Here is a 43,849-nt window from a genome sequence, read left to right as displayed (position 1 = left end):
TCAAGCAGGTGTTTGGTTACGACAAAGTCCGCTATCGAGGCTTGGCCAAGAACAAGAGCCGGCTCTATCTGTTGGCGGCCTTCAGCAATCTGCTGATGGCAAGGAAAGAGCTGCAGGTATAGGGGCAGTGAGCCCAGATGACGCCCCACAGGGGGGGAAGATCCAAAATGGCCGGAAAAACACTCTGAATATTCGGCCATATATCGTCGAGAGTTTGAATTACCTCAGAACCTTGGGGTTATTCAGACTCTCCTTAGGTTTTAATTATTAACTTTAGGTTTTAATTATTAACTTTAGGTTTTAATTGTTAGCTATAGCCAGAGCTGCCCATCTCCATCAGGCGACTGCGGGCACGTTCAAACTCGAACATCAGGTTGCCATGGGTGTAAAGCTCACATAGTGGGACCTGGCTGGTTAACACTAACCTGATACGCTGATCATATAATTCGTCTATCAGCGCGATAAAGCGGCGGGCCGCATCATCGGTACGGGAAAGCGCCACCGCCCGTTCGCCAGTGGCGCCTGAGCCAATGTGCCCGTCTTCAGTACCCCGGGCTTTGATGCGTTCATAAGCGACGCCTCCCAAGAGAGGAACATCCAACAGGATGACCACTTCAAACTGGCGGGCAATTTCCATGTAATCCAGATGGCTGCGAGGACCTTCACATAAGTGGGAGAACTGAAAACAGATGGTGCTTCCATTTTGCGATACACAGGGAATCTTCCGTCCCATGATCATTATGGGATCAGAAGTCGTATCGCCGACGGGCAGATCGTACCGCTTCAATAGATCCTCTGTCAGTGTTTCTGCGTGAGTTGAGTTCTGAGTAGTAAAGTAAATTTTGTCCAGACCTGCGTGTTTATTGCGGTGGTCCTGATGGCCTGCCAAGTGGATGGTTCTAGTGTTGTTTTTTATCGCTTCAATGGCAGGAAGAAAACGTGACCGCTGCAGACCGTCCCGGTACAGGTCTTCGGGTGGGGTGTTGCTGGTGGCAACAAGTGTCACCTGATATCTGAAAAGATACTGCATGAGCCTGCCCAGTAGCATGGCATCGCCGATATCCGAGACAAAAAACTCATCAAAGCATAGTACCTGATATTGCTGAGCGAGATGACGGGCAATGATTTTCAATGGGTCAGGCGAACCGTGGTGGTGTTTAAGCTGCTGATGAACCATGGCCATAAAGTGATGAAAATGCAGGCGCAGGCATTTCTCATGGTCCAGTGATTCTACGAGGAGATTAACAAGGAGGGTTTTACCTCTTCCAACCTTTCCCCAGAGATAAAGCCCCAGAATACCGCTACCAGAACGTCGAAAAAAACGTGGTTGGTTGGCAGCGCCTACCCGCAGTTCCTGATAGAGATTTTGAAGGGCGTCCAAAGCGTACTGCTGGGATGGATCGAAGTCGATAACCGCATTCTTGACCAGGTTTTTATAACGCTCTTTTGGGCTCTCTTCAGATGCGTGCATAGAAAATAGAAAAGTGAAGAAGATTGAGTCGGGAACCGATAGGAATGGAGAACCTAGTTTAGTGGTTATTGCTACCGGTGTCCTGACTTATTTGTCGGCTGCCTTAAGCTTGTATCTGTATCGAGTCCTACACTTTTACAATCAATTTGCCTTCATTGCCTCCGGTGAACAGCAGGTTGATACCGTCAATGGCGCTTTCCAGGCCGTCCAGGACGTGGCTGCGATATTTGATCTGTCCCTTCATCAGATAAGCGCCAACCTTTTGTGACAGCTCTCCAAATCGATGAAACTGATCTGGCATTGCAAATCCTTGAATGTTCAGTCGTTTCTTCACAACATTGATCCAGCTTGGGGCAGCGGCGGGGGAAATTGAGTTGTAGTCGGAGATCACGCCGCAGACAACTACCCGACCAAAGGTATTCATATGGTTGAATGTAATGTGCTGAATAGGGCCGCCGGTATTTTCAAAGTAGATATCGATGCCGTTCGGCGCCGCTTCCCGGACAGCCGACTCAAGGTCTGCAGTTTTGTAATTAATGGCGTCGTCGAATCCTAACTCTTCAGTCAGCCACCGGCACTTATCATCCGATCCGGCAACCCCAATCACTCTTAACCCTTCTGCTTTGGCGATTTGTCCGACGATCGACCCTACCGATCCTGCGGCGCCGGAAACCAGCAGGGTTTCGCCGGCTTTCGGTTTGGCGATTTCCATCAGGCCGTGATAGGCGGTTACACCCGAAAGCGCCAGAACGGAGAGTATGGCTTCTGCTGGTAGTTCCTTTGGCATGACGGATACACCGGTGCCATCACTGGCAAGATATTCGGTCCAGCCAAACAGGCCCGCGACTTTGGTGCCGACCGGGAAACTTTCATGACGGGACTCTACCACCTCGCCAACGCCACTGGAGCGCATAATGTCTCCGAGCTCCACGGGGGCAATATAGCTGTCAGTGGCTGCACTCATCCATCCTCGCATTGCTGGGTCCAGGGACATATGGGTCTGTTTGATCAGGAACTCTCCGTCATTCAGTTCCGGGATGTTCAGTTCCACCAGAGAAAAACCATCGGATTCAATTTGAGTTTCCGGTCTTTTAACCAGTTTTATAGCCTTGTAATTCATGGAGTCTCCTCAATAGTCAGCCAGGTGATCAATCAATGAGGAATAGTTTAATTATTGTCTATATATAAGATAAACATGATAAATTCGAAATTACTTTTGCTTATTTGGCAATAATAAAACCAAGGTACGTCGGATAAGTATTGGTTGGGGAAAGTGTTGGAGGGGAGAAGTGGATAAGCTTCGGGCGATGCGGTTTTTTGATCATGTTGGCAGATGTGGTAGCTTCAGTGAGGTGGCCCGTCTTTTTGATGTGCCTGTCTCCAGTGTGACGCGCCAGATTCAAGGGCTGGAGGATGAGCTCGGTGCCAGATTGCTGCATCGTACGACGCGAATGGTGCGACTGACAGAGATTGGTGAAATATATTTTCAGCGCTGCCAGCAGATATTGGGTAGTCTGGATAATGCGGATGAGCTGGTCGCCAATTATCAACAGGAACCCTCTGGCACTCTGCATATCAGTTGCAGTATCTCTTACGGAGATCATCGCGTCGTCCCGTTATTACCGAAACTTCAGGCGCAGTTCCCTAAGCTTCTAATCGATCTTGATCTGACAGATCGCATTGTGGATATCAATCGGGATACCGTAGATATCGCTATTCGGGCGGGGCGGGTGCCTGATGATCGGGTTGTGGCAAAGTACATTGATGACAATAACTTTTCCCTGGTAGCTTCGCCGGCCTATATTGCCCGCTTTGGTTTGCCCGAGACTGTGGCGGATATGGTTAACCACCGAGCGATCTTTTACCGGACCCAGGATCAGGTGTTGCACTGGCAGGTGCAGATTCATGGTCGCTGGCAATCGGTTCCGGTGCAACCGTCGTTAATTACCAACTCAGCCAAGGTCATGCGTCTCTGGGCGCAAAATGGCGAGGGGATGGCGTTAATGCCAAATTGGGCAATCCAGTCAGGTTTAATTGGTGATCTCCAGGTTCTGGAGCTGGATCACTCATTACATGTTTCACAGGCGCCTAGTCTGGGGATTTACCTCCTTTATCAAAAACCTAAATATGTGGTGCCAAAGGTCAAAGCGGCAGTGGACTTCTTTATCCTCCATCTGGCGGGCTCTGCTTGATATTTCTGGCTTGTACCTGGAATGGCCTTGTGTCCGATGAGTAAGGATTACGTCATCATCACCTGATCATCGTTGATCATTTTCTGGACAAGTGGCTGGGACCGGGCTAATAAAGAAATAAGGCCCTTGGGATTTTGGAGTGTTTCCATGTCAGAAGAATATGAAAAACTGCATCCTATCCTGAGTGAAGTTACCAAGACTTTCACTCAGTTATATGAACATCAGAAAGATGAAACCACACGGCAAAAGCTGATTGCCCTGGAAAAGCTGCTGGAAGAAAAGCTCGAAATGATCCGAATTGCTAAAGACGGTGCCGAGGAAGGCTGATTCAGGGATCTATATGACAGGAATAAGACTGGCAGAGGATATATGGTTTGCCGAAGCTACCTGTACCATTGACCGGTAGCTTCGCAGGCCTTAGATAGACTCATTGGCTGCTTCGGCAGGAATATCGGTCATCTTTCGTTTGACGAAAGACAGTCTGGCCATACAACCGATAATCACAATAGAAAAGATAACACGAGCCCATAGAATACCCGACAGATCGGCGCCTATCAGCATGATCAGCATCGTATCCTCTATGATGCCGTGGCATATGCCCAGGAAGCCCAGGGTCAGAAATATATCCCGTCGGTTGATATGGCCTGCCTTGGCTTCCTGAATTAACAGACCTGCACCGAAAGTGAGTCCGAGGACAGTTCCTATGACAGTGACATTCGCGGCTTCTCTCCCAATACCCAACAACCTCAATACAGGGTACAACATGAAGTGAATCAGACGCTCAATCCCCAGTAGCCGTAACAGTCTCAGTAATCCCAATAAAGACAGAATAACCGGAAATATCCAGAGCAGAGTCTGAACCTGTTTCAGGGCCCAGCCCCCGAAACTGGTGTCCAATGTACCCGTGGGTTGCCACAGCATGACGCTTGGGGTCTGGAGCAGGTCAAAATAGCCGTAAATAAAATTTATCAGCAAACCCAGGAGCAATGCTCCACCAATTCTTATTGTCAGAGTCGCCCGCCAGCTAATCCCAACAGTTTTGGCGACAGCCCCTTCAATGGGCAGAGAGTGGGCCAGCAGCATCAGGCAGCCCAGTACCGTTACTTGCGCAACCGTGAGTGGTTGTTCCAGTGTGAGGTTAAAAAATACCAGCAATCCCGTGTAAATATTGGTCAGCATGGTGGCTGCCCAAACCAGGCCCATACTATCAGGCAAACCAAGTAACTGCATGACAGGGGATAGTATCTGGGCCAGTAAGTCCGTACCTCCCATCATGTCCAGAAACTTCACGATGATCAGGGCAGGGACCATGACTTTCAGTAAGGTCCAGTAAACCCTGGTGGTTTGCTTCAGGAGATCGGTAATCTCCAATTTGAGGTTTTTCAGTACCGTCATCATTCCTGGAAAATCCTTATCGAGTCCCTTTCGGCGCTTGGTAGATGAAGACCGTATAGCCGTAAAAGGTGGGAAAAATTGCCAACAAGGTCCACATTGTAGGAAAGTGACGGATAATAATTTCAACTAAATACTTCAATAGTTAATCAATAATTTGTTTATTCATGATATTTTGAAATTTTATTAACCTGTTGTGCAGAAGTACTATTCATCATGTTGGACCGAATCGATCGTCGAATACTCGACCAACTGCAGCGGGACTGCAGCCTGACAAATGTTCAGTTGGCGGAATCTGTGGGACTATCGCCTCCGGCTTGCCTAAAAAGGGTTAAGCGTCTTAATGATCAGGGTTATATAGACAAAAAGGTGGCAATTCTGGCGCCGGGCTCCTTTGGTCCCTATCTGCATATGGTGGTGGAAGTGGAATTGACCAGCGATCAACGACACGTTAATCATGCCTTTGCCAAAAGTGCCATAGAGTCGAAAGAGGTTAAGCAATGCTATCAGGTTACCGGCGAGGTGGACTTTGTTCTGATCGTCATGGTTCCGGATATGCCTTCCTATGAAGCCTTCTGTGAACGAGTTCTCTATGCAAACCCCGATATGAAGAAGTTTCGAACGCTGATATCCATTCGCAGACAAAAGTTCGAAACGACGATTGATGTAGGTGAATAACTAGTCATGCTGGTGGATATCAAGTGATATAGAACTGCTACACGCAAGGTTCGCCCCATGAGTCATAAGGTACTATCCCCCCTGAATTTCGTGCCTGATTTCGGTTATATGGGCAACAGGGGTTATAGTGGCGGTAAACAGTAAGACCGTGACGATAAGTTTTAAAGTAGATTTGAGCCTCCATGACCGATACCCCCATCCCATTTGATAACCGTTATGTTCAACTTCCGGAACGCTTTTTCAGTCATGAGCAGCCAACTCCGGTGGATTCCCCAAATCTCATCAGGGCCAATCCGCGGTTGGCAGCGCAGTTGGGAATAGACCCCCAGTGGTTTGCCACAAAGGAGGTTGTTGAGGTGTTTTCCGGAAACTCCGTTCCCTCTGGAGCAGAGCCGATTTCCACGGTTTACGCGGGCCATCAGTTTGGTAACTGGAATCCTCAGCTAGGTGATGGGCGTGCGATTCTCATTGGTGAAGTCGTTGACCAACAAGGCCAACGCTATGATATTCAACTGAAAGGTTCAGGCCAGACACCGTTTTCCCGAATGGGAGATGGACGCTCTCCGCTGGGACCGGTTTTGCGGGAGTATATTGTCAGCGAGGCTATGGCATCGTTCGGTATTCCTACAACTCGAAGCCTGGTGGCGGTGACTACCGGAGAACCTGTGATACGGGAAAGTGTTCTGCCAGGAGCGATCCTCACCAGAATTGCCCGAAGCCATATACGGGTAGGGCATTTTCAGTATTTTTCTGCCCGTCAGGACCTGGAAGCGGTGCAATTACTGGCAGAGCACTTAATCGCCAGGGATTTCCCGGATATCCAGGGGGCAGCCAATCCTTATATTGCGTTATTGGAGCAGTCGATCTCCCGCCAGGCAGAGTTAATTGCAAAGTGGCAATTGATCGGGTTTATTCACGGGGTGATGAATACCGACAATATGTTGGTGAACGGCGATACCATCGACTATGGGCCTTGTGCCTTCATGGATAATTTTCACCCGGAAACCTGTTTCAGTTCTATTGACCACAGGAAGCGCTATGCCTACCGCAATCAGCCGGCGATTGGACAGTGGAACCTGTCCTGGCTTGCTCAGGCGCTGTTACCGTGGCTGGACAGTGATACCGATAAAGGCGTTGAAATCGCGAGAGAATTGTTGGGCCGCTATGTGGATGATTACCAGGAAGCTTATCAGTCAGGTCTGCATCAAAAGTTCGGATTGAATGAGGTCAGTAAGAATACTGTGGCATTTACGGAAAGCTTTCTCGACATGATGTCTCGCCAGAATGCGGACTTTACACTGACCTTCAGGCATCTGTCGGATATCGCTGCCGGGACAGGCTCGTCCCAGCACCCGGTCTATTATCAGTTACCAGACCATTTCACTCCGCTACTGAATCAGTGGCGCGAGCTCCGAAAACAGCAAGGTACTTCAGACGAGGAAATCCAACGGCAGATATACGCGGTGAACCCTGCTTTTATTCCTCGCAATCACCTGGTTGAAGAAGCCATTAATGAGGCTCAGCGAACTGGAGACCTCCGCCTGTTCCATCGATTGGTCGATGTGTTGGAAAATCCATTTAGCTATGACCCCGAAAACAGTGATATGACTCAGCCTCCTGAACCGCATCAGGTGGTGAGGCAGACTTTTTGCGGGACTTGAAATGATCAACCTGAGATTTCGAACCTTAGTCTTGCTGGTGCGATAGAAAAGATCAGTGAATCATTAATTGTCAGACGCTCACCAGGATCAAGTTGAAAACTTTCTCCGTAAGATCCGGCTGAGTTTCCGGATCTGCTGAATAACAATGATTTGGATTTGTCTCCAATGATCCATACCTGTCCTGTCGCTATCTCGGTGCCTGAATTCACCAATTTTATTTCATAGTGGCAATGTCGTTTCCGGCACTCGTATTGGCTGGATTCAATGACCACGGGTTGCGAACTTATCAGTATCCAGCGTATTAGAAGGATTACACCTAGGGCGCCGAGAACGAACAGCGAAAAGGGGATTTTCTTGAGCCTGGATAAAAGTTGATCCGGTAACTTCTTTAGTAGGTTAAGCATTTTGAGTGCTGCCGTAATTCCATTAAACTGACTGGGCACAATCTATCGCAGAAACCTGTTTAATTGAGCAGACTTCTTAGCTTTCAATAGCCTCATCCTCTTTCAAAAAGACTAAGCCAGTATTTCAACGCGTTATTCAATTCTCCTTTTTGCTTTTCGGACAAGCCTTCCAGTAAGCTGGCTGCAGCATTCAGATGCTCTTCCACGGCCAGGTCGATAAGTTCCAATCCCTTGTCTGTCAGCGATACGTATACGCTGCGCCGATCCTCTTCGCTGTGAACACGTTTTATTAATCCCTTGTCAGCCAGCTTGTCGAGTCGATTGGTCATCGCGCCGGAACTCAGCATCATCGAATTGAATAACTGGGAGGGGGTCAGTGTAAAGGGCTCACCGGAACGCCTGAGAGTGGCCAGTACGTCAAACTCACCGGGTTTCAATTCAAAGTCCTGATGGCATTTTTCGATTGTCCGTGAGGCGTATTTATAGATTCGTGAAAACCGCCCGATGATTTCCATGGGCAGAAGCTCCAGTTCCGGGCGTTCTTTTTGCCATTGTGCGGCGATGAGGTCTACGGAGTCTTTGTCTGTCTGTTTCATTGGTTGGAATCAATTATCTTTAAGTGAAGATACTTTACCCAAGGATGCTGGCTATGTATAGTTGCGAAAAATATCTTTATATGGAGATACTTGATGTGAATATTATGTTGGCGATGATGGTAACCTTCCTGTGGGGAACCACTGCTGCAGCCACCCACCTGGGTTTTATGGACTGGCCACCTCTGGCTTTGGCTGCATTAAGGGCGCTTCCGGCGGGATTGATATTGCTTGCGCTGAAGCCGACATTGCCGAAATCGGGGCAGTGGAGGTCGATACTGGCGAATGCCGGTATCAATATCACCTTATTTTTTACTTTGGTTTTCCTGGTTGCTCAGAACCTTCCCGCGACTTTAGCGGCGGTGGGCATGTCGGCAACACCGCTGGTGGCGCTTGTGGTGACGATGGTTGTATCGAGGACTTTCCCCGGGATTGCCCAGGCGTTGGTAGCTCTGCTGCTGGTGGGGGTAACGTCCACACTGTTTAATCCTTCCAGTGAGGATATTACGGTAGTGGGAGTGGTCTCTATGATAGCGGCGATGCTGGTCATGGTGATGGGAAGTATGTATTTGAAACACGCCATGTTACGAATCGACTGGTGGACCATGGTGGTGTGGCAGCTCATTCTGGGCGGCCTGATGTTACTGCCTTTGGGAATTCTTCAGTGGTGGCTTGATGCTGAGTTATATGTCTCCGCTTTGAACTTCGATGCTGACAGGGTTTTGACTGGGCTATGGCTGGTGCTTGCCAATACTGCTCTGGCTTATGCGGTTTTCATGTGGGTGTTAACCCGTATCAGTGTGGTCCAGTTTGCCTTTGCCAGTATTGCGAACCCTGTTGGCGGTATCTTGGTGGGAGCAGTACTTGTGCAGGAGCAGTTTTCCTCTCAGGAATACCTGTTAATGTTGGTGATGATCGGCGCTTCTCTGATTGCCCAAATGTTGTCTCAGCAAAAGCGGCCCCAGCACAATCCGGAACTGGCAGTGGAGTCATAAACCTAATCCTGAACCCTTTACAAGATTGGTGGCGTTGAGTGCAAGGTCGCTCCCAGGCCCAGATACTCGGGCTGGCATATGAGGTTGGCCTGAAGTAGTCTTTTATGACGTGCATTGGATGGATTCGAGCTGTCCCGTTGTTGCCGAGTAGTTCAGCCATTTTTAATTCGTTAGACAATAGCAGTACAACAACGTCTGTCCGGGTTACCGGGTGAAATCTATTGCGACTTCAGGGGACCGCTATGAAGCCAAAGTCACGTGCTATCTCTGATAAAAAAGCGACTGCCAATCGAAAAACTTCCAAAAAGTCTAACTTGCCATCGGTTGCCTACCTTTGCATGGAGTTTGCGATCGATTCCAGCATTAAAACCTATGCCGGTGGGCTTGGTATTCTGGCAGGAGACTACCTTAAAGGTGCCAAAGAGGGTAACTACCCGGTGACAGGCGTTGGTCTGAAATGGAAACAGGGGTATACCTCCCAGTCAGTCGACGCCCATGGTCAGGTGGTTGATGCGTTCAAGAATCATCCCTACAGTAAATTTGAAGATACCGGTAAAAGTGTAACGGTCACGATTCGCCAACGAGAGGTAATATGTCGTATCTGGCGAAGCACTGCTTTTGGTATGAGTGAACTCATCCTGCTGGATACGGATCATCCGGATAACCCGGACAACCTGATCACGGGACAACTTTATGGGTGGTTTGGCGAAGAACGTGTTGCGCAGGAGATCGTACTGGGCGTCGGTGGTGTCAAGGCGCTGCAGACTCTTGGCAAGGAACCGGATCTCTATCATTTCAATGAGGGGCATGCTGTATTGGCGGCTCTTGAACTGATTCGGCAAAAGCGTGACCAGGGAATGTCTCTGGCTGAAGCGAAGGAAGCAACGCGGAAACAATGTGTCTTCACGACGCACACTCCGATTAAAGAGGGCAATGAATCCCATCCACATGAATTGCTCCAGTATATGGGGGCGAATCTGGGCTTGAGCGTTGAAGAGTTGCACGAGATTGGCGGTACTCCATTTAATATGACCATAGCCGCTTTAAGGCTGACCAAAGCCACGAATGCGGTTGCCCAGCTGCATGCGGAAACCGCCGAAAAAATGTGGGCAGAGATTCGCGACCGTAAACCAATCATCGGTATTACCAATGGAATACATCGGGGCACCTGGGTGGATTCCCGAATTCAGAAAGTGAAGGGTAGTCCAGATAAATTATGGAAGCGTCACTGTGAGCTGAAATCGGATCTGATTGATTTCGTCAAGACCAGAACCGGAGTGTCACTGGATCAGGACCGGCTTCTGGTGGGTTTTGCACGCCGGGCGGCCCCATACAAGCGCTCTAATCTGATCTTCAATGCAGGAAAAAAAGTGATGGATGCATTGAGTGCCGGCAAGATTCAGATTGTTTTCTCCGGGAAAGCCCATCCGAATGACGACAACGGCAAACGCATTGTAGAGGAAATTTATCGCTACTCCCGGACCATGAAGGACAGTGTGGTGTTTCTGCAGGACTACGACATGGAAATTGGTGCGATGCTGACCCGGGGTTGTGATGTCTGGTTGAATAACCCGCGCAGACCTCTTGAGGCCTGTGGCACCTCTGGAATGAAGGCGGCGATGAACGGTGTGCTGAATGTCAGTATTCTCGACGGATGGTGGCCTGAAGCCTGTGAACACGGCCTAAACGGATGGGCGATCGGAGATGAGCAGATAGCGGCTTCTGACAAGCCCAAAGCGATTGCGGGTCAAGACAAAAGGGACGCCCGTTTTCTGGCGGATATCCTGTTGAATGAGGTCGTGCCGACCTACTATCACGATATGGATCGATGGATCCAGATGATGCAACAGAGTATGAAGACGGTAACGGCCAAATACTCTGTCGAGGAAATGCTGAAGCAGTATTTTAAGAAGTTATATACATAGAGTTAATAACTGAACAAACAGAGTGCTGGAGTTTTGATCCTCGCTGAGGGCAAGTATTGTCAGTCGAGTAATAGGAATGATACTGGCAGCATTGGCAGTGACAAACTTTCTACGATTTTAGTAGCCTGTTTTTATGAAAACAGTGATCCCCCGGTCAAAAAAATCTTATAAAGTTCAGCCGCAGGCGCATACAGCTATGTCTAATATGATCAACTTCAAGCATTTGTATTACTTCTGGGTGATAGCAAGGGAAGGATCACTGGTCGCTGCGAGTCGGGAATTAAATCTGGCTCCGCAAACATTGAGCGGACAGTTGGCAGCTTTGGAATCCCAGTTGGGAGGGCTGTTATTTAAACGTCAGGGTAAACAGCTCGTGATCACTCATCTTGGTCATACTGTGTTGAAGTATGCTGATGAAATGTTCAGAGTTGCTGAAGAACTGAAGCATGTGACTTCAATGATCACAACTCAGCAATCAATCAGGGTTTCTGTTGGTATTTCAGCTTCTATTCACAAGCTGTTTGCCTATCGAATGCTGGAACCGGCGATGAAGCTGGAGCGACAGGTGGATTTTAGTTGTCAGACAGGACAAGTGGAATACCTGGTACAAGAGCTTGACCATCACCGGTTCGATATTGTCCTGGCTGACCGTTTGCCAACTATACAACGCAACAGTTCTATCCATTGGTATAAGCTGGAAGAATCAACGATTAGCTTGTTTGCTGCCCCTGAACTTGCCAAAAGGTTGCGTTCGCGTTTTCCCAAGAGTCTTCATGGGCAGCCTTTTTTGGCGGCAACTTTGGAATCACCCTACTTCCATCAGCTCATGCAGTGGTTAAACAATCAGGGAATCAAGCCTGTTGTGCGTGCAGAAATTGATGACAGCGCATTGATTAAAGTCTTTGGTGCCCATGGTTTGGGAATTTTCGCTGCCCCTACAATCGTGGCAGATGAGGTTTGTCGACAATATCAGGTCGAGTCGATCGGCGATATTGATGTTGTAATGGAAAACCTATTTGCGATCACCAGGGCCCGCCTATCCGGTAATTTGGCAGTTGAAGCGATTTGCAAGCGCTATCAGAGCTAATCTTAAATCAACTCACACCTGTTTGGCTGTTGCATATTACCTGTTGACTGTCACTTGACCAGGTGCCCGGTCTTCTCTCTTTAATTGATCGAAAAAACCGTATTAACGATACCGTATAATCTGATTTTATCTTCGTATCTGTTGCCGCACACTGCCCATGTCAAACACTCAATGGGAGGATCTGATATGAAAACGGTTCATAAATATAGGTTGCAGAGCGATGCGGCGATTAACACTCTGAACTTGCGTGAAGGCTATCGTATTGTTCGCTCGGAATACTTGATAACAGAAAAAGCCGTCTTTATTTGGGTGGAAGAACCACTTTCTGTCTCAGTGCCAGTGGTTGCCACAGAGTTTGTTGTAATACTTACCGGAGAGCCCGTGCCGATGAACTACGTATATCGGGATACCGCACTGGATACATTTGGCCCCGAAGCTTTTCATGTTTATGAAATTCCCGTGGCGGTTGCGCAAGCGGAAAGTATCAAAGAGGCAATGAACAAGCAGGCAGCCTGAAGTTTTGACTTCGAGGATAAAGTGAGTATGAAAATCGACAATAATGACAGACTGATCGGAAGCTTACAGCACATCATCCATTGGTCTGTCCGATTGTTGGCGATCCTCATGGTGTTTGTCATCGTCATGGGCGTCGTGGATGTGGGCTGGACTCTTTACCAGAAGTTAATTACACCGCCACAGTTCATACTCACTATTTCGGACATGCTTGCCACCTTTGGCGCTTTTATGGCTGTTTTGATCGCCATTGAGATCTTTATCAACATTACCATTTATCTCAGGGAAGACGTCATCCATGTGAAAATTGTTTTGGCAACAGCCCTGATGGCTATCGCGCGAAAAGTGATCATACTGGATACGGAGCAAGCCGATCCAGCATATATCCTGGCATTAGGAGCCGTTGTTCTGGCGATGAGCATAGGGTACTGGCTTATTCACCGGTTACCTGACTCGCAGCATACAGGCGATTAAGGTCGAGTGCTCAACAAGGCTCAGAGCAAGACTCCAGTGTTGGTGATTGAGATAATGTGGGAGGCATCGGAGCCAGGGAAATTGACGCGTCCCAGATTCTTGCCCAGATACTGGAAAGTCTGTTGAGGTCTCTGGGATGTTCCACCCGTTTATAAGTACCTGGGAAAATGACACCTCTGTGCTCTGGTTCCTGATTAATACTGCCTACCTGGAAATTGAATACATAACTGCCTTCAACGCCCATTCGCAAGTCGCTCAAGACCACCTGGTCACCTTCCTGTCGTACAATGTAAAAGCCTTTGGTAAACCATTGCAGTCGTTGGACGCCCCATTCGTCTTCCAGAGCTGTAAGTAGCGCTGGTTCAGTCGGGTAGGAGTTGATTGTCATATCCTCGGGGGTATCCAGGACCGAGAGATAGGCTTCATGATATTGCGTATCATCCATAATCACGGCCCGCCAAAGCAGGGTATTAAAAGGGGCTGGCGTTGTCAGTATTTTGTCAGATTCGATTCCCTGGTCTGCCATAGCTGTTTCCAGGCGATGTTCGATCAGTCCCTTGGCAATTAGTGTCCATCCAAGATAGAGAGAGCTCAAAAACAGACCGGCATAATTGAGCCAGATACCCTGCTGTGGATGTCTTCGTATTATCGCAGCGGCACACACACCGATAATCAGAGGGACGGTGTATATCGGATCAATAATAAAGATGCTGGAGAAGCCGACAGGATATTCCGAGAGTGGCCAGAATAGTTGCGTCCCATAAACTGTAAAGCTGTCTAAAAGAGCGTGGGTCCATAATGCCAGCAAGACAAGCCAGAACCACCTTTGTCGATGCTCCCGGGTCTGTGGATGACATTTCAGGATGATCCAGACAATCAGCGGAGCGATCAGGGCCTGCACCAAAAGGCTATGGCTGAAGCTGCGGTGAAAAGTAAAATCCTCTACTGCGCCGCCAAAGGGGATAAATACATCCAGATCCGGCAGAGTGCCACAGATCGCCCCCCATACCAGCGCTTTACGGCCGACTTTGTGACCAATCACGGCCTGGCCAACAGCGGCCCCCAACATAATTTGTGTAACTGAATCCATCTTACTACCGGCCTTGATTAATGTGCTGGAAATCCTGAGATGTCGCAGGTGCAGTTGTCTGCGGGAATCGCACAGATACTTTCGCTTGTCTCTAGGATCAGGAAAATACCTGTAAGTACATACGAGTCAAGTTACTAATGGCTTAATTTGATTTTTGCCCGTTCAACACTTCGCTTCTTAAACATTCTGGAAATGCTGACGAGTGCCATCCTTTTTGTTTCAATATTCCTGATTTTTGTCACGCGGCCCTTCTACAGATTTTCCAGAGCCTTCCTACTGATAGAGAGTGTGGGTGAGTGCTAGCCTGTCCGAGGGAGGAGCTGTATCCGAGACACTCTTATTTTTGAGAACTGGTATTCAATGTCAGTTATAAAAACTAAACGTCGTTCAATAAACTTTGCATTTCTTCAGGGGGCGGACTAGCCTATTTTTTAGTCAGCTGGGTGTACCTGTTGTCCCGCAAGAGGAAATTCTGATCAGGCAGTGGCGGAGTGGATGCTGGACTCTAGAACAGTTCTCGTAAGGGATCTAACTAAAAACAAAACAGAGGACGCCTGATATGCATGTCAAAACAAAAATAAAAATGCTATGTCTTGCCGGATTCATGACCAGCTCACTACCTGCTTCGGCAGAGCTTGGTGACTATTCCGCTTGGCAAACCTTTCTGAATCTTTTCTCCCCACCATCTGCAAACAATACGGTGACTTCGGAACAGCGCAATGCTGATCAATACCCGCTCCTACCCAACCCTGGTGGTTTTGATGACGGGTTCAGTCCAGGGAACTACCTGGCGTGGCAAACCGTTCAGTTACACCCTGATACAGGGGCCGTATGCGGGAACGGATCGCCGTACAAATTCTTCGTTAATCGTGTTGCGCATACCAGTAATATGATTATTTATATGGAGGGAGGTGGTGCCTGCTGGGACTATGAGAGTTGTACAGGGCAGACTGGAATCCGCGGTGCGCGTAACCCCAATGGGATTCCTGATGACTATATGAGCCTGCAAAATCCGGGGGCCAGCATGGTGTCTCCACTGGTGGTCAGGTTGCACCCCTGGACCCGGACTGAGACCCAGGGCTGGAACATGGTGTATGTGCCTTATTGTACCGGGGATACCTATACCGGTGATAAGGTCGCCATCTATGAAGACCCGGACGGCGAAGCAGATCCCCTTGTATGGCACCACAATGGCGTAAAAAATATGCGCGCTGTGGTTTCCTGGCTGAAGGATAATATTGAACGTCCGGGACAAATGCTGGTGACCGGGTGCAGTGCCGGCGGTACTGGTACTCTGGGGAATTACTATCCGCTCCGACGGGATATGGCGCCAAGCCGTGGTTATATGCTGAATGATTCCGGCCCGATTTATCCTGCCCCGGTAACAGGTTCGACAGACGACTATCCGTCGTTGTTACTACAGAATCGTATCCGTGATGTCTGGGGGCTGGATGGAAATGGCGATGGGCCGCTCTATTATCTCAAGGGTGAAATGCCGAGTCTGGATCTGAATAACCTTGGAACATTGATGACCGCTCTGGCTGATACGTTTCCCAATGATCGTATGGGACACACCCAGTTCTGGGAGGATCTGAATTATTCATCCTATTCCTACGAACGCTTTTACCCTGATATTTACAATGACCCTGATCAGGCAAGCCGTGAACAGAAGATCCATCAACGCTGGTACAAGGATACCGGCAATCTTATGGCGTCTCTGAATGGCTATGACAATTTCGGCTATTATCTGCCGAGATTCCGTGATGTGAACGAAAGCCACTGCACCACTATCATTGAATACAATAATTCGGATATTCAGGAAGATGGTCTGGAGCTTGGTCATTTTGTGGATAACGTTCTGTCTGGCTCAGGCAATGTTATGCAGGCCTCAGAAGAAGATACGGTGAGCGATTACAACAAGGGATTCAATCTGCTGTATTGGTTGTTGGATCAATTGTTGTGACAGGAAAAGGGGCGGATGCAAGGTCCGCCCCTGGTTTAAGCTAAATAGCTATTCTCCTCGTTTAGTCTTTTTGGATGCCCGTTGTACGCGTTTATAGAACCTGCCCAAGTCACGCTCCTTGGCACGTCTTTGCGCCAGACTGGCTGAGTTGAACGCTTGCTCACGGGATAGCTTTTGGTAGTTGTCCAACCGTCTTTGTTCCAGATCTCCCTGCTGAAGAGACTGAGCGACATAACAGCCAGGCTCACCGGAGTGTGTACAGTCGCTGAAGCGACAATGCTGGGCCAAAGCTTCTATGTCGGCAAAGGTTGCGGCGATACCTTCCTCACAGTCTGCAAGTTGTATCTCGCGCATGCCGGGGGTATCGATCAGCAGGGCTCCGTTTGCCATGGGGAGTAATGATCGTCGGGTTGTTGTATGTCTGCCCTTGTCATCTGATTCCCTGATGCCATCGGTTTTTTGCTGCTCTTTTCCCAGTAACGTGTTGGTAATCGTGGATTTTCCTGCACCTGAAGAACCCAATAACACGATCGTTCTGCCTTTTCGGCACCAGCTTGTTAGCGGAGTAAGGCTTTGTGCATCCAGTCCATTGATCAGTTCTACGCTGAGCATTGGGTCAATGCGATGGACCTGCTGTCTGTGAGACTCCGGGTCAGCGCATAAATCCATTTTGCTCAAGATAATGACTGGCTCGGCTCCTGCTTCGTTGACGATAGCCAGAAATCGTTCGATGCGATTCAGGTTAAAGTCGTCATTAAGAGAGCAGACTATAAAGGCGGTATCCACATTAGCTGCAATCAGCTGTTCACTGATCCTGCTACCCGCCGCCTTGCGCTTAAAACAGCTTTTACGCTCAAGAGCACGGACAAAGTGTCCTTCATGGGACATCAGCAGCTAGTCGCCCACTGTTAATTCTGGTGTTGAATGGGTGATGGGAAAGGTGACGGGGCCTGTTTCTGTCAGAACCTCGATTTCCGAGCGATGACGTTCCACGATACGGCCGGGGAGGAAGGCTTCCCACTCTTCAAGGCTGAGTTGCTGTTGGTAAAACGGTTGCCAACCGAGGTCGGCTAAAGATAAATGATGAGTCACGACGAACCCCTACGCGAATGCGTAATCTGTAAAACCTATGGGGCTGGTATTGAGCCCCGGTTAAACACCGGGAAAAGTGACGTTTCAGGAAGTATGGCGGTTGCCGAAAGAATCCCTAGTGAGCGTCTACCCGGTCAGGCGTCATTACAATCATCAAATATCCTCCTAACTGTTAATTTCGAGCTGATAATATAGCATTTTTACAAAACTTAGGAACCGAAATTTAACTGCGAGCTAATCCACCTTATAAACCTCACTCCTCAAATCCTGTAGCCGTTGAGCCAGGTATTTCTCCCGGCTTAATCCATCAGGATAGTGGGACATTTTCATCACTTCTTTAACGATTTCCGCTTCCTGTTCCTTGTAGCTGACGAACCTGGGATCAGGATTTTCCTGAAACTCTTTCAAGCGGGCTTCGCTGAGTTGCTTGTATTGATCGATAAGGATCTTGCCCTGTTCTTTTGCCTGTTCGGGGTAGGGGGAGAACTTTAATGCGGCAAGTTGTAGAAGGAGTGACTCGGCTGAGGTGACTTTGTTTTCCTGCTCCAGTGCTTTCATCTCTGCGATCAGCTGTTCGAATCTCTCTTGCCGGGTCTGATCATCGAGTTCATCCGCCTTCTCAATCAGGTCGCGTATGTCTTCACGGGTTTCAAAAAGGGATTGATACTCCCTGAGTTTCAGCAATGCATTTTTTGAAAGCTCTGGATCTGAATGGGGTTGGGTATAGACTGGTTGCTTATCTGTGCTCGGTTGAGACGCTTTTTTCGCGATCGCAGAAGGTTCAGTGCTGGTTGTGCTTGGCGCAACGGTCGATGGCGAGGGATCTGCGGGATAAATGGAGTAGATAATCCAACCGCTGATAGTGACGAATAAAGTGACTGCCAATAAGCGAGATTTTTGGTTCATGAGCAATATCCCTGATGTTGTTTTTATTCACCTTGGGGCCATTATCGCGATAATCATTTGATAACGGCTCTGGACTGGCTCACATATTGAGCTTGCCGTGTCTCAATGCTTTTGTAATACGTCCACCAATTTCTGGTTCAAATCCAGAATCTGCTTGGCCATATTTTCCAACAGTGCCAGACAGGTTCTGGGCTGATTGCGGATAAGAGTCGTGAACTCTTCCATAGGAACGGCCATCACGGTACACGGGCGGTTGGCCACGACGGTTGCCGTTCTTGGCGTTTTGGTCAGAGCCGCCATTGCACCGAAAATTTCACCGGGGCTGACCTGGCCGACTTCCTGTTCCTGTACATAAACCGTCGCCCGGCCACTGATGAGATCGAAAACTTCCTCTGCGGGATCACCCTCATGGATAATCACTTCACCTTCCTTATAAGTTCTGAAGGACGTTTTGGTTTCCGGTGCGCTATCTAGTCCATGGCAGCAGGCTTCGGCAAAAAAAGCGGAAAGTTGCAGTAAATAGTCTTTGAACTGCAGTGAACCTGTGGCGACTTCCTTGAAGGTTTCCTTGTCAATGCGTGCCAGGGTGACCGGCCCCATTGTTCGGATTATGGGAACCGGAAAGCCTGTAAGTATCTGGATGCCAATCAAATCGCCCTGATCAAAACTGTATACCGCGCTTTCTTCCGTGACGGCGTCCAGTTCGCCACTTTCGACAAAGTAGAGGTAATCCCCTTCAAATTCCCGATATAAATCATCAGTTTCATCTATCTCGATATTCTCGCATACCAACTTTATCGTGTTGAAAAGGCGCACACTGGCCTGAGTGACATTGGCTCCAAGGGATGTCAGTTTTTCTGAAGAGCTGTCTAGAAATTGCATCTGCTAAGGCTCCCAATGCTTGTCGCTACTTGTGTTGTAAGACATCAAAATTATGTTAAGTATCATGAAAGTTCGTAAGGGATAAAAGTCCTACCCCTTTGTATGGAAAATTGGTTGCCCATCTCACTTTTCCTCGTTTAACCCGAAGGGAAACGAGAAATGCCTGAATGGGAAATTATTGTTTTTCCATGAGCATAAGTCCTTCGACATGAGTATTTCTGTCATCAAACTTTTGCATATCAAAACCTCCGGCAAAGGCGTCACCTGGCGCGACAAAAACCCCACTCATTCTGCCTTTGACGCAATTGCTGCAGTTCACTGACCCACTGATCTGGCCGTCAATAATGTCCATGTGGGCCTGTGCTTTCTCATATGCGCCATCCATCAGTACATTCCAGGTCTGGTTGACGGTCATGACATTCAGAGAGCCATTGCTAACTTCTCCGGAATCAAAGTTAACATCGAAAGAGCCGGTGACCCCGGTCACCATACCGTCAGACCCACTGCCAATAAACTCTGGAGTTGCGGCAAAGGTGGCAGTACCCGTCAACTCTGTGGAATTGGCTGCTTCTGCCGTCAGCCAGTAAACAGTTTCATTTTCTTTAGCCAGCACGGACGGGTCGTTTGGGTCTTCGTAAATATAAACTGGGTTATTCCCGGAGGTATTCCAGACGCCCCAACTGATATTGCTACGACCGCCCACGCTGGGGTTGAAATCAGTCAGCACAGCTTCGCCGCGGCGTACCACTTCATACTTACCGAGATTGGCTGGATCAATAAACTCGGGTGGGGGTGGGCCCGAGCCGGTGCTTTGTCCTTCATCATTCGGTACTAGAAATACTGGCTCGCCGTTGGCGTCGTAAACTACCTTCATAGTGCCTGAGCCCGCATGGTCGATACCGCCGAAACCAAAGGTTCCAGTCATGATACCGCCCAGTGATGACGAAAGGTCTGTATCCGTGGCGCTCGAACTTGTGGTATCAAAAAAGACAATGCCGAATTGCAAGGTTTCATCACCATTGGTGGTATAAAACTCCAACTTGCCGGGTTCCATCATGGATTCCCGAACCCCTACGGGAGCACCTGAGGCGATCAACTCATCTTCGATATCCGCGATCAGGCTATTGATATCGCTAATGTTGCTTTCAAGAGTAATCACGACGTCCGTGTAAATTGGAGTTGAACCGGGGGTGTCGTAATAGTATTGCAGGCCGAAGCTAACAGAACCCGCACTTAAATAGTTAAACGGAGTTGGATCCTGCATGGAAATGATGGTTGCCAGAATCTCTTCGCTAGGGCCAGCAATGACACCGGCCCCGAGCGTGGAGGTAGTCCCTATCTGGTCAAATTCCTGAATGGTTAATCTGGGGTCTTGGGATGATACCGAGAGCGTATCTGAGAGTTCCGGGTTAGTCTCAGTAAAATTCAGGTCTTCCTGCTGAGTTAAGGTGTCCAGAGGATTTGTCTCTTCTAACGCAATCAGGGGATCATCATTCAATTCGGAGTCACCCAGAGAACTATCTGATTCCGTGAACTCGCTCTCCGACAGTGGCCCAAGGGTGTCATCAGGTGGAGGTTCGGAACCGTCAGCCACCGTTCCATCTGCTTCTGTTGAAGTCTGGTCGTTAGCAGGTTGATCGTCAGAAGATTGCTCGGTAGAAGATTGGCCCGATGAGTCAGCCTGCTTGTTTGCTGCAGGACGTCGAGCCTGGCTGGCGGGAAGGGGGAGTCCTTTCTGCAGTTGCTCCGGCGGAGTCATTAAGCCGGTTGGTGCTTTACCCGGTGCGATTTCCGCGAAGCTGAAAGGCGCATTTTGGCCAAGATTCAGTTGTCCGGAGGGATTTTCCAATTTCACACCACCCTGCCATACGGCGACCAGGAGTTTCTTGCCCAGTGTTTCCAGGGCTTCATAATGGGTGCCCCGGATACCGATACTGGCGGCATTGGTAGAGACCTTGTAGTTGTCGCTACTGCCTTTGCCTATGGAGCCTGTAATGGTGCGAAATCCTCCTTCAAGCAGCTTCATAATGGCTTCACCGCCCTTGTTGTCATCCCCTGCCTGATATTCCTCTATCTGAAAGCGAGTGTTTTCTCTGAGAGTCATGACGGCTTTGTCGGTAAATCTCAACTGCATGAGCGAGTCGTCGCCTGTGGACAGGGTATCGCCAACATAGATCACAGAGCGTCTTTTCAGCTTGCGTGATTCGCCCTGCTCATCAATAGCGGTGGCAGTGCCCCGGGCCATGATGACTTTGGCGGCCTCTGCAGCAGCCTGGACCTGAATGCTGACAGGGGTGAGGCAGAGTAGAATCCATAAGGAAGCTTTTGTCAGTTGCCTGTTCATGGCGGTTTCCTCTTGGTGCAAACCTCGTAATTTGTTTGCAGTCAAACATTATGGCGCATTTGAGAATCCACATATCAATATTCTAGGAAACCTCTGAAAAACTACCTGCGTTGCCATTGCGGCGTTAAAGGTCGGCTCAAAATACTCATTTAATCACGATAAACTGCGCTTTTTCTCCGACTTTTTCCTTGCACTGGCGGCCTCGCCAACGTTTTTCAGAGGTTTCCTAGAATTTCATGCGGAATCTCAGTTCTCCCTTCCAGCGTGAATAATCATAGATGTCCAGACTGCTGGAGTTTTTTGTATATGAGACATCGGCGAGTACGCTGTAGTCTTTACTGATTTTCCATTCTCCGCCTGTTGTGGCTTGATAGGACTCATCTTCACGAGTGTCACCGAAGACAGGGTGTTCGTCTTTATAATCCGCAAAGTAGGCTGATGCCCCAAGATATGGAATCAGGCTGGAGGATATCTGGTAGCTGACTTTATAGCCGACACTGTTAAAGTCTTTCACCAGGTAAGTGCCACCTTCTGTACGGGGATTTTCCGTACCAGTAATAAAACTCAGAATGTGAATTAACTTGTCGTAGGGGGCAAGAAGCGCCAGGCTGGCAATGGGTTGGTAGGCATTCAGAAGTTCATTGGCGAAGGAGTCCTTGATCGATACGCCGGTGTATACGTAAGTCAATATATGGTCACTCCATTGCTCCTTCCACTGGCCAAAAATGCCTGTGCTGCGCTGATAGTCTTCAGCATCCAGAAGTATATGCTGATACGCTCCACCGAGCTGTAACTCACGATAAGTGAGTGAATGTTTCCAGAAAGCACTCAGACGGGCGCTGTCGAGATCATAATCACTGTTGATAAAGTTGTGCTTGTGGCGGCTGTTAAATGACACATTTGCGGAGTTGATCTGTGAATAAGAATGGCCGTAATTCATGTTTGTTCGAAAGGCGGCATAGCCGCTTTCTGATTCCAGAGCGGAGTCAGGTAGCTCAAATAGTCCAATAAAGCGTTCATTCGTGGCATTGTTGATATTGCTGTCAAACCCTCCACCCAAGTCCACATAACCGCTGAATTGCTGAGTATTTTCGTTTTCCCGTTCTTCTATGACATCCAGAAAGCGATTGATATTGGTTTTGACAGCAACAGGAGGTTGATTGGCCAGTACATTCTGAAACTCTTCCCTGGCCGCGGCATATTGCTCCAACAGAAAGAGAGTGCGGGCGTACTCCAGGCGAAAGCGGTCTTGGTCAGGGTATTGTGCGACCAGCCGCTCAAAAGCAAATTGGGCTTCAGGGTAGTGTCCGCTTTCCAGTGCAGACAGGCCAAAATAGAAATCGAAGGTAGGATCCCCTTCACCGGAAGCAAGGTGCTCCAGGCCTAATTGATAGGCATCCTCGTACTTTGCGGTGGAAGTAAGTTCCTTCAGGCTCTGGTTAATTGAACTATGCTTTAGAGAGTCCTGAGCTGTGCAGGAAAGTGACCATAGGGAGGTGAGCGTGAGTATCAGCAAGTGAGCCCGGCTTAATCGCAGAAGCAAACCTGGCGGCCTATCCGGTGTCAGTAGCGGCGAAGTAATCATCCCTTGAGCTGTCCATGTAGAAAGCCTTCAATGCAATTAAGTCTAGAAAGCTCGGGCGATTTTTCCAGCCGAGAGTGAAATCTAATGAAGTAACACGTAGCGGAAACGACATTTCATTGGAGGATACCGATATAAAACTCCTCGCATACTCCAAACATATTCCAGTTGTCCTGGTTGCATTGATCATGATGTTCTGGCAATTGACCACGCAGGTAGGTGACCGGTCTTTCCTGAATCGACTGGATTACATTTTTTATGACTGGCGCCTGCAATTGGATGCTTACTTTTCTTCCAATGAGCCCGGCAAAGATGTAGTTATTATCGATATCGATGAAGCATCAATCCTTAAGGAGGGACGCTGGCCCTGGAGCCGGATAAAAATTGCGGCACTGGTAGAACGTTTGAGGGAAGCAGAAGCCACTGTTGTAGCGTTTGATATGGTGCTTTCAGAAGCAGAATCCGTGAATCTGGTCCCGCAATATGACCGTGGACTATTTACCCCGGAAGAACTGGTAATTCTTGAACGGGCTGCAAAGAGCTGGCGCGCCGATGATATTCTGGCTGAACAACTGACGACGCTGGACTCCGTGCTGGGTTTTTTTCTGCATACGGAAATATCCGTTCAGACCGGCATCCTGTCGGAGCCGCTTGGGTCTCCACCACCGGATCATGTCTTAATTGAAGCAAGAGGCTATACCGCGTCATTACCGGATCTGGAACAGGCCTCCACAGGTTCAGGTTTTGTTACAACTTTTCCTGATGCGGACGGTGTAATCCGGCGAACCCCTCTGGTGATGGCTGTCAATGAATACATCTATCCGTCGCTATCGCTCGCAGCGGTCATGACCTACCTTCTGATAGATGAAGTGGAACAGGACTTTGTGCAGGTTGGCGAGGTGAAGGCCCTGTCCCAGATCCGTTTGACAGATGAACCAGCAAAGACGGATGCTTTGGGAAGGGTGCTGATCCCCTACCAGATGGGGCGCGGTCAGTTTCGTTATATATCCGCCTGGCGGCTATTGGCTGGCGATCTTGCGCCTGGGGAGCTCAGTGGAAAGCTGGCTTTCGTGGGGACTTCGGCAATCGGGCTTGCAGATTTGGTTAGTACACCATTTGAAACCTCCTTCCCGGGTGTGGAAGTTCATGCTGTTGTGGCGCAATCTCTGTTATCCGGAGAGTTCCCTTATCGACCGGTCTGGGAACCGGGGGCTTTGCTGGTGTTTCAGTGTGTGCTTTTGATTTTGCTCATACTGCTCTTCTCTGGTCGCCGTCCGGTTGTGATGGTTGTGAGTGCTTTGATAGTGACTTTGGTACTGGTTGGTGCGAATACGATGATATGGAGCCAGTGGCATCTGGAATTCCCTTTGGTCAGCACGTTGATGATCACTCAGGGGGTCTTCGGATGGTATCTGGTCACCGGATTTATCCGGGAGTACACCACGGAAAGACGTCTGCGTGGCATGTTTGCCCAATATGTACCTCCGGAGCATATTAGCCATATGCTGGATAATCCTGAGCAATATTCCATGGAAGGTGAAAGCAAGGAGCTGACGGTGTTGTTTTCAGATATCCGTAGCTTTACCACGATATCTGAACAATTATCCGCTTCCCAGTTGAAGAAGCTGCTGAATATTTATTTTACTCCTATCACCGAGGCTATATTTCAAAATGACGGTACGATAGACAAATATGTGGGCGATATGGTGATGGCATTTTGGGGGGCGCCGGTGGCAGATCCTCTGCATCATGAGAAGGCGGTAATGACAGCGATACAGATGCAGGCAATTACCAGGAAGATTTCAACGGATCTGACCAAAGAAGGGTTACCACATATTCGCATCGGCATCGGACTGAATACCGGCATTATGAATGTTGGAGATATGGGGTCCGAGTACCGCAAAGCCTACACCGTGCTGGGAGATGCCGTGAATCTGGGCTCCCGACTGGAGGGGCTTACCAAGTTTTATGGCGTGGATATCCTGGTGGGAGAGGACACTGCCCGGGGAGCGGAAAGTATTACGTTCCGCTTCTGTGATCGGTTAGCTGTGAAGGGTAAGGATGAGGCGATTAATGCCTATGAACCCATTGGTGAAAAAGCACAGTTAACACAAACCATTCTGGAACGTCTGGAACGGTACCATGAAGCTATCAGGCTGTACCGTGATCGGCAGTGGCAACAGGCAGATGAATTGCTCCTGACACTACAACTGGAGGAGCCTGATTGCCGGCTATACCAGCTTTACCGGGAACGTATTGGGGAGCTTCGGGAACGATCGCTACCGGACGACTGGGATGGTGTATATCGTCACACAACCAAATAACCTGCTGTCAGCCGTATTGCTTTGTCAGCCAGATAAAGGAAGACCGGCGAGGTTTAGCGTTATCTCGGCAGCAGAGATCTCTCGGCAGCCGCTGGTATTCTGACCGGCCCATAAGGGGGAAAAGTCTCCACTTCCCTGTTTCTCTGCCGCCGCCCTTAAAGGTGCCATTGCCGACACGGCCATTGGAAACGGAGGGGCTGTATCACAAAAGGGGCCAATTTCACGCATGATGCGATTAACGATTCCACGGGCCGGCCTGCCGGAGAATACATTGGTCAAGGCTGTGTGTCTGGCCGTTGAAGACCGTAGAGCCTGGCGATGTATTCGTGACGTCGTTGCTTCTGGACAGAGCATGTAGGCTGTTCCTATCTGAGCACCAGCTGCGCCAAGCTGCAGCATTGCTGTCACCCCTTCGGATGATGCTATTCCGCCTGCGGCAATGGTCGGCAGGCTAATCGCATCGATTATCTGGGGGAGTAGAGAAAAGGTCCCCATCTGGGTGGTGGGATCTTCTGTCAGGAACATGCCACGATGACCTCCTGCCTCCACTCCTTGGGCAATGACAGCATCTGCACCATTTCTCTCCAGCCAGATTGCTTCTTCCACTGTTGTGGCCGACGCCAGTATTTTTGAACCCCAGCTTTTCACCTGATCCAATAGTGCAGGTTCAGGTAAGCCGAAATGAAAACTCACGACCGGAGGCCTGAATGGTTCTAGGATATCGACGATTTCCCGGCTGAAAGGCTGTCGCCCAGGGCCGGTGGGTATTGTTTCTGAATCTATTCCGAATATTTCATAATAGGGAGTCAGGGTTTTTCGCCATAGAGCTTCTCTGGAATGATCGGGGGCAGGAACATGATGACAAAAGAAATTGACATTAAACGGGCGATCTGTGGATTCTTGGATAACTCTCAGTGCCTGACTCAGATTCTCAGGAGACAGCATGGCACAGGGAAGTGATCCCAAACCGCCGGCATTGGACACTGCAATGGCCAGTCGATGATCTTGAACTCCGGCCATGGGAGCCTGAATAATGGGAAGCTCGATACCGAGTAGTTGTTGGATGTTCATACTGAATCCTTCTAAAGAAGCTATTCCTCACCAGATGAAGGCTCCATCGTAGCCAAAATAACGCTGACTTCCATCGGGCAATTGCTCTTATCCACTGATTTCTGGAATAGATTTCCTGAATGTGTCTGAAAACGTCGACAACCATGTCCGATGATTCGGACGTGTTGGGCGGGATATCTCCTCAGGTATCCGGAAAGTCAGACACTTCTATTTCAGTATGTCTATGTTCCGCTGGAAATCGTGGATGGTGAGACTAGGTAATCTCCTGAAACTAAAGAAAAAATATTGTCATGGTCGTTTGGTTGCAGTGGGCTGTGCCGATGAATGATCGATCCTGAATCCCCCTGCTCAAAGCTTAAAAAAACAAAAGGGACCTGACTTATGTTTTCCAATACAACCCTACGATTACTGGCCTTCGGAGGTGCTATCGCCTTGCTGACTGGTTGCTATGAATTGAACACCCGGCCCGATTATATCGTCGGCGATCCTCAAGTGACCTACTACGATGGCCAAAGTGATGACCTACTGACTGCTGGATTGGGAGTCACCGGTTTACAGGGTGGTGCGCCATTACCTGCCGACCCTATGTTTCCGACTGCAGCTGAACTGCGCAGGTTGGCAATTTATAACAACTACCGGGCGTTGTTGGATACAACAACATCTGGAGGGTTTGGTCGTTTATATGGTCCCAATATTTCTGCTGGCAAGATTCAGTCTCATGGCGGAAAAATTCCGGGTAAGGAATATCTGGTCATGACAGATCAATCGGGTTTATACCAAAACGTGACCGTCATGGTTCAGATACCGGACAGTTTTGACCCCGAAAATCCCTGTCTAGTGCTTGGCGCGTCATCTGGTTCCCGTGGGGTTTACGGTGCGATCGGGACTGCTGGAGAATGGGGATTGAACCGGGGCTGTGCGGTGGCTTACACGGATAAAGGCACGGGTAATGGCATTCATGATCTGGATTCTGATCAGGTCACTTTGATGGATGGTGTTATTGTCCCCGCAGAATCCGCTGGAGAAACGGCTCAATTCAAGGTCAATGATAGTGACCTGGCTGAATATAAAGCCGCTTATCCACATCGGGTGGCATTTAAACATGCGCATAGCCGCCTTAATCCTGAAAAAGACTGGGGGCAGTTTGTTTTGCAGTCTGCGGAGGTCGCTTTGTATGTACTTAATTTACCTGAGAACTTTGGCCAGGTCCTGTCTGAACAATGGGTTTTGAGGAAGCTGACACCTGAGAATATGTTGATCATTGCCGCCAGCGTGTCCAATGGAGGCGGGGCCTCACTGCGAGCAGCAGAACAGGACCGGTATGGTTTGATTGATGCCGTGGTGGTATCAGAGCCCAATATTACCCCCAAGGCAGAACTCTCAGCACCGATATTAATAAAACAGGGGATCTGGGAATGGGATCAGGTCGGACGTAACCTGCTGGACTACACGACTTTACTGAACCTTCTGCAACCATGTGCCAGTGTCGGCGCTGATCCGTTTGCTGTGCCAAGCGGAAGTGAGTATCGCTGTTGGGCACTGGAAGAAAAGGGCCTGCTATCAGGAAATAATTTATTGGCATTGGTGACTGACGCGCGCACTCAACTGCGTGAATATGGTCTGGTGCCTGAACAGGATTTTACCCAGCATGCCAATAATACGATTCAGGTGCCGCAATCCATCAGTGTGACCTATGCCAATGCATATGGCCGGTATGGAGTGACGGACAATTTATGCGATTTCTCCATGGCGTATACGGATGCTTTTGCTGGTCCTGCACCGGGAAACCCACTTCAATTGGCTTCAGTATTCGCTACTGGAAACGGGATACCCCCCACTGCGGGAGTACAGCTGATTGATAATAAAACTGACCTGATTGACCGGATCTCAAGTCTCGATCAGAACATGGCCGGACATTTCTGTCTTCGGCAGTTGGCCGTCAGTGATAGTCCGGAGGCGAAAAGAGTCGCCATAGGTATCAGCGAAATAGAAGCCGATCCGCGTAAACTGAAGGTTCCCACGATCATTGTTCATGGCCGATCTGATGCGATTATCCCTGTTAATCATGCCTCGCGCGCTTATACCGCTATTTATCAAAACTGGGTGGCGACTCAACAAAGCAGGGCGACGGATAACCAGCGCAGGAAAAAAACTCAGAACGATCTGAGCTATGTGGAAGTGCTGAACGCCCATCATCTTGATGTTCTCAACGGGCTGCTCCCAGGGTATCAGACGCGCTATGTCGGCCTGCATTACTATTTTTCCCAGGCACTGGACCTGATGTATGAACATCTTCGGGATGGGCATCCTTTGCCTCAACATCAGGTTATACCTACAATTCCCAGATCAGTGGCTGCTGCACCTCTGGAGCTGTCCAACTTACCACCGATCCGGAAGACGGTGTCATCGGACTGCGCTATCAGCTTTGCCCCTGACTCAATTGAGCTACCGGATCATTGTCAGTAACGGAACACCGCCCCTACCTGGCTTAATCCACGTCTTATTTGGATGAGGGCCTCGCCGGAGGCAGCTCCTGAGTGCTTCCGGCAATCGTTACTGGTTTTCCCCGATATGAGGCGATTGAACCATAATTTCTCGCTTTTTCTGCGGGCTCTATCTACGGCCTTAGTCACTCTTGGTAACTTTCGGCCCTAGTACGACTCCGATGCCCTCAAATTGCATCTATACCAGTTCTTATAACCCTTTGCTCATCACGCTATAACCGACGAAAAGTGCAATTTCAGGGGTGGAGATGTCCGACAACATTCCCATGCAGTTTGCTGACGAAAGTGACGAGGATAATGCCGGCCGCTCAGAGAAAAGCTGGCAAATTCTGATTGTCGATGATGACAAGGATGTCCATGAATCAACAGTTTTCGCGCTTCGTAATGCCAGAATTCTGGGCAGAAAGCTGGTGTTCGATCATGCTTACACTGCTGCCGAAGCGATGGAAATACTGCATCAGCGTCAGGATTATGCGGTGATCCTGCTGGATGTCGTGATGGAGAGCGAACATGCAGGGCTTGAACTGGTTCGTATCATTCGCCAGGATATGGAAATTACGGCTTCCCGTATCATATTGCGGACAGGTCAGCCTGGATATGCTCCTGAGACCGAGGCAATCCGTGAATATGATATCAATGACTACAAGAACAAAGCGGAACTAACCCAGGCAAGACTTTATACCACTCTGACCGCCTCCATCCGAACCTATTCCCAGATCGTTGCACTGGATGCCAGTAAGCAGGGGCTGGAAATGATCGTCAAAGCCTCCAGCGAACTGATGTCTTTGCGTGGTTTTCATGAATTCGCCAGCGGCATTATCACCCAGATCACCGCCTTACTGGGTATCGTGGGGGATAGCCTTGTCTGCCTCAGAAGCTTCGCTGATCAAAAGAATAATCATCAAAGTGTGGATGAGGAGGAACGGCACTTCACCGTCATCGCTGCTTCTGGTCGATTTGGTCACAGTATGAACTGCCTGTTAAAAGACATTGACGATAACGAGATGCGCCGTTTGCTGATGGAAGCCGTCTATCGGCAGTCCCATATGATGACTGAAAAGGCTTCTGCGCTGTATTTCGCCAATGGCAGCGGCGATGACATGTTGGTATATGTGGAAATCTATCGGCCCCTTGAAGAAACGGAAAAGCAGTTGCTGGAAGTCTTCAGTGTGAATATTTCCATCTGTCTGGACAATGTCGTGATGGTGGAAAGGCTGCATCGATACGCCTATTACGATTCCCTGCTGGGTCTGCCCAACCGATTATATTTTGCCAGTCAGGTGGATGAAGCTATTAATAAAGGATTAGAGTCGCTTCGAATTGTTCTGCTGGATATCGATGGCTTCAGCGAAATTAATGACACCATTGGGAGCAACCTTGGAGATGCTCTGTTAAAGAAGGTTGGGGAGCGTCTCTGTGCTTGGTTTGGTCAGAAGGTTCTGGTGACTCGTATGGCTGGTGATCAGTTCGGTCTTCTGGGTCAGGAGGAGGAATTATCGCCGGAGAATGTAAAAGCGGTGTTCCTGGAACCATTTGTCATTGACGGTAATGAGCAGATGATGTCAATCAGCCAGGGCTGCCTGTCTCTGGCTGAATCGGGCAACTCCGCAAATGAAGCCATCAAGCGTGCCAGTATTGCTCTAAAAAGAGCAAAAGAAACAGTGCGCGGAGACAGTGTGGAGTTTACCCGGGAAATGGAAATCGCCACTCAGCGTCGGGTGAAGCTTCTGCAGAGTCTCCGGAAAGCATTTGATTTCAGGAATCTGTTCCTCGCCTACCAGCCTCAGGTCAGTCTTGTGGACGGCACCATTGTAGGGATGGAAGCATTGATGCGATGGAGAACAGAAAGTGGAAGCATGGTACCTCCTGACGCTTTCATTCCAACAGCGGAAACCTCTGGTCTGATTGTTCCCTTGGGGGAGTGGGCGTTCGCTCAGGCTATAGATGAATTAGTTCGGAATGGAGAGAAATTTGGTCTGCAGGCCCGTATGGGGGTCAATGTTTCTCAGGTACAATTCCGCCATCCGGGCTTTGTTGCCTCTTTTGCCTCAATTCTGGAAAAGTCCGGTGTGGATCCCAAGTTGGTAGAGCTGGAAATTACTGAATCGGTCACCATGCTTGACCAGGAAAAAGTGAAGAAAACGCTGAACCAGCTTAAGTCTCTTGGACTGACGATCGCGATAGATGATTTTGGGACCGGATTTTCTTCCCTGAGTTATTTGCAGGAGTTGAATGTTGATCGGTTGAAGATCGATAAGTCCTTTGTCTCTAAACTGTCGCCGGAAAAACAAAGCCGGAGTATTCCGGAAATGATCATTCGTCTGGGCCAGCAGTTTGGGCTGGAGGTCATTGCAGAAGGGGTGGAAACCCCGGATCAGGCGGATCTTCTGTTGCACATGGGGTGTCCGGAAGCTCAGGGGTATCTCTACGCACGTCCGATGGACTCATCAGGAGTGGAGCGCTGGATCGAGCAGCACTTGCATAAGGGATAGGCGGTCAGCCATGACGTCTTCGGAAGGTTTTTCAGAACAGATTCGATATTCCCGGAAAGGGTGGCCCCTAAGATCGATTCTTCTGCTCCAGTTTCTCATTGTTGGCGTCTTGCCGGTGGTGGTGACGGCACTGTTGATATTGTTTCTTTATTCGCCCCGTATGACAGAGAGTATTGAGCAGAATCATCTGGCTTTGTCCCGGGCGATAGCCGGTCAAGTTGGTGAGCAACTCGCGAATACTGTCAGTGATCTCCGCCTGCTTCTAAAGGTTTTCAGACATGAGACGCCTCAGGTACATCAGCATCTGATGGATACATTTGCCGGTAACCGGCCAATCTATGAAGCGATCTACTGGATCGACATCAGTGGGGAGATCACTCTTGTGGGTTTGCCTGAGAAGAAGCGGCAGATGCGTGACTTGCTGATCGGTCAAAGTATGAAGCAGAGGGACTTCATTCTCGAAGCTTTGGCTACTGGACAACCTGTGTGGTCAGAAACTTATACCTCACCTATGGGGGACAGGCTTTCCATCGCTTACGCTATTCCCTCGTCTGATGGTTTACTGGTTGGTGAAGTTGCCGTGAACCAGCTACAAGAGCTTGTCCGAGAGATTGCTGCCCGCCACCAACTGACGATCATGATTATTGATCAGCATGGCCATTTAATTATCCATCCCGAGGCGTCTTTTAGTGATAAAGAAATTGATTTAAGTGAATTAGATCTGGTGCGCTTGGGATTGCAGGGAGAAACCGCGACTCGCTCTTTTTCATTTAACGGTCAGGAAATGCTCGGTACCGGGGTTGCTATAGAATCGCCTCGCTGGCTGGTGATTGCGTCGCAGGACCTGAGTGGAGTGAACGAAAAACGCCAACCTCTGTACAGCATTCTGGCAATCGCGATGATAGCGGGACTCATTGGTGCGATATTGATGGCAAGTCTGGTCACCCGGTTTCTCAGCCAACGTTTTGAAGTGCATGCCACCTTAGCCAAGGCGTTAGCCGATGGCTCATATCAACTACTTGGAATCGCACCGTCCCGAGTTCGGGAATTTCGTCGATTGGGGGCTGACCTGGTATCAACGGCCAAGGCAATTGAGATACGGGAACGGGAAATCAGAACTCTGAACATCGAGTTGGAAAAGCGTGTGGTGGAAAGAACTCATGACCTGACCCAAACCAATGCAGAGTTGAAGAGTGCGCTGCGAAATCTTACCTACACTCAGTCGGAGCTGGTGCGTTCAGAAAAACTTGCGGCTTTGGGAGCGATGGTGGCAGGTATCGCACATGACCTGAATACACCGATAGGAAATGCGTTAATGGCGGCTTCTTCCTTACAGGAAGAACATACCCTTATTCGGGGGGCAGCCAATAATGGAAGCCTCACCCGCTCACAGTTTGAGGAGCTGTTGCAGCATAGTCAGACGGGGTCGGATATTATTGTCCGCAACCTTGAACGGGCTTCCGAATTGATTCGCAGCTTCAAGCAGGTTGCTGTTGATCAGTCCAGTTCTCAGCGACGTCCATTCAGTCTGCGTCAGGTGCTGGATGAAGTGGTGACCACTCTGAGACCTGTGTTACGAAAATCTGTGGCGGAAGTACATCTGAATATTCCGGATTCCATTCAGATGGATAGTTATCCGGGGCCTCTTGGCCAGGTGGTGACGAATATTATCCAGAATGCGTTAATACATGGATTTGAAGGTAAAGATAAAGGAAATATTGATATTGCGTTAGTCTCCAGTGATGATCAGGCCGTCGTATTTAGTATCCGTGATGACGGGGTAGGGATACCTGAGGATAAGCTGAAGAACATATTTGATCCATTCTATACAACCCGAATGGGGCGCGGAGGTTCTGGGTTGGGATTGCATATCGTTCACAATCTTGTGCGGAATGTGTTAAGAGGTAAGGTTGGCGTTACGAGTATCGTAGATGAGGGAACTTGTTTCACGATTGAACTGCCTAAGGTGGTTTCTATTTGAAGTATCGACATTGCAGGAATAATCTGCTGGCAAATGACGTCGGATATCTCAGGAAGCTGCTGTCATAGCGTGACCTGATATTTCCAATGAGTTCGTTGAAACAGTTGGACTGTCTGGATAGGTCGAAAATGTTGTTTCCCGGACAGCGATGAAAAACAGAAGGTTTATTGATGATCAAGATTAACCGCATTCATCATGTGGCAATCATTTGTCGTGATTATGCGAAATCCAAACACTTTTACACTGAAATCCTGGAGTTACCGATTATTTGTGAGACTTATCGGGAGGCTCGCAAGTCATATAAGCTTGATCTGGCGATCGGCGACCACAGTCAGATTGAACTGTTTTCTTTTCCGGATCCCCCGACACGCCCCAGCAAGCCGGAAGCGGCAGGATTACGGCATCTGGCCTTTGCGGTGGAAAATCTCGATTCGACGATTGTACATCTTCAAGAACATGGAGTTGATGTGGAACCTGTTCGGACGGACGAATTGACCGGCAAGCGGTTTACTTTTTTCCAGGACCCGGATGACCTGCCGTTGGAATTGTATGAACAGGTTGGAACTATATAAACAATAAGTCTGCAGGAGACGATAGCACTGTCTGCGAACAGAAGGAGCTTCCTGGGAAGCTCCTGTATTGATCAGCAAAGGACCTTTATTCAATCCAGCCGATTGTCGCAGTCATTCCCGAAAGATTGTCAGAAGACGCCTTGAGTCCGATTCCTGTCAGGACGGCGTGATTCGTATTCAGGTTATCTGACTTTCGGGTATCCAGCGACAATTCAAAGCCTCTCCCACTAGTGGAGGATGCAACTGGTCCGATGAGTTTGCGTTTTTCTGCATCCCATTCTCTGGAAAGGAGGCTGACAGCGGCAATGTTATCGTTCTTGACTCGGAGTTTGATACCTGTCACAGCGTAACCCGCTGGCACTTCGACATACCTTTCAGATCCACTTCCACATTGCTTGTATTGAATCTCTCCCAAGGTTCCGTTTTCATCGAGTTCCCGGAATCCCAGGCGAATGCCTTTTACATCGTCGTTCTTAATCCGGGCACCGAGGCCAACAATCACGGCTGTTTCCGGAATGCGGCAGAACAGTTCTGTTCCGCCTTTACGGGCGCTGATTTTACTGTATTGATACACTGCGTGCGGGTCTGCAGGAAGTTCTGTATTGTCCAGATTTGCCAACGTGTTGACACTGGTGGAGTAACAGGCGCCCAAATCAGTGTGACAAGTATTCATGGCTCCAGCCAGTACTTGAACGTTGTATTCCGAAGCGATTTTGATATCGCGATATTGGTTCTTAAGTCTCTCCCATCTGTCGCCGGTCAACCCATCGTTAGGCAACCTCAGAACGCTGTCGATTTTTGCCAGGATTCTCTGTTGATTCTCAAATTCTCGGGCGATTTTGTTTCTGCTGTCAGAAATGTCATCGGTGAGTTCGGAGTGATGCTCATCTAAACCCAGCGGAAGATCACTATACTTGCTTGTTCTGATATCTGTTACGGCGGTTCCTGACTTCCATGATTTCATCAGACCTCCGTCAGGTGAGGTGTATTTTGCCAGACTATCGAGGTATTGATTGCACAGAAGGTTTCCTGCATCGTTGCATGAAGTGCCATTGTTAGTTGTGCCACCAAGAATTTCCCCCAGTGAAAGCTCTTGGCCACCAATCTGCATCGTTGTGACATGGAATTTGGAGTTGCCCAAACGGTTTGCTCTGGTCAGAGCTTTTTCGATATCCTCCAGATTATTGAAATTCAAATCTGTTGTGTCCACAAAAGCCTGTTTAGCGCCCTTGTTATCAAACTCCAGCTGAATACCGAAGAACAACTTCCCACTTTGTTCAAACTGACTGACATAAGAATTGCCGCAGAGACGTTGAAATGTATCACTACCCTGTTTAAGCGCCTTCCGGCCAAACTCATTGAGGAGACCCTCATTGTTTGGGGAATAGGTTTTTTCCCGGGCTTTGTATTTGTAAGTTATGAGTATCGGATAGGTGTTGACCCCTTCTGTCATTAGACGTTTGAATTCCAATCGGGTTTCATTGGTGGTCTTTTCGATCAGATCCGGTTCACCATTTACTTTGGTAAACAATACCTCATTAAGTTCAGCAATGTTTTGTACAGAATCGAAACTGGCGGTGATATCTACGTCAGCCTGCCCTGTGGTGGTGATTGAGCCTGCAAGACAACTAGACTGCAGTGATTTATTGCGGTCACTGTCGAATCCTGCTCCTAAAAAAGCTGCGTGTGATGTGATTGTGGTGAATGATAAAAGTGCGATAACCGGAAAGCTGGATGTCTTTCTCATTTGCTAATATTCCCTTTTTGCAATTTTAGAATCTCAATTACTGCATGAGAAGTGCTGCATTCCTGTTTGAATGTGCAGGTGGCCGATTATGCACATCGTTTCTGAATGGAACCTGAAAATATGACTTCATCAGCTCAGGTCAACATCTGGAGCAATGTTGGGTAAGGGGTGATTTGTAGTGACAAATACGAGGGCGTTAAGGGTTGGCCGTATTGGAGGACAGAACGCTGACTATAAACCTTCCTCTCTGATATCTTCAGTGATCAGCCTGTATTTACCTTGCCTGGATTCCATCAGATATTGTTCAAATCTTCCGTCTGAGATCAGCTTTTTTATTCCCTGATTAAATCGCTCAAGGCGCTCCTGGTTTTCAGGCTTTTCTTTGCTGAAAAGGACATGCATGGGGGTTAACGGCTTGAGTGGGTGCGGGTGATGAGTGATCCTATCTGCCTTTTCATCTGGAAAAATATCCCGGAGCTTGGCATAGCCGGCTTCAACATCAGAAGGAAAAAGATCGATTCTGCCGGCCAGCAGCTTGCGCCAGTTGATTTCGTCTGAATGAACCCACTCAATGAGAAAATAGCCGTTTTTAGCGGCAGTGATAAACTCTTCTCCGTAGTTGTAGCTGTTGGTACCGCCGATGGTCATATCATGTAAATCTTTCAGCGTGTTCCATTGGAATGACCTGTTTTTTTGATGGAAGAATACATAGCCGTATTCTCCGACAGGTTTACTATACAAATGGTGTTTTTCTCGCTCCGGTTTACGGCTCCAGGGAAAAGATGCGTCGACTAATCCCTGCTCTGACATAAGAATGGTGCGTTTCCAGGGGAAAAACTGGAAAACCACTTCATACCCTGATTCTTCAAAAGCCTCTTTTACAATCCTTGCGGTGACTCCGTAATGTTTCAACTGGGGGGACACATAAGGGGGGAATTAAGCTTCTGGAGGAACTCCTGTGAGGATAACTCATAGACTTGGGCCTTTATGTGTGGCTTCTTAATTATAGGCTTTCCTGGAAAAACGGAGTACAAATGTAAGGGTAGTTCTCTGTATGCGTTTTGTTCAAATTGTTTGAATAATGATTGCTATACTTGAAGTGCATCTGAATCCCGGGAGTACCATTTGATGTTGGCTCTGCGTGTTATTCTACTTCAGCTCATCACCTTGCTGTGTGTGCCTGTGTCTTTGGCCGAAAAGATTGACCTTAAGGTGGGATTGATTCGAGCGGGAGGGCAGCAGTACTTTGTTGATTTGCTTCAACAATCGATGGAAGTTATGGGTCATGATGTCTCTATTGATATATTGGAGGATCTGCCTCAGGCCCGAACCGTTTATATGGTACAGAATGGTGATCTGTCCCTGACCTGGTTGATTCAGACTGATGAGAGAGATCATGAAATGGTGCCTATCGAGGTGGGGATTACCAATGGATTGATTGGGCACAGGGTTCTTCTGATCCCCCCCACCGAACAGCATGTGTATGATGAGGTTTATTCTCTGGATGATTTTCGAGAGCTCAATAAAGTGGGGGTACTGGGAAAAAACTGGTACGACGTCAAAGTCTGGAAATTCAATGACTTGCCCTATATCGAGCGTGAAGGAGGCTGGCAGGCGAAGGTGTACCGGCAGATTGCCTCTGGCCGACGCGGCCTTGATTACTTCTCCAGAGGCGTGTTTGAAGTTGTTGAAGAGGCTGACCAGCATCCTTATCTGATGATAGAGAACAACCTGTTGTTGATATACGACCGGGATTTCAGGTTCTATCTAAGCAAAAAAGCTGAAAAATACAAAGCCATTGTACTGGAGAGCGTTCTGGCTGCCCGTGAAAGTGGATTGATGGACAGGTTGATCCGAAAACACTGGGCCTCAGCGTTTGAGCGCCTTTCTTTGGATCATCGTCGTCAAATTTTATTGAAGAATCCTCCGGAAAATTTTAATTAGTCGTTCTGTAAAACAGCCCTGTTTTCGCGACCTGGTCACCCGTATACCAATTATATGTGTCCGCGCTCTGTTCTGACGATTCGCAGGAAAAACTCGAGACTTCAGTGAACTTGTGTTGACTTGTTACGTATTGATTGAACTATTGATCCTCGTTTGTACGTAAGTGCTTTTTTCACTCCAGGAGTTCTCGAATGATTGTTTTGCACCACCTGAATAATTCTCGCTCACAACGAATATTGTGGATGTTGGAAGAACTTGAGATACCCTATGATCTCAAGCGTTATGAGCGGGACCCCAAAACGATTCTGGCGCCGCCCAGTTTGCGTAAGGTGCATCCGCTGGGTAAATCGCCAGTGATCACTGATGGGGATGCGACACTGGCAGAATCCGGTGCGATCATTGAATATCTGGGACAAACCTATGGTGACGGTAGAATGATACCTGCTGTTGGTTCGGCGGATTACCGCCAATATGTCTACTGGATGCATTATGCCGAAGGATCGTTGATGCCGCCCTTACTTCTAAGGTTGGTCTTTGAGAAGATCAAAACCAACCCTGTGCCTTTTTTTGTCAAACCTATTGTCCGTAAAATTGCGGATGAAACCACACGCCAGTTTATTGGGCCCCAGATTAAAATCCATTTTGATTATGTAGAAGCCTATTTGGAACAACATGAGTGGATGGCTGGCGCCACTATAACCGGCGCTGATATTCAGATGAGCTTCCCTTTGGAGGCTTCGGTGGCAAGAGGTGTTGCAGCAGGGTACCCGAATATACGTCAGTATGTTGAAAGGTTTCAGGCGCGACCTGCCTACCAGAGGGCATTGGCTGCCGGCGGCGACTACGATTATGCCTGATTAGGGTAGCTATCCCAGTACGGGATGTCTGCTCCCAAGTGTTGTTGCAGAAAGGCCAGGAAAGTGCTGACTTTGGCCGGTAAAAATTTGCGTTCGGGTAGTACCGCGTAAATGGCATGTTGCGGCAGTGGATATGCCTCTAGAAGAGGCTTGAGCCTGCCGGCTGCCAGATCCGGACCGACAATAAAAGTCGGCATCTGGCAGATGCCAATGCCTGCCAATAAAGCGCTTTGAAGCGCCTCGCTGTTATTTACCTGGTAGTTACCCTCAGGTTTTATCCGGATTTCGCCGACGGAGCTTTGAAAGGTCCATTCGCTGCCACCCCGGAAGTAGGAATAACTCAGACAATTGTGATTAGACAGATCATGAGGTGTGCTGGGAGAGCCAAATTGGTTGATATAGTCTGGTGAAGCACAGAGAACACTTTGGCAGGGGGCAAGCCTTTTCTGTATCAGGCTGGAGTCGGGAAGATGTCCGATTCTGACCGCCATATCAAATCCGCCCTCCACGAGATCAACCATTTTATCCTCCATCACCATATCCAGCCTGATGCCGGGGTGTGCTGACAGAAACGCCGGTATCAGCGGCGCGACATGTAGCCGACCAAATACCATCGGAACATTGATCCTGAGAGTGCCCTGAGGTTTCCCCTGAAGCTGGGTAATGGCGTCTTCGCCTTCAACGAGTAAACCCTGAGCTTGCTGGGCGTAGGCCAGGTAGCGCTCTCCTGCTTCGGTGAGAGTGAGGCGGCGGGTGGTGCGATGCAGCAACTGAACGCCCAGCCTGCTTTCCAGGTGGCTGATACGTTTACTGACGGCAGACTTGGATATGTCCAGTCGCACACCGGCGGCAGAAAAACCGCCTGATTCCACTACAGCAAGAAATACCGGGATGTCAGATAAGTAGTCCATAAACTTATTGTTAACTAATAATTGACAATAAGTTTCCAGATAGCTGGATTATCAGTCAATAGAAAACAATATAAAGTGTGCAGAAAATTGACTGGCAGAGTGAAGCCCAGGAGAGAAGGGGTATTCAGATGGTAAAGATTTCGGGAGACTGGGTGCTGGCGCTTGGTGCAGGGGTATTGTTGGCGGTCATGATCAATATCAACAGCCAACTGGCGGAGTTCAGCTCCCCAGTTGTGGCTTCCTGGGTTGCCCATGGCGTAGGTGGATTGGCGGCCTGGGGATTGTGTTTGGTCGTTGGTTCCAGGAAACACTCAGTTGCCCAGCGTCAAAGCAGAGGGGCGGCTGCCGGACGGATTCCGTTTTGGTGTTATCTGGGAGGTGTTCCAGGAGCGATGACTGTCGTACTGGCGGCTGTCACTGTGAACAGTCCACTGGGCCTGTCCGGATCACTGGCATTGATGCTGGTCGGACAAATACTGTTTGGTTTGTTATGTGACTATTTCGGGCTCTTTGGCATCCCCAGAAGGAAGCTGCAGTGGAGGGATGCGCACGTCAGTTTATGCACTATCTCTGGTGCCGGAATAATAATTTTTTCATGAATCTTTAAAGTCTGTGGGCGATGCATATGAAGCGTCGACAGGTTCGGAAAAGGAGTATCAGGGTGTTGTGCTATATCGGACTTGCTTTGCTGAATGGTGGGTGTATTGCATCAAGTCGTGTGATTAACGGCCGACTCGGTATGAGTACAGGCCCCTTGAGGGCCTCTCTTTACAACCATTTGATCGGCTTTGGATTCCTTGCCCTGTTAATGCTTTTAGGGCAATTAGTGATGTCGTGGATGTCCGGTGGTACGACGCTGAACTCGCTGTCTCAGGCTCCCGCTGTAAGCTATCTGGGTGGTGTATTGGGTGCACTCTTTGTCGCGATCAATAGCTTTGTGCTACCACGTATTGGTGTGTTGAGAACGACGGTTCTGGTTATTGGCGGTCAGATGCTGGCGGGGGTGATTCTGGATGCCGGAGGTGAGTCGTCAGGCATGCTTTGGAAGTTGGCTGGAGTTGGTTTGATTGTGATGGGCGTTTATCTTTCCCGAAAAAGTTCGACTGGTTCTCAAATTCGAGAAATAGACCGCCATGACGAAATCAAGTCAAAGTCGGCCGCGACAAATGGCCGTTAAAAAATAACGATCCAAGTCCCATTTTTTGGGCGCTAAAGGCTCACTTTTCGATACATCTTTAATTTTCCTTTCCGATTTCTCTAATCCTAAGTGAAATGGCCTATTCCCTGGGATAGCCGACCTGGCCGATTTTAATAAATTAACTATGTTAATAGAATGCTTCGATATGTGGTTATGAGGCTAGGTGCTACTCCACATTCAACTAAAACCAAAAAGGACTGACTTATGTTTCGCAAGAAAGCAAAAGTTGGAGTATTCGTTGGGACCGCTTTGCTCGCCAGTACGGCGCAAGCTGGTCTCCCGCCAGTGAAAGGGACGTTGGACAACCGTCCCGTGCATGCGCACGAAGATGTTGTCTCCATTAGGCAGCAAAAGGACTTGCCGCCTCCTTTAGTGACTCCGGAGGAGTCCCGCCAGACCATGAAAATGGTTATTGAGAAAGAAGTCGCGGATTGTGATTCCCAGGGACTGGCATCGCTGAGTGGGTCAGCTTTGGTCAAGGCGATTCAGCAATCTGATCTGGGTTGTATCAACGATTTGTTTTCGGCTCGGGGCAATCTGGCCCATGGTTTGTTCCAGGAATCCAAGATGATTACCGTGGCACAGGCTTTTGCCAGTGAGTCTAGCCGTTATCAGGGCAATAACTCTAATGGCATGGAACAGTTGATCCTGTATATGCGTGCCGGTTATTTCGTTCAGTGGTATCACTCTGATGAGGTTGGAGAGTATAGCAATCGTCTGAAGCAAAGCGCAGCAAATGGTCTCTCGGCGTTTATGGACCGTGCTATGGGTTATCTCCATAAAACAGAGAATGCCTCGATTCTCGGAGAAGCGTTAACCCTGGTCGACAGTTCTCTGAATCAGGGAACCTTTGTCTATAACACGGTTACCTGGTTGCAGCTTTTACAGGAACGTGCCGAAGTAGAGCCAGCCTACGCCCGAGCTTTGAACAGTATCTTCACCATCTATTTTCGTGGGCACAATTACGAAGACTTCCAGGATAAGGTCTTCAATGATTCCAGAGTACCAAGAGCGCTATATGAATTTATTCTTGATAATGGCGCATGGCTTGATGGAGATCGTGATTATCTGGTACTGAATGCCACCCGGGAGTTAGGGCGTTTTATGCAGTACGGTGGCATCGGTCAGCAGGTTGGTTCCTGGGTGGGTGACCTTCTGCAGAGATACCCGTTAACGCCGGAAAATGTGAGCATGTGGTCTCTGCTGGCGGGTGCCATCGAACTGCATGACAAGGAAAACTGTGAGCGCTATGACGCCTGCAATGTGAAGGAGCGAGTACAGAGCGTTGTGCTGGGTGTCCGGCATGACTGTAGCGCTACGATCACGATCAATGCTCAGGCCATGAACAGTACCGAGCTTGCCTCTGCCTGCGAAACACTGGGCATGAGAGCTGGTATTTTCCATGACATGCTGGATACCGGTTACCAGCCTGTTGCCGATGACTTTAACGACAAGCTTGAGCTGGTGGTTTTTGAAGACAGCGGTGCCTATGGTGATTTCGGTTGGTTGCTGTTCGGTATTGATACCAACAATGGTGGTATGTACCTGGAAGGCAACCCGGCGGATCCGAATAATCAGGCTCGCTTTATTGCCTATCAGGCAGACTATGCACCAGGCAACCACAGGGTATGGAACCTGGAGCACGAATACACCCACTATCTGGACGGGCGTTTCGATCTCTATGGTGACTTCCAGACCGGCATGCAGGTTCCGACAGTCTGGTGGACCGAAGGTCTGGCAGAATATGTTTCCAAGGAGCACGATAACCCTGCAGCAGAAGAGCTGGCCAGGAAGGAGCGTGTAGCGCTTTCCGCCATCCTGCGTAATACCTACGATGACAGCGTTGACCGCATTTATCGTTGGGGCTACTGGGCGGCCAGATATATGCTTGAACAGCGCCCTGAGGACACCCAGCAGATCCTGAGCTGGTTCCGGTCTGGCGATTATGAAAGCTTTGAGGCCTGGTTGGACTCTCTGGGAACGCGTTATGATTCACACTTCTCCAGCTGGCTGGATGCGGTTCTGAACGGTGATGATGACGGCGGTGACGATGGTGATGGAGATGACGGCGACGGCGATGATGGTGACGACGGCGATGGAGATGACGGGGATGGTGACGATGGCGATGACGGCAACGATGACCCGCGTGCACTGCAACCGGGCAAACCAAAGACACTGAATGCCGGTGCCGGATCTCAGGAGTATTACTATGTATATGCTCCCCATAACACCAATATTCTGCATCTGTTGACTCGTGGTAGCAGTGGCGATGTGGAAGTCTATGTCAAACATGACGGCTGGCCCACAACCTCTGATTACGACCAGAAATCAGCGTCAGGAAGTGCTGATAATGACCTTCAGATTTCATCTCCTGAAGGTGGCACTTATTACCATGTGCTGTTGAGGTCCAACTCAGGGTATGAGGGTCTGTGTGTTACGGTAGGCCTGGACGACGTTCCGACGGACTGTGGTGACGGCGGTGGAAGTGATACGCCTTCTTCTGACCCGGAGCTGAAATCAGATATCGTTCGTAACAACCTGACTTCGACAAATGGTGACTACTACTGGTTCTATGTTCCAGAAGGAACGAGCTACTTTGAACTGGCCACCTGGGGCGGTTCCGGTAATGCCGATATCTATGTGCGCGGTGATGGATGGCCGGATGCCGGTAACTACGACCAACGTTCAATGGGGGGCGACAATTATGAGCAAGTCCTCATTAACAACCCGGTCGGAGGTTCTTATTACCATGTATGGCTCAAAGCCGAACAAGGGTATGAAAACCTGAGTTTGCGATTGATCATGAGGTAATGACAATCAACAGGCAACTTTCGTCAGTTCTTCTGACTACCTTGAAACTGAATAGTTGCCTGCAAACTGAAAAGAAAAGCCCCGGTAGATGCCGCAATGCTGTTCACTTAAGTGTTTGAGTTAGCGCAGGGCTTAATAGAAAATCCAATGATGGAAACATCATCGGATTTTTTATGGATTTTCAGCAAGACCT

35 protein-coding genes are annotated in these 43,849 nt (G+C 48.9%); 20 read left to right on the top strand and 15 right to left on the bottom strand.

All coding sequences use genetic code 11. The annotated features are described in order from the left end of the window. Positions 1 to 307 precede the first annotated feature (307 nt). The gene (gene zapE, locus F566_RS0106410) at positions 308 to 1,471 is read right to left on the bottom strand and encodes a cell division protein ZapE (protein ID WP_020406161.1); all 1,164 of its coding nucleotides are present in this window, start codon (positions 1,469 to 1,471) and stop codon (positions 308 to 310) included. Between the two features lie 127 nt (positions 1,472 to 1,598). Continuing rightward, complete coding sequence (locus tag F566_RS0106405) at positions 1,599 to 2,591, bottom strand: NADP-dependent oxidoreductase (protein WP_020406160.1); 993 nt, start codon at positions 2,589 to 2,591, stop codon at positions 1,599 to 1,601. Positions 2,592 to 2,760: 169 nt separating this feature from the next. Between F566_RS0106405 and F566_RS0106400 the strand changes: the two genes are divergently transcribed. Both F566_RS0106400 and F566_RS0106390 read left to right on the top strand, forming a co-directional pair. Next, positions 2,761 to 3,663: a LysR family transcriptional regulator gene (locus F566_RS0106400; RefSeq protein ID WP_020406159.1), complete on the top strand. Its 903-nt coding sequence runs from the start codon at positions 2,761 to 2,763 to the stop codon at positions 3,661 to 3,663. Between the two features lie 147 nt (positions 3,664 to 3,810). Beyond that, positions 3,811 to 3,990, top strand: coding sequence for a hypothetical protein (locus F566_RS0106390; protein WP_020406157.1), 180 nt, complete (start codon positions 3,811 to 3,813; stop codon positions 3,988 to 3,990). 90 nt (positions 3,991 to 4,080) lie between these two features. On the opposite strand, the gene F566_RS0106385 is transcribed toward F566_RS0106390, so the two are convergent. After that, a complete protein-coding gene (locus tag F566_RS0106385; RefSeq protein ID WP_020406156.1) occupies positions 4,081 to 5,061 on the bottom strand; it encodes a hypothetical protein in 981 nt (326 codons plus the stop codon). 210 nt (positions 5,062 to 5,271) lie between these two features. On the opposite strand from F566_RS0106385, the gene F566_RS0106380 reads away from it, so the two are divergent. Both F566_RS0106380 and F566_RS0106375 read left to right on the top strand, forming a co-directional pair. Continuing rightward, a complete protein-coding gene (locus F566_RS0106380) occupies positions 5,272 to 5,733 on the top strand; it encodes a winged helix-turn-helix transcriptional regulator (protein ID WP_020406155.1) in 462 nt (153 codons plus the stop codon). A 182-nt stretch (positions 5,734 to 5,915) separates the two neighbouring features. Next, entirely contained in the window at positions 5,916 to 7,394 is a 1,479-nt protein-coding gene (locus F566_RS0106375; protein WP_020406154.1) for a protein adenylyltransferase SelO, read from the top strand. A 496-nt stretch (positions 7,395 to 7,890) separates the two neighbouring features. Here F566_RS0106375 and F566_RS0106365 read toward each other — a convergent pair whose 3' ends face one another. Further along, a complete protein-coding gene (locus tag F566_RS0106365; protein WP_020406152.1) occupies positions 7,891 to 8,394 on the bottom strand; it encodes a MarR family winged helix-turn-helix transcriptional regulator in 504 nt (167 codons plus the stop codon). 53 nt (positions 8,395 to 8,447) lie between these two features. Between F566_RS0106365 and F566_RS0106360 the strand changes: the two genes are divergently transcribed. From F566_RS0106360 to F566_RS0106340, 5 genes are all read left to right on the top strand, one after another. Beyond that, positions 8,448 to 9,386 carry a DMT family transporter gene (locus F566_RS0106360; RefSeq protein WP_020406151.1) on the top strand — a complete coding sequence of 313 codons (939 nt, stop codon included), beginning with the start codon at positions 8,448 to 8,450 and terminating at the stop codon, positions 9,384 to 9,386. Between the two features lie 242 nt (positions 9,387 to 9,628). Then, positions 9,629 to 11,311: an alpha-glucan family phosphorylase gene (gene glgP, locus F566_RS0106355; RefSeq protein ID WP_020406150.1), complete on the top strand. Its 1,683-nt coding sequence runs from the start codon at positions 9,629 to 9,631 to the stop codon at positions 11,309 to 11,311. A 196-nt stretch (positions 11,312 to 11,507) separates the two neighbouring features. Next, complete coding sequence (locus tag F566_RS0106350) at positions 11,508 to 12,398, top strand: LysR family transcriptional regulator (protein WP_020406149.1); 891 nt, start codon at positions 11,508 to 11,510, stop codon at positions 12,396 to 12,398. 186 nt (positions 12,399 to 12,584) lie between these two features. Next, a complete protein-coding gene (locus F566_RS0106345; RefSeq protein WP_020406148.1) occupies positions 12,585 to 12,914 on the top strand; it encodes a DUF7352 domain-containing protein in 330 nt (109 codons plus the stop codon). A 27-nt stretch (positions 12,915 to 12,941) separates the two neighbouring features. Beyond that, positions 12,942 to 13,385, top strand: a complete 444-nt coding sequence (locus tag F566_RS0106340; RefSeq protein WP_020406147.1) for a phosphate-starvation-inducible PsiE family protein — start codon at positions 12,942 to 12,944, stop codon at positions 13,383 to 13,385. Positions 13,386 to 13,395: 10 nt separating this feature from the next. Here F566_RS0106340 and F566_RS0106335 read toward each other — a convergent pair whose 3' ends face one another. Beyond that, complete coding sequence (locus F566_RS0106335) at positions 13,396 to 14,475, bottom strand: metal-dependent hydrolase (RefSeq protein WP_020406146.1); 1,080 nt, start codon at positions 14,473 to 14,475, stop codon at positions 13,396 to 13,398. A gap of 559 nt (positions 14,476 to 15,034) precedes the next feature. Between F566_RS0106335 and F566_RS0106330 the strand changes: the two genes are divergently transcribed. Next, a complete protein-coding gene (locus F566_RS0106330; protein WP_020406145.1) occupies positions 15,035 to 16,438 on the top strand; it encodes a pectin acetylesterase-family hydrolase in 1,404 nt (467 codons plus the stop codon). A gap of 48 nt (positions 16,439 to 16,486) precedes the next feature. On the opposite strand, the gene rsgA is transcribed toward F566_RS0106330, so the two are convergent. From rsgA to F566_RS0106305, 6 genes are all read right to left on the bottom strand, one after another. Further along, on the bottom strand, positions 16,487 to 17,326 hold the full coding sequence (gene rsgA, locus F566_RS34780; RefSeq protein ID WP_020406144.1) for a ribosome small subunit-dependent GTPase A: 840 nt from the start codon (positions 17,324 to 17,326) through the stop codon (positions 16,487 to 16,489). Between the two features lie 6 nt (positions 17,327 to 17,332). Next, positions 17,333 to 17,530 (bottom strand): hypothetical protein, encoded by a 198-nt coding sequence (locus F566_RS37605; protein ID WP_245555164.1) that lies wholly within the window; start codon positions 17,528 to 17,530, stop codon positions 17,333 to 17,335. Positions 17,531 to 17,764: 234 nt separating this feature from the next. Continuing rightward, positions 17,765 to 18,436, bottom strand: a complete 672-nt coding sequence (locus F566_RS0106320) for a hypothetical protein (protein ID WP_020406142.1) — start codon at positions 18,434 to 18,436, stop codon at positions 17,765 to 17,767. A 102-nt stretch (positions 18,437 to 18,538) separates the two neighbouring features. Next, positions 18,539 to 19,318 carry a cyclic nucleotide-binding domain-containing protein gene (locus F566_RS0106315; RefSeq protein ID WP_020406141.1) on the bottom strand — a complete coding sequence of 260 codons (780 nt, stop codon included), beginning with the start codon at positions 19,316 to 19,318 and terminating at the stop codon, positions 18,539 to 18,541. A 175-nt stretch (positions 19,319 to 19,493) separates the two neighbouring features. Further along, on the bottom strand, positions 19,494 to 21,662 hold the full coding sequence (locus F566_RS0106310; RefSeq protein WP_020406140.1) for a FecR family protein: 2,169 nt from the start codon (positions 21,660 to 21,662) through the stop codon (positions 19,494 to 19,496). Positions 21,663 to 21,888: 226 nt separating this feature from the next. Then, a complete protein-coding gene (locus F566_RS0106305; protein ID WP_020406139.1) occupies positions 21,889 to 23,247 on the bottom strand; it encodes a tetratricopeptide repeat protein in 1,359 nt (452 codons plus the stop codon). A 116-nt stretch (positions 23,248 to 23,363) separates the two neighbouring features. On the opposite strand from F566_RS0106305, the gene F566_RS0106300 reads away from it, so the two are divergent. Next, positions 23,364 to 25,568 carry a CHASE2 domain-containing protein gene (locus F566_RS0106300; protein WP_020406138.1) on the top strand — a complete coding sequence of 735 codons (2,205 nt, stop codon included), beginning with the start codon at positions 23,364 to 23,366 and terminating at the stop codon, positions 25,566 to 25,568. 24 nt (positions 25,569 to 25,592) lie between these two features. Here the strand turns inward: F566_RS0106300 and F566_RS0106295 are convergent, their stop codons facing one another. Continuing rightward, complete coding sequence (locus F566_RS0106295; RefSeq protein ID WP_020406137.1) at positions 25,593 to 26,639, bottom strand: NAD(P)H-dependent flavin oxidoreductase; 1,047 nt, start codon at positions 26,637 to 26,639, stop codon at positions 25,593 to 25,595. Between the two features lie 381 nt (positions 26,640 to 27,020). On the opposite strand from F566_RS0106295, the gene F566_RS0106290 reads away from it, so the two are divergent. The 4 genes from F566_RS0106290 (at position 27,021) to gloA2 (ending at position 34,188) form a co-directional block, all read left to right on the top strand. Further along, positions 27,021 to 29,105, top strand: coding sequence for a 3-hydroxybutyrate oligomer hydrolase family protein (locus F566_RS0106290; protein ID WP_020406136.1), 2,085 nt, complete (start codon positions 27,021 to 27,023; stop codon positions 29,103 to 29,105). A 286-nt stretch (positions 29,106 to 29,391) separates the two neighbouring features. Continuing rightward, entirely contained in the window at positions 29,392 to 31,635 is a 2,244-nt protein-coding gene (locus F566_RS0106285) for a bifunctional diguanylate cyclase/phosphodiesterase (RefSeq protein WP_020406135.1), read from the top strand. 10 nt (positions 31,636 to 31,645) lie between these two features. Next, positions 31,646 to 33,616, top strand: a complete 1,971-nt coding sequence (locus F566_RS35265; RefSeq protein WP_020406134.1) for a sensor histidine kinase — start codon at positions 31,646 to 31,648, stop codon at positions 33,614 to 33,616. A gap of 170 nt (positions 33,617 to 33,786) precedes the next feature. Further along, positions 33,787 to 34,188, top strand: a complete 402-nt coding sequence (gene gloA2 / locus F566_RS0106275; protein ID WP_020406133.1) for an SMU1112c/YaeR family gloxylase I-like metalloprotein — start codon at positions 33,787 to 33,789, stop codon at positions 34,186 to 34,188. Between the two features lie 85 nt (positions 34,189 to 34,273). Here the strand turns inward: gloA2 and F566_RS0106270 are convergent, their stop codons facing one another. Beyond that, on the bottom strand, positions 34,274 to 35,935 hold the full coding sequence (locus tag F566_RS0106270; RefSeq protein ID WP_020406132.1) for a hypothetical protein: 1,662 nt from the start codon (positions 35,933 to 35,935) through the stop codon (positions 34,274 to 34,276). A gap of 231 nt (positions 35,936 to 36,166) precedes the next feature. Further along, positions 36,167 to 36,859, bottom strand: a complete 693-nt coding sequence (locus F566_RS32105) for a transporter substrate-binding domain-containing protein (RefSeq protein WP_020406131.1) — start codon at positions 36,857 to 36,859, stop codon at positions 36,167 to 36,169. Between the two features lie 204 nt (positions 36,860 to 37,063). Here F566_RS32105 and F566_RS32100 point away from each other — a divergent pair, with 204 nt between their 5' ends. Then, positions 37,064 to 37,879 (top strand): hypothetical protein, encoded by an 816-nt coding sequence (locus F566_RS32100; RefSeq protein WP_020406130.1) that lies wholly within the window; start codon positions 37,064 to 37,066, stop codon positions 37,877 to 37,879. A 191-nt stretch (positions 37,880 to 38,070) separates the two neighbouring features. Then, positions 38,071 to 38,736 (top strand): glutathione S-transferase family protein, encoded by a 666-nt coding sequence (locus tag F566_RS0106255; protein ID WP_020406129.1) that lies wholly within the window; start codon positions 38,071 to 38,073, stop codon positions 38,734 to 38,736. Here F566_RS0106255 and F566_RS0106250 read toward each other — a convergent pair. Further along, a complete protein-coding gene (locus F566_RS0106250; RefSeq protein WP_020406128.1) occupies positions 38,727 to 39,647 on the bottom strand; it encodes a LysR family transcriptional regulator in 921 nt (306 codons plus the stop codon). The genes F566_RS0106255 and F566_RS0106250 overlap by 10 nt on opposite strands. A gap of 128 nt (positions 39,648 to 39,775) precedes the next feature. On the opposite strand from F566_RS0106250, the gene F566_RS0106245 reads away from it, so the two are divergent. From F566_RS0106245 to F566_RS0106235, 3 genes are all read left to right on the top strand, one after another. Beyond that, positions 39,776 to 40,246: a DMT family transporter gene (locus F566_RS0106245; protein ID WP_026179799.1), complete on the top strand. Its 471-nt coding sequence runs from the start codon at positions 39,776 to 39,778 to the stop codon at positions 40,244 to 40,246. A gap of 26 nt (positions 40,247 to 40,272) precedes the next feature. Next, positions 40,273 to 40,824 carry a DMT family transporter gene (locus F566_RS0106240; RefSeq protein WP_211210607.1) on the top strand — a complete coding sequence of 184 codons (552 nt, stop codon included), beginning with the start codon at positions 40,273 to 40,275 and terminating at the stop codon, positions 40,822 to 40,824. Between the two features lie 225 nt (positions 40,825 to 41,049). Further along, positions 41,050 to 43,656: a M9 family metallopeptidase gene (locus F566_RS0106235; RefSeq protein ID WP_020406125.1), complete on the top strand. Its 2,607-nt coding sequence runs from the start codon at positions 41,050 to 41,052 to the stop codon at positions 43,654 to 43,656. The last annotated feature ends 193 nt before the right edge of the window (positions 43,657 to 43,849 follow it).

The organism is Hahella ganghwensis DSM 17046, assembly GCF_000376785.1.
Taxonomy (GTDB): domain Bacteria; phylum Pseudomonadota; class Gammaproteobacteria; order Pseudomonadales; family Oleiphilaceae; genus Hahella; species Hahella ganghwensis.
This window is presented reverse-complemented; position numbering and strand designations above follow the sequence as displayed.

Bases quoted from the DNA above. Each gene is read 5' to 3' on its own strand.
- F566_RS0106295 (WP_020406137.1), bottom strand. From the start codon at position 26,639: ATGAACATCCAACAACTACTCGGTATCGAGCTTCCCATTATTCAGGCT.
- F566_RS0106305 (WP_020406139.1), bottom strand. From the start codon at position 23,247: ATGATTACTTCGCCGCTACTGACACCGGATAGGCCGCCAGGTTTGCTT.
- zapE (WP_020406161.1), bottom strand. From the start codon at position 1,471: ATGCACGCATCTGAAGAGAGCCCAAAAGAGCGTTATAAAAACCTGGTC.
- F566_RS0106360 (WP_020406151.1), top strand. From the start codon at position 8,448: ATGTATAGTTGCGAAAAATATCTTTATATGGAGATACTTGATGTGAAT.
- F566_RS0106335 (WP_020406146.1), bottom strand. From the start codon at position 14,475: ATGGATTCAGTTACACAAATTATGTTGGGGGCCGCTGTTGGCCAGGCC.
- F566_RS0106345 (WP_020406148.1), top strand. From the start codon at position 12,585: ATGAAAACGGTTCATAAATATAGGTTGCAGAGCGATGCGGCGATTAAC.
- F566_RS0106340 (WP_020406147.1), top strand. From the start codon at position 12,942: ATGAAAATCGACAATAATGACAGACTGATCGGAAGCTTACAGCACATC.
- F566_RS0106330 (WP_020406145.1), top strand. From the start codon at position 15,035: ATGCATGTCAAAACAAAAATAAAAATGCTATGTCTTGCCGGATTCATG.
- F566_RS35265 (WP_020406134.1), top strand. From the start codon at position 31,646: ATGACGTCTTCGGAAGGTTTTTCAGAACAGATTCGATATTCCCGGAAA.
- F566_RS0106290 (WP_020406136.1), top strand. From the start codon at position 27,021: ATGTTTTCCAATACAACCCTACGATTACTGGCCTTCGGAGGTGCTATC.
- gloA2 (WP_020406133.1), top strand. From the start codon at position 33,787: ATGATCAAGATTAACCGCATTCATCATGTGGCAATCATTTGTCGTGAT.
- F566_RS0106315 (WP_020406141.1), bottom strand. From the start codon at position 19,318: ATGCAATTTCTAGACAGCTCTTCAGAAAAACTGACATCCCTTGGAGCC.
- F566_RS0106375 (WP_020406154.1), top strand. From the start codon at position 5,916: ATGACCGATACCCCCATCCCATTTGATAACCGTTATGTTCAACTTCCG.
- F566_RS0106240 (WP_211210607.1), top strand. From the start codon at position 40,273: ATGAAGCGTCGACAGGTTCGGAAAAGGAGTATCAGGGTGTTGTGCTAT.
- F566_RS0106250 (WP_020406128.1), bottom strand. From the start codon at position 39,647: ATGGACTACTTATCTGACATCCCGGTATTTCTTGCTGTAGTGGAATCA.
- F566_RS0106365 (WP_020406152.1), bottom strand. From the start codon at position 8,394: ATGAAACAGACAGACAAAGACTCCGTAGACCTCATCGCCGCACAATGG.
- glgP (WP_020406150.1), top strand. From the start codon at position 9,629: ATGAAGCCAAAGTCACGTGCTATCTCTGATAAAAAAGCGACTGCCAAT.
- F566_RS0106385 (WP_020406156.1), bottom strand. From the start codon at position 5,061: ATGATGACGGTACTGAAAAACCTCAAATTGGAGATTACCGATCTCCTG.
- F566_RS0106235 (WP_020406125.1), top strand. From the start codon at position 41,050: ATGTTTCGCAAGAAAGCAAAAGTTGGAGTATTCGTTGGGACCGCTTTG.
- F566_RS32100 (WP_020406130.1), top strand. From the start codon at position 37,064: ATGTTGGCTCTGCGTGTTATTCTACTTCAGCTCATCACCTTGCTGTGT.
- F566_RS0106380 (WP_020406155.1), top strand. From the start codon at position 5,272: ATGTTGGACCGAATCGATCGTCGAATACTCGACCAACTGCAGCGGGAC.
- rsgA (WP_020406144.1), bottom strand. From the start codon at position 17,326: ATGTCCCATGAAGGACACTTTGTCCGTGCTCTTGAGCGTAAAAGCTGT.
- F566_RS0106320 (WP_020406142.1), bottom strand. From the start codon at position 18,436: ATGAACCAAAAATCTCGCTTATTGGCAGTCACTTTATTCGTCACTATC.
- F566_RS0106245 (WP_026179799.1), top strand. From the start codon at position 39,776: ATGGTAAAGATTTCGGGAGACTGGGTGCTGGCGCTTGGTGCAGGGGTA.
- F566_RS0106270 (WP_020406132.1), bottom strand. From the start codon at position 35,935: ATGAGAAAGACATCCAGCTTTCCGGTTATCGCACTTTTATCATTCACC.
- F566_RS0106255 (WP_020406129.1), top strand. From the start codon at position 38,071: ATGATTGTTTTGCACCACCTGAATAATTCTCGCTCACAACGAATATTG.
- F566_RS0106390 (WP_020406157.1), top strand. From the start codon at position 3,811: ATGTCAGAAGAATATGAAAAACTGCATCCTATCCTGAGTGAAGTTACC.
- F566_RS0106285 (WP_020406135.1), top strand. From the start codon at position 29,392: ATGTCCGACAACATTCCCATGCAGTTTGCTGACGAAAGTGACGAGGAT.
- F566_RS0106350 (WP_020406149.1), top strand. From the start codon at position 11,508: ATGTCTAATATGATCAACTTCAAGCATTTGTATTACTTCTGGGTGATA.
- F566_RS0106405 (WP_020406160.1), bottom strand. From the start codon at position 2,591: ATGAATTACAAGGCTATAAAACTGGTTAAAAGACCGGAAACTCAAATT.
- F566_RS0106310 (WP_020406140.1), bottom strand. From the start codon at position 21,662: ATGAACAGGCAACTGACAAAAGCTTCCTTATGGATTCTACTCTGCCTC.